Annotated in this window: 53 protein-coding genes (1 of these 53 running past the window's edge); 34 read left to right on the top strand and 19 right to left on the bottom strand. The window is 67.7% G+C overall.

What is annotated here, in order from left to right; all coding sequences use genetic code 11:
* From N5D30_RS08025 to N5D30_RS07930, 20 genes are all read left to right on the top strand, one after another.
* A protein-coding gene (locus N5D30_RS08025) for a phage terminase large subunit family protein (protein WP_279908524.1) crosses the window boundary here: on the top strand, positions 1 to 1,280 show its 3' portion. 688 nt of this gene lie to the left of the window's left edge; 1,280 of the gene's 1,968 nt are visible here — the last part of the coding sequence; its start codon lies beyond the left edge, outside the window; its stop codon occupies positions 1,278 to 1,280.
* Positions 1,281 to 1,290: 10 nt separating this feature from the next.
* Entirely contained in the window at positions 1,291 to 1,509 is a 219-nt protein-coding gene (locus N5D30_RS08020) for a hypothetical protein (protein ID WP_279908523.1), read from the top strand.
* The gene (locus tag N5D30_RS08015) at positions 1,509 to 2,957 is read left to right on the top strand and encodes a phage portal protein (protein WP_279908522.1); all 1,449 of its coding nucleotides are present in this window, start codon (positions 1,509 to 1,511) and stop codon (positions 2,955 to 2,957) included. Before N5D30_RS08020 ends, N5D30_RS08015 begins: the two co-directional genes overlap by 1 nt.
* Entirely contained in the window at positions 2,954 to 4,147 is a 1,194-nt protein-coding gene (locus tag N5D30_RS08010) for a head maturation protease, ClpP-related (RefSeq protein ID WP_279908521.1), read from the top strand. The genes N5D30_RS08015 and N5D30_RS08010 overlap by 4 nt, the downstream gene beginning before the upstream one ends.
* Positions 4,144 to 4,779: a head decoration protein gene (locus tag N5D30_RS08005; protein WP_279908520.1), complete on the top strand. Its 636-nt coding sequence runs from the start codon at positions 4,144 to 4,146 to the stop codon at positions 4,777 to 4,779. The genes N5D30_RS08010 and N5D30_RS08005 overlap by 4 nt, the downstream gene beginning before the upstream one ends.
* 68 nt (positions 4,780 to 4,847) lie before the next feature.
* Positions 4,848 to 5,846, top strand: a complete 999-nt coding sequence (locus N5D30_RS08000; protein WP_279908519.1) for a major capsid protein — start codon at positions 4,848 to 4,850, stop codon at positions 5,844 to 5,846.
* Positions 5,847 to 5,848: 2 nt separating this feature from the next.
* Positions 5,849 to 6,163: a hypothetical protein gene (locus tag N5D30_RS07995; protein WP_279908518.1), complete on the top strand. Its 315-nt coding sequence runs from the start codon at positions 5,849 to 5,851 to the stop codon at positions 6,161 to 6,163.
* The gene (locus N5D30_RS07990; protein ID WP_279908517.1) at positions 6,160 to 6,603 is read left to right on the top strand and encodes a hypothetical protein; all 444 of its coding nucleotides are present in this window, start codon (positions 6,160 to 6,162) and stop codon (positions 6,601 to 6,603) included. The genes N5D30_RS07995 and N5D30_RS07990 overlap by 4 nt, the downstream gene beginning before the upstream one ends.
* 25 nt (positions 6,604 to 6,628) lie before the next feature.
* Positions 6,629 to 7,654, top strand: coding sequence for a hypothetical protein (locus tag N5D30_RS07985; RefSeq protein WP_279908516.1), 1,026 nt, complete (start codon positions 6,629 to 6,631; stop codon positions 7,652 to 7,654).
* Between the two features lie 624 nt (positions 7,655 to 8,278).
* Positions 8,279 to 11,620, top strand: a complete 3,342-nt coding sequence (locus N5D30_RS07980; protein ID WP_279908515.1) for a tape measure protein — start codon at positions 8,279 to 8,281, stop codon at positions 11,618 to 11,620.
* Positions 11,620 to 12,060, top strand: coding sequence for a hypothetical protein (locus tag N5D30_RS07975; protein WP_279908514.1), 441 nt, complete (start codon positions 11,620 to 11,622; stop codon positions 12,058 to 12,060). Before N5D30_RS07980 ends, N5D30_RS07975 begins: the two co-directional genes overlap by 1 nt.
* 2 nt (positions 12,061 to 12,062) lie before the next feature.
* On the top strand, positions 12,063 to 12,314 hold the full coding sequence (locus N5D30_RS07970; RefSeq protein WP_279908513.1) for a hypothetical protein: 252 nt from the start codon (positions 12,063 to 12,065) through the stop codon (positions 12,312 to 12,314).
* A gap of 61 nt (positions 12,315 to 12,375) precedes the next feature.
* Positions 12,376 to 15,942, top strand: a complete 3,567-nt coding sequence (locus N5D30_RS07965) for a hypothetical protein (protein WP_279908511.1) — start codon at positions 12,376 to 12,378, stop codon at positions 15,940 to 15,942.
* Complete coding sequence (locus N5D30_RS07960) at positions 15,942 to 16,913, top strand: hypothetical protein (RefSeq protein ID WP_279908510.1); 972 nt, start codon at positions 15,942 to 15,944, stop codon at positions 16,911 to 16,913. The genes N5D30_RS07965 and N5D30_RS07960 overlap by 1 nt, the downstream gene beginning before the upstream one ends.
* Positions 16,913 to 17,686, top strand: coding sequence for a hypothetical protein (locus N5D30_RS07955; protein ID WP_279908509.1), 774 nt, complete (start codon positions 16,913 to 16,915; stop codon positions 17,684 to 17,686). Before N5D30_RS07960 ends, N5D30_RS07955 begins: the two co-directional genes overlap by 1 nt.
* A gap of 1 nt (position 17,687) precedes the next feature.
* Positions 17,688 to 19,478, top strand: coding sequence for a hypothetical protein (locus N5D30_RS07950; protein ID WP_279908508.1), 1,791 nt, complete (start codon positions 17,688 to 17,690; stop codon positions 19,476 to 19,478).
* Positions 19,466 to 19,702: a hypothetical protein gene (locus N5D30_RS07945; protein WP_279908507.1), complete on the top strand. Its 237-nt coding sequence runs from the start codon at positions 19,466 to 19,468 to the stop codon at positions 19,700 to 19,702. Before N5D30_RS07950 ends, N5D30_RS07945 begins: the two co-directional genes overlap by 13 nt.
* A 63-nt stretch (positions 19,703 to 19,765) precedes the next feature.
* Positions 19,766 to 20,290, top strand: a complete 525-nt coding sequence (locus tag N5D30_RS07940) for a hypothetical protein (RefSeq protein WP_279908506.1) — start codon at positions 19,766 to 19,768, stop codon at positions 20,288 to 20,290.
* Entirely contained in the window at positions 20,287 to 20,682 is a 396-nt protein-coding gene (locus N5D30_RS07935; RefSeq protein ID WP_279908505.1) for a hypothetical protein, read from the top strand. The genes N5D30_RS07940 and N5D30_RS07935 overlap by 4 nt, the downstream gene beginning before the upstream one ends.
* Positions 20,679 to 20,990 carry a hypothetical protein gene (locus N5D30_RS07930; RefSeq protein ID WP_279908504.1) on the top strand — a complete coding sequence of 104 codons (312 nt, stop codon included), beginning with the start codon at positions 20,679 to 20,681 and terminating at the stop codon, positions 20,988 to 20,990. The genes N5D30_RS07935 and N5D30_RS07930 overlap by 4 nt, the downstream gene beginning before the upstream one ends.
* A 103-nt stretch (positions 20,991 to 21,093) precedes the next feature.
* Here N5D30_RS07930 and N5D30_RS07925 read toward each other — a convergent pair whose 3' ends face one another.
* Positions 21,094 to 21,303, bottom strand: coding sequence for a helix-turn-helix transcriptional regulator (locus N5D30_RS07925; protein ID WP_279908503.1), 210 nt, complete (start codon positions 21,301 to 21,303; stop codon positions 21,094 to 21,096).
* Positions 21,300 to 21,539, bottom strand: coding sequence for a hypothetical protein (locus tag N5D30_RS07920; RefSeq protein ID WP_279908502.1), 240 nt, complete (start codon positions 21,537 to 21,539; stop codon positions 21,300 to 21,302). Before N5D30_RS07920 ends, N5D30_RS07925 begins: the two co-directional genes overlap by 4 nt.
* 154 nt (positions 21,540 to 21,693) lie before the next feature.
* Between N5D30_RS07920 and N5D30_RS07915 the strand changes: the two genes are divergently transcribed.
* Positions 21,694 to 21,966: a hypothetical protein gene (locus tag N5D30_RS07915; protein ID WP_279908501.1), complete on the top strand. Its 273-nt coding sequence runs from the start codon at positions 21,694 to 21,696 to the stop codon at positions 21,964 to 21,966.
* Positions 21,967 to 21,993: 27 nt separating this feature from the next.
* On the opposite strand, the gene N5D30_RS07910 is transcribed toward N5D30_RS07915, so the two are convergent.
* Positions 21,994 to 22,530 (bottom strand): hypothetical protein, encoded by a 537-nt coding sequence (locus N5D30_RS07910; protein ID WP_279908500.1) that lies wholly within the window; start codon positions 22,528 to 22,530, stop codon positions 21,994 to 21,996.
* A 169-nt stretch (positions 22,531 to 22,699) separates the two neighbouring features.
* On the opposite strand from N5D30_RS07910, the gene N5D30_RS07905 reads away from it, so the two are divergent.
* From N5D30_RS07905 to lptG, 5 genes are all read left to right on the top strand, one after another.
* Positions 22,700 to 23,503: a DNA adenine methylase gene (locus tag N5D30_RS07905; protein ID WP_279908499.1), complete on the top strand. Its 804-nt coding sequence runs from the start codon at positions 22,700 to 22,702 to the stop codon at positions 23,501 to 23,503.
* A 65-nt stretch (positions 23,504 to 23,568) separates the two neighbouring features.
* A complete protein-coding gene (locus N5D30_RS07900; RefSeq protein WP_279908498.1) occupies positions 23,569 to 23,751 on the top strand; it encodes a hypothetical protein in 183 nt (60 codons plus the stop codon).
* 17 nt (positions 23,752 to 23,768) lie between these two features.
* Positions 23,769 to 23,999 (top strand): hypothetical protein, encoded by a 231-nt coding sequence (locus tag N5D30_RS07895; protein ID WP_279908497.1) that lies wholly within the window; start codon positions 23,769 to 23,771, stop codon positions 23,997 to 23,999.
* A 348-nt stretch (positions 24,000 to 24,347) separates the two neighbouring features.
* A complete protein-coding gene (lptF, locus tag N5D30_RS07890; protein WP_279908496.1) occupies positions 24,348 to 25,469 on the top strand; it encodes an LPS export ABC transporter permease LptF in 1,122 nt (373 codons plus the stop codon).
* On the top strand, positions 25,462 to 26,523 hold the full coding sequence (gene lptG / locus N5D30_RS07885) for an LPS export ABC transporter permease LptG (protein WP_279908495.1): 1,062 nt from the start codon (positions 25,462 to 25,464) through the stop codon (positions 26,521 to 26,523). Before lptF ends, lptG begins: the two co-directional genes overlap by 8 nt.
* 236 nt (positions 26,524 to 26,759) lie before the next feature.
* Here the strand turns inward: lptG and N5D30_RS07880 are convergent, their stop codons facing one another.
* Together N5D30_RS07880 and N5D30_RS07875 are read right to left on the bottom strand one after the other, a co-directional pair.
* Positions 26,760 to 26,963, bottom strand: a complete 204-nt coding sequence (locus N5D30_RS07880) for a hypothetical protein (RefSeq protein WP_279908494.1) — start codon at positions 26,961 to 26,963, stop codon at positions 26,760 to 26,762.
* 99 nt (positions 26,964 to 27,062) lie between these two features.
* Positions 27,063 to 28,325 carry an Hsp70 family protein gene (locus tag N5D30_RS07875; protein ID WP_279908493.1) on the bottom strand — a complete coding sequence of 421 codons (1,263 nt, stop codon included), beginning with the start codon at positions 28,323 to 28,325 and terminating at the stop codon, positions 27,063 to 27,065.
* Between the two features lie 133 nt (positions 28,326 to 28,458).
* Here N5D30_RS07875 and N5D30_RS07870 point away from each other — a divergent pair, with 133 nt between their 5' ends.
* Positions 28,459 to 29,196 (top strand): transporter substrate-binding domain-containing protein, encoded by a 738-nt coding sequence (locus tag N5D30_RS07870; RefSeq protein ID WP_279908492.1) that lies wholly within the window; start codon positions 28,459 to 28,461, stop codon positions 29,194 to 29,196.
* A 4-nt stretch (positions 29,197 to 29,200) separates the two neighbouring features.
* Here N5D30_RS07870 and N5D30_RS07865 read toward each other — a convergent pair whose 3' ends face one another.
* Positions 29,201 to 29,920, bottom strand: coding sequence for a DUF4198 domain-containing protein (locus N5D30_RS07865; protein ID WP_279908491.1), 720 nt, complete (start codon positions 29,918 to 29,920; stop codon positions 29,201 to 29,203).
* 16 nt (positions 29,921 to 29,936) lie between these two features.
* Positions 29,937 to 31,976, bottom strand: a complete 2,040-nt coding sequence (locus N5D30_RS07860; protein ID WP_279908692.1) for a TonB-dependent siderophore receptor — start codon at positions 31,974 to 31,976, stop codon at positions 29,937 to 29,939.
* Between the two features lie 247 nt (positions 31,977 to 32,223).
* Here N5D30_RS07860 and N5D30_RS07855 point away from each other — a divergent pair, with 247 nt between their 5' ends.
* The gene (locus tag N5D30_RS07855; protein WP_279903550.1) at positions 32,224 to 33,087 is read left to right on the top strand and encodes an oxaloacetate decarboxylase; all 864 of its coding nucleotides are present in this window, start codon (positions 32,224 to 32,226) and stop codon (positions 33,085 to 33,087) included.
* Here N5D30_RS07855 and N5D30_RS07850 read toward each other — a convergent pair.
* The gene (locus N5D30_RS07850; RefSeq protein WP_279908489.1) at positions 33,077 to 33,814 is read right to left on the bottom strand and encodes a transporter substrate-binding domain-containing protein; all 738 of its coding nucleotides are present in this window, start codon (positions 33,812 to 33,814) and stop codon (positions 33,077 to 33,079) included. The genes N5D30_RS07855 and N5D30_RS07850 overlap by 11 nt on opposite strands.
* 106 nt (positions 33,815 to 33,920) lie before the next feature.
* Here N5D30_RS07850 and N5D30_RS07845 point away from each other — a divergent pair, with 106 nt between their 5' ends.
* Positions 33,921 to 34,187, top strand: a complete 267-nt coding sequence (locus tag N5D30_RS07845) for a DksA/TraR family C4-type zinc finger protein (protein ID WP_220811035.1) — start codon at positions 33,921 to 33,923, stop codon at positions 34,185 to 34,187.
* A gap of 7 nt (positions 34,188 to 34,194) precedes the next feature.
* Here the strand turns inward: N5D30_RS07845 and N5D30_RS07840 are convergent, their stop codons facing one another.
* Positions 34,195 to 34,917 (bottom strand): TorF family putative porin, encoded by a 723-nt coding sequence (locus tag N5D30_RS07840; RefSeq protein ID WP_279908487.1) that lies wholly within the window; start codon positions 34,915 to 34,917, stop codon positions 34,195 to 34,197.
* 241 nt (positions 34,918 to 35,158) lie between these two features.
* Here N5D30_RS07840 and N5D30_RS07835 point away from each other — a divergent pair, with 241 nt between their 5' ends.
* On the top strand, positions 35,159 to 36,049 hold the full coding sequence (locus N5D30_RS07835) for an AEC family transporter (RefSeq protein ID WP_279908486.1): 891 nt from the start codon (positions 35,159 to 35,161) through the stop codon (positions 36,047 to 36,049).
* Positions 36,050 to 36,052: 3 nt separating this feature from the next.
* Here the strand turns inward: N5D30_RS07835 and N5D30_RS07830 are convergent, their stop codons facing one another.
* The 3 genes from N5D30_RS07830 to N5D30_RS07820 form a co-directional block, all read right to left on the bottom strand.
* Positions 36,053 to 36,457, bottom strand: coding sequence for a DUF3592 domain-containing protein (locus N5D30_RS07830; RefSeq protein ID WP_220811032.1), 405 nt, complete (start codon positions 36,455 to 36,457; stop codon positions 36,053 to 36,055).
* Between the two features lie 454 nt (positions 36,458 to 36,911).
* Positions 36,912 to 37,415 carry a GNAT family N-acetyltransferase gene (locus N5D30_RS07825; protein ID WP_279908484.1) on the bottom strand — a complete coding sequence of 168 codons (504 nt, stop codon included), beginning with the start codon at positions 37,413 to 37,415 and terminating at the stop codon, positions 36,912 to 36,914.
* A gap of 43 nt (positions 37,416 to 37,458) precedes the next feature.
* Positions 37,459 to 38,508 carry an AraC family transcriptional regulator gene (locus N5D30_RS07820; RefSeq protein ID WP_279908483.1) on the bottom strand — a complete coding sequence of 350 codons (1,050 nt, stop codon included), beginning with the start codon at positions 38,506 to 38,508 and terminating at the stop codon, positions 37,459 to 37,461.
* Between the two features lie 304 nt (positions 38,509 to 38,812).
* On the opposite strand from N5D30_RS07820, the gene eat reads away from it, so the two are divergent.
* The 4 genes from eat (at position 38,813) to N5D30_RS07800 (ending at position 44,741) form a co-directional block, all read left to right on the top strand.
* A complete protein-coding gene (gene eat, locus N5D30_RS07815) occupies positions 38,813 to 40,183 on the top strand; it encodes an ethanolamine permease (RefSeq protein ID WP_279908482.1) in 1,371 nt (456 codons plus the stop codon).
* A gap of 58 nt (positions 40,184 to 40,241) precedes the next feature.
* Positions 40,242 to 41,636 (top strand): ethanolamine ammonia-lyase subunit EutB, encoded by a 1,395-nt coding sequence (locus N5D30_RS07810; RefSeq protein ID WP_279908480.1) that lies wholly within the window; start codon positions 40,242 to 40,244, stop codon positions 41,634 to 41,636.
* 227 nt (positions 41,637 to 41,863) lie between these two features.
* Positions 41,864 to 42,685 (top strand): ethanolamine ammonia-lyase subunit EutC, encoded by an 822-nt coding sequence (gene eutC / locus N5D30_RS07805; RefSeq protein ID WP_279908479.1) that lies wholly within the window; start codon positions 41,864 to 41,866, stop codon positions 42,683 to 42,685.
* A 64-nt stretch (positions 42,686 to 42,749) separates the two neighbouring features.
* Entirely contained in the window at positions 42,750 to 44,741 is a 1,992-nt protein-coding gene (locus N5D30_RS07800; protein WP_279908478.1) for a methyl-accepting chemotaxis protein, read from the top strand.
* A gap of 143 nt (positions 44,742 to 44,884) precedes the next feature.
* Here N5D30_RS07800 and urtE read toward each other — a convergent pair whose 3' ends face one another.
* The 7 genes from urtE to uca form a co-directional block, all read right to left on the bottom strand.
* A complete protein-coding gene (gene urtE, locus N5D30_RS07795) occupies positions 44,885 to 45,583 on the bottom strand; it encodes an urea ABC transporter ATP-binding subunit UrtE (RefSeq protein ID WP_279908477.1) in 699 nt (232 codons plus the stop codon).
* Between the two features lie 92 nt (positions 45,584 to 45,675).
* The gene (urtD, locus tag N5D30_RS07790) at positions 45,676 to 46,527 is read right to left on the bottom strand and encodes an urea ABC transporter ATP-binding protein UrtD (protein WP_279903561.1); all 852 of its coding nucleotides are present in this window, start codon (positions 46,525 to 46,527) and stop codon (positions 45,676 to 45,678) included.
* Positions 46,524 to 47,612 (bottom strand): urea ABC transporter permease subunit UrtC, encoded by a 1,089-nt coding sequence (gene urtC / locus N5D30_RS07785; protein WP_279908476.1) that lies wholly within the window; start codon positions 47,610 to 47,612, stop codon positions 46,524 to 46,526. The genes urtD and urtC overlap by 4 nt, the downstream gene beginning before the upstream one ends.
* A gap of 125 nt (positions 47,613 to 47,737) precedes the next feature.
* Complete coding sequence (gene urtB / locus N5D30_RS07780) at positions 47,738 to 49,309, bottom strand: urea ABC transporter permease subunit UrtB (RefSeq protein WP_279908474.1); 1,572 nt, start codon at positions 49,307 to 49,309, stop codon at positions 47,738 to 47,740.
* Between the two features lie 257 nt (positions 49,310 to 49,566).
* Positions 49,567 to 50,832, bottom strand: a complete 1,266-nt coding sequence (gene urtA / locus N5D30_RS07775) for an urea ABC transporter substrate-binding protein (RefSeq protein WP_279908473.1) — start codon at positions 50,830 to 50,832, stop codon at positions 49,567 to 49,569.
* A 79-nt stretch (positions 50,833 to 50,911) separates the two neighbouring features.
* Positions 50,912 to 51,634, bottom strand: coding sequence for a GntR family transcriptional regulator (locus N5D30_RS07770; protein ID WP_279908472.1), 723 nt, complete (start codon positions 51,632 to 51,634; stop codon positions 50,912 to 50,914).
* Between the two features lies 1 nt (position 51,635).
* On the bottom strand, positions 51,636 to 55,265 hold the full coding sequence (gene uca / locus N5D30_RS07765) for an urea carboxylase (protein WP_279908471.1): 3,630 nt from the start codon (positions 55,263 to 55,265) through the stop codon (positions 51,636 to 51,638).
* Positions 55,266 to 55,334 lie beyond the last annotated feature (69 nt).

Genomic DNA, 55,334 nt, shown 5'->3' with positions numbered 1-55,334 from the left:
TCAGCGACCAGCGCCGCTACTTCGTTCCGTGCCCACACTGTGGCGAATACCAAGTGCTGGAGTGGGCGAACCTCCAGTACAGCGCGGACTACAGTCGCGTCGACTACCTCTGCAGCAACTCGGAATGCGGTGCGCTCATCGAGGAGCACCACAAGACGGAGATGCTGCTGGCCGGCGAGTGGCGCGCGACCGCCGAGGGCGACGGCGAAACGGTGGGCTTCCACCTCAGCGCCCTGTATTCGCCCATCGGCTGGCTGAGCTGGCACAGCCTCGCCAAGCAGTACGACAAGGCGAAGCTCGCTCTTGACCGCGGCGATGCCGAGCCGATGCAGGTGTTCTACAACACCCGCCTGGCCCTGGTGTGGGACGCCGCTCAAGAGCAAACCAAGGCCGGCGAACTGAAGGAGCGTGCAGAGCCGTATCACCTCGGCACGGTGCCGGCCGGCGCGCTCATCCTCACCGCGGCGGTGGACGTGCAGCACAACCGCCTGGAGCTGCTGGTGATCGGCTGGGGAGAGGGCCTGGAGCGCTGGGTGGTGGACTATCAGGTGGTGCCGGGCGATCCGTCCGACGAGCGCACCTGGGCATTGCTGGACGAACGCCTCAAGGCCCGATATCGCCACGCCTCCGGCGTTGAACTGGCGATCTGCGCCGCGAGCGTCGACTCTGGCGGTCACCACACCGACGAGGTCTACCAGTTCACCCGCCTGCGTCGTTGGCGCAACGTCATCGCCGTGAAGGGGGCGAGTAAGCCAGGCCGCCCGGTACTGGCCCAGCGCCCCTCGAAAGTCGACGTGACCCGCAATGGCAAGACCGAGAAGGCCGGCGCCGAGCTGTGGATGATCGGCACCGACACGGCGAAGGACTGGATCTACAACCGCTACCCCTTCAAGGACGGCCCGGGCGCACTGCACTTCTCGCACGACCTGCCCGACGACTTCTACGAACAGGCGGTTGTCGAGCGGAAGCTCACCCGCTACGTCAAGGGATACAAGCGGGTCGAGTGGGTCAAGGGCAAGGCCGAGCGCAACGAGGTGCTCGACCTGCTGGTGTACAACCTGGCCGCCGCGCAATTCCTCGGCCTGCACCGATACCGGGAGAGCGAGTGGGCCGCGCTGCGCGGCCAGGTTTGCCAAGGCAGCCTGTTCAGCGAGCCGAAGCCCGCAGAACCCGCCCCGCAACAATCCACGCCCGCCCACCAAGCGCCGGCCCGCCCTGCGCTGCCTGCTGCATCGGCGCGGCGCACATCGCACAGCGGCTACCTGAGTCGCCGCCGCTAGAGAGGTTCACATGGCCACCGCACAACAACGACTGGACGAAGTCCGGGCGGCGATCAGCGACATCCTGAAAAAGGGCCAGAGCGTGCGGAAGGCCGACCGTCAGATCGACCGCGCCCAACTGGCCAGCCTGCGGATGCTGGAGGAGCAGTACGCCACCCAGGCCGAGCAGGAGGCCCGAGCAGGGCGTCCCCGCCAGGTGCGTCTCTGCAGTCGCGGGAAGGGGGTGTGATGAAGCGCACTCGCAATTCCCGCTACCTCCGCAATAGCTACGAGGGCGCAGGCCAGGGTAGGCGGGCACAGGGCTGGGATGCCCCCGAGGCCGCGCTGAATGCCGTCGCGATACCGGCCTTGCCGACCCTGCGCCGCCGCGCGCGGGCGGCGGTGCGGAACGATCCGTATGCGTTCTCTGCCATCGACCGCCGCGTCAGCAGCCTGATCGGCACCGGCATTACCCCTCGCGCCCGCATCAGCGACCCCGCCCTGCGCACGGCCCTCAACCTGCTGTGGGAGGACTGGGTCGACGAGTCGGACGCTGACGGGCTCACCGACTTCTACGGCCAGCAGGCGGTCATCGCTCGCATGGTGGAGGAGAGCGGCGAGTGCTTCGTGCGGCTCCGCCAGCGCCGCCGTGAAGACGGCCTGTCGGTGCCCTTGCAGCTGCAGATTCTGGCCCCGGAGTTCGTCCCGCTTGACCGCAACTTCACCACCCGCCGCGGCAATGTCGTGCGGGCCGGTATCGAGTTCGACCCAGTGGGCAAGCGGGTGGCGTACTGGATGTACAAGAGCCACCCCGGAGACTCGCGCGCCGCAGGCGCCACCTACAACGAACTGCACCGCATCCCCGCCGAACAGGTGCTGCACATCTTCGAGCCGCTGGAAGGCGGCCAGCTGCGCGGCATTCCCCGGTTGGCGCCGGTGCTGCTGCGCCTGAAATCGCTGGACAGCTATGACGACGCAGTGCTGTTCCGGCAAGAGGTCAGCAACCTGTTTGCCGGCTTCATCAAGAAGCCGCGTGCCGAGGGACCGCCGGAGATCGACCCACTCACCGGGCGCCCTGTCGAGCTTGACCGCGACGGCACCCCGATGGCGGCCATGGAGCCGGGCACCCTGCAGGAGCTGATGGAGGGGGAGGAGATCGAGTTCTCCGACCCACCAGACGCCGGCAACACCTATGTCGACTTCATGCGGCAGCAGCTGCAGGCGATTGCTGCCGGTGTTGGGCTGCCGCCTGAACTGCTTACCGGCGACATGGGCGACATCAGCGACCGTGTGCTGCGCGTGATGCTGAACGAGTTCCGCCGCCGCATCGAGCAACTGCAGTTTGCTGTGTACGTGTTCCAGCTGTGCCGGCCGGTGCGCGCGGCCTGGCTGGACGCGGCTGTGCTGTCCGGCGCCATCGGCCTCCCGGACTACACCGAGAAGCGCCGCGAATACCTGCGCACGCGCTGGGTGCCCCAGGGCTGGGCCTACATCCACCCCGTGCAGGACGTGCAGGGCAAGTTGCTGGAGATCGGCGGCGGGCTGGCCAGCCGCAGCGAGCACGTGCTGCGCAGCGGCTACGACGCCGAGCAGATCGATCAAGAGAACGCCGACGACAACGCCCGGGCCGAGCGGCTCGGGCTCAACTACACCACCGACACCGCCCTCGGCACAGGCGGCAAAGAGGACGAACAATGATCAAGCACAAGCACCTGGCGCTGGCGCTGTCCATCGCCCTGGCGGCCCCGGCCTGCGCGTTCACCGCCGAGCCCCGCATCTTCAACAAGGCTGGCGGCACCCCCGACCTGCAGGCCGAGCACTGGTACAGCATTCGTGACCTGGGCGAAGGCGAGTCCAAGACCATCGAGGTCTTCATCTACGGCGAGATCGGCTTCTGGGGTGTCACCTCGGGGGACTTCATCCGCGACCTGCAGGCCCAGGATGACGGCGTATCGAAGGTGCTCGTTCGTTTCGACACCATCGGCGGCGACCTCTTCGACGGCATCGCCATCCACAACACCCTGCGCGCGCTCGGCGAACGCTGCACGGCGCGCATCGACGGCGCTTGTTTCAGCGCCGGCAGCGTGGCGGCCTGCGGGGCTCACCGCGTCGAGATGGCCGACAACGCCCTGATGATGATCCACAACCCCTGGACGTGGATGGCAGGCGGCAGCGAAGAACTGCGCAAGATGGCCGACATGATGGACAAGGCCCGAGAGGGAATCATTGCCAGCTACCAGCACCGCGCCCTGAACATCGACGAGGCCGAGCTGAGCCGGATGATTGACGAAGAAACCTGGCTCACGCCGGCCGAAGCGAAGGCCCACGGCTTTGTCGACGAGGTCCTGGGCGCTGGCCAGCCCCTCGCCAGCAACGCCGCCCTGGGCAAGATCCTCAACCGTTATCGCAATGTGCCGGAGGCCGCTCGCCAGCTGCTCGCCACCGCCGACCCCGAGCCGGAACCGGAGCCGCCTGCACCTGAGCCGGTCCCGCTGGCTCCCGAGGCCGCCGCCCTGGCCGCGCAGCTCGCTACCGACTGCGCTGCTGCCGGCTTGTCGGCATGCCTGCCGGCGCTCATCAAGGCCAGCGGCCTCAAGAGCGCCGAGGCAGTGCAGGCCGAACTCACCCGAGCGAAGGCCATCCATGCCGCCTGTGTACTGGCCAAGCTGCCCAGCGAGGCACCTGGCCTGATCGAGGCCGGCGTGACTGCCGACGCAGCTCGCCTGCAGCTGTGGGACAAGCTGGCGGCCAGCAGCGGCAAGGTCGAGATCGACAACCGTCCGCCGGTCGACGACCTGCCGCAGAACACCGTTTACCAACCGCCGGTGCCGAGTGACGTGTACTCGAAGCGCCGTAACCAAGCCTCGAAAGGAGGAACCCACGCATGACCATCAAGACCGAAGGCGTCCACGCCGGCGAGTTCCTCTACTCGGAAGCCAACGGCTCCCGCAGTCGTGAGGACGTCGTCATCAGCGCCGGCTCCGGCCGGCTCGCCGCCGGCACCCTGATCGCTCTCATCACCGCTGCCAACGCGCTCACCCCGACCGCCGCCGCCGGCAACACCGGCAATGGCACCATCGGCTCGGTGACCGTCACCAGCGCGGCCATCAGCGGCAACTACATCCTGACCATCACCGAGGCGGCAGCCAACGGCGGCAAGTTCGAACTGCTCGACCCCACCGGCTACCCGTTGGGCGAGGGCCAGGTCGGCCAGCCGTTCAGCGGCGGCGGCCTGACCTTCACGCTCAGCGATGGCGCTACCGACTTCGCCGTCGACGACAGCTTCACCCTCAACGTGAAGGCCAGCCTGGGCGAGTACACCGCCTATGACGACGACGGCACCGACGACGGCCGCCGCGCCGCCAGCGGCATTCTCTATGCGCCGGTGGATGCCACCGAGACCGACGTGCGCGCCACCGGCGTGATGCGTGACGCCGAGGTCATCGAGCGCCTGCTGACTGGCTTGGACGCCAACGGCCAGGCCGACCTGTTGGCGAAGGGCATCATCGTCCGCCCCTGACCTCCACCACTTCCCCCCTATCTCAGAAGCCCCGCCCTTGCGGGGCTTCGCATTTCAGGAGTCTCAAAATGGCTGAAATCACCATCTTCGAGGACGAGGCGTTCACTGTCGACGCCCTACTCGGCGTCATCAACGAAGACCACGTCGTGCCCGGCCAGATCGCCGCGGCCAACCTGTTCGAGGAGCGCGGCGTCAGCAGCACCGTCGTGCAGATCGAAAAGGACGGCATGACCCTGCAGCTGGTCGAGGCCAAGCCGCGCGGCGCCCCTGGCCAGATCGTGATCGCCGATAAGCGTTCGCTGATCCCGTTCAACACCGTGCACCTGCCGCAGGTGTTCCAGATTCTGGCCGACGAAATCCAGAACATCCGCGCAGTGGGTTCCCGCACCGAACTGCAGAGCGCTCAATCCGTGGTGGCGCGCCGCCTGGAGAAATGCCGCCGGCAGATCGATCTGACCCACGAGTTCCAGCGCATCGGCGCGATCAAGGGCTTGGTGCTCGACGCCGACGGCGAGAGCGTGCTGATCGATATCTTCCAGCGCTTCGATATCAAGCGCCCGAAGGCATTCAGCATGGAGCTGAATAACCCCGATACCGATGTGAGCGTGAAGTGCATTGAGGTGCTCGACCGCCAGGAAGACGCCCTCGGCTCTGTCACCAGCACTGGTGCGCACGCCTACTGCGGAAAGGTGTACTGGGAAAAATTCATATCCCAGGCCTCGGTGCGCGACACCTACAAGAACTGGGAGGCTGCCGCGTTCCTGCGCGGTGACCGGCGCCAGGGCTTCGAGTTCGGCGGTATCTACTGGGAGCGCTATCGCGGCAAGCACGGCGACAAGCCGTTCGTGAACGACACCAGCGCCTACGTAGTGCCGGAGGGCGTCCCGGAGCTGTTCATCACCGCGTTCGCCCCGGCGGACTACATGGAAACCGCCAACACCGAGGGCCTGCCGTACTACTCCAAGCTGGAGCGCATGCGCTTCGACAAGGGCGTGGAAGGCGAGGCGCAGTCCAACCCACTGCACCTGTGCACTCGCCCGCTGTCTGTCATCGAGCTGACCATCTGACCATGGGCGGCTTCAGCGACCTTGTCGACGACATGGATGACATGGTCATGGACAGCCTGAGCGATGGTGTAGCGCAGTACCTATCCCGCACGGGAGCGGTGCTGCGCGACGAGGTGCCGGTCATCGTCGAACTCGCCGTTGAGCGGGTGGACGATCTGAGCGGCGGCGTAGACAGGATGCGGACGCACTGTGTGCAGAAGCGCCTATTGCAACCGCTCGACCTCAAGGGATCGTTCCTCATGGACGCCAAGCGCTGGCACATCGACGGCATTGCCGATGACGACGGCGACCTGATCACCTTCTACGTGGTGCCATGACCATGGCCGTTCGAGACATACAGAGCGAAATCATCGTCGCGCTGCAGAGCATTCTGTCGCCGATTGCTTCAGTAGAGGAAGGCGACGTGCGGGCCATCTTCGACGCAGAGGATGAAGACCTCCCGGAGGAATTCATCGTCCTCCAGCCCGGCCCCACGGACGAAGTGCTGAATGGCCACCCGCGCATGCTCAACAGCCTGCCGGAGCAGGCGGTGTTCAACATAGTGCTGGTCAGCCGAAAGCGGCTGTATGCCCCTGGGCTGCGCGCAATGCGAGTTGCCGTGAAGGCGGCTACGGCCGGCCCGAAAGCCGGGCTGCAGGTTGGCGGAATCAGTGCCGTCAGCTTCCTGCAGCAGACCCCCACATACCCCACCCCGGGCGGCCGATGGGCCGCCTACGTCATGCCCCTTCAAGTCACCTACACCCAGCCGCTCGCCTGAGCGGATTTCTATCTAGGAGAACCTCATGATCCACGCACCTGATCGCTCCCTGATCGGCTTCGGCGTGACCAGTTCCAAGCCCTGGCAGTCGCAGCGCGGCCATGTTGAGATCGGCAACTCCACCGAGTTGAAGATTCAGCACGCCTCCGAGAAAAAGTCCCTGCGCAACTTTCGCACCGGCATCGGCAACAACAACGCCAAATCTCAGATCACCGGCATCACCGGCAGCTTCACCCTGTACGACAGCGGTCCGGCGCAGCTCGCGCTCACCGTGCGGGCGGTGAACGTCGGCGTCCCGGCCGGGGCGGTAACCGGCGAAGCCCACCCTACCGGCGGCCTGGATAACGAACTGATCGTGTTCAACAACCTGGTGGACACCAAGGAGCCCGTCACGGTACTGGTTCCACCGGCGACAGCCACCGCCACCGCCGCCTCTGGCAACGCCGGCGACGGCACGGTGGGTACTGTTGTCGTCAACGGTGCGGCATCCGGCGCCTACGAACTGGAGTTCACTAGCGCCACTGCATTCACTGTCACCGGTCCCGCCTCGGCCAACCTTGGTTCCGGCACCGTCGGCGCCCTGTTCAGCGCCGCCGGCCTCTCGTTCACCGTTACCGCGGGTAGTTCGGCCTTCGTGGCCGATGATGCATTCACCATCACCGTGGGCGCGGGCGCGCCCGCCGAGGCGGGCGTGGACTACATCATCACCCCCTATGGTATTCAGCTCCCGAAAGGCTCGAGCATTGGCGAGCGCGGCATTGTTGCGAGCTACGGGCGAGTCAAGGCCACCGTCTCCGAGATTCTGCTGGCGGCGCCGACCGAGCAGAGCCTGCACTTCGCGGGCCTCAACGACGCCCAGGACGGCCAGGTGTACGACTACACCCTGCACCGTGTTCGCTTCGACGATGTCGCAGAGATCAGCCTGAGCGGTGCCGATTACGTCGCCCACAACGTGACCTTCGAGCTGCTGCAGGACTACACCCGCGTCTCCACGCCGAGCGACCCGCTGTCGCAGTTCTACACCCGCCGCGAGGCCGACAAGGCGGCGTAACGGTACTGGCCAGGGATGGCCGCCAAGGAAGGCCATAGGCTACATTCCTCCTGAAATAACCCCCGGGAGGGAACCCCATGCAATGCCCACGTTGTGATCATGCGGCCCCGCTGTCTTCGTTCGGCGATCCGCCCAAATGCCCAGCCTGTGGAGTGTTCTACGAGAAGGCACTTGCGCTGAAGCTGCGAAAGGAGTCCGCCACTGTCACTGGTGCGGTGGCGAAAGCTGATGGCGTGGTGCGATCAACTGCGGCCGCCGTTTCGCCGGCCACGGAAAGGCTGAAGAGGGGCGTTGCGGGTGCGCGCGAGGCTTTGGCTGCTAGCCGCGCATCGCGAGCGACAGGCGGCTTCTACTGCCCGGCCTGCGGACAGACCGGAGACGGAGTTCGGCATGTGCCTGGTTCGATCTTGATCGAGTTGGTGTTGTGGTTGTGCTTCCTTGTACCTGGGATCATTTACAGCATCTGGCGCCATTCCGCGTCTACAAAGGCTTGCCACAAGTGTCACACGCCGGGGCTTATCCCCATAGATTCGCCGCGCGCCCGCCGGGAGCTAGGCCCCGGCTAGCACCCCACGAAATCTACAAACCCGCTTCGGCGGGTTTTTTGTGCCCGGAGAAAAGTGCATGGCCATTAAGGATCGTCTGATCCAGTTCATCCTGCGCGGCCGCGACGAGATGTCGCCAGAGGTGAAGAAGGCCACTGATGCAGTTGAGGAACTGAGTCAGGAGGCCACCCGCCTGGGTGAAGCCCTTGACAGCGCCAAGTCAGCCCAAGGGCTGGGGCTGGCGCTGGAGCGTGTACGTCGGGACGTGGGCTTGGCCCAGCGCAGCCTCGATCAGGCCGAGCGCCAGGTTGTCGACCTGCGGGATGCGCTGAGCGCGAACCCTGCCGCCGCCGGCCTGCAGCAGTCTCTCAGGGATGCCGAGCGGGAGGCGAGCCGGGCGCGCCGCACCCTCAATACCCTGGAGGCTCAGCTTACAGAGGCTGAGCGCGCCGCTCATGGCGCCGGCATCGACGTGCATAACCTGAGCGATGAGCAGCGCCGGCTCGCTGCCGAGGTGGATCGTGCCCGCACCGCGGTGCGGGACAACAATCAGGTATTGCAGGAGGCTCGGCGCGATCTTGCCGCCGCCAGCCGCGCCGCCGCCGAGCACGCGTCGCGCCTCGCAGCTGTGCGTGAAGGGATGGCGCGCGGTGCTCGCCAGGTCCTTGGCTATGCAGCCGCCTATGTCTCGCTGAATGCCGCGTTCGGTCTCGTTCAGAAAGGGCTGAATCTGGTTCGGGACGGCATCAACTCGATGCTGGGCGCCGGCGACCAGTTCGAGCTGCTGGACAAGCGGATGGCGTCCCTGATGGGTAGCGTCGCCGAGGGCGAGCGCGCGACCGCCTGGATCAAGACCTTCGCCAGGGATACACCGCTTGAGCTGGCTGAAGTGTCCGAGGCATTCGCCTTGCTGAAGTCCTACGGGCTGGACCCTATGGACGGCAGCCTGCAGGCCGTCGTCGACAAGAACGAGCAGCTGGGCGGCGGCATGGAGCGCCTGCAGGGCATCGCTTCGGCGCTCGGCCAGGCCTACGCCAAGCAGAAGCTGCAGACCGAGGAGGTCCTGCAGCTCGTCGAGCGCGGTGTGCCTGTGTGGACAATGCTGGAGAAGATCACCGGCAAGAACGCTGCCACCCTGCAGGAGCTGGCCACCAAGGGGCGCCTCGGCCGTGACGTGATCGCGGCGCTGATCAAGGAGATGGGGCAGAGCGCCCAGGGCGCCGCAGCCGAGGGGATGGGTACGCTGACCGGTCTGGTAAGCACCCTGTCCGATACTTGGAGCGATTTCCTCAACCGCATCGCGAAGAGCGGCGCGCTGGACTACGCCAAGCAGCAACTCAAGGGCGTGGCCGACTATATCGACCGAATGGACAAAGACGGTCGGCTGGATAAGCTGGCCACTGCCCTAAGCAACGCCTTTAAGCAGGGCGGCGAGAAAGCCAAGGAATTTGCCGCCGAACTGCTCAAGGTCGATTTCGAGAAGCTAACTGATGACACTGCCAAGTGGCTGAATAGCTTTGGCCAGAAGCTGGACGACGCGAAGCTGCGGCTAGAGGCTTTTTGGGCTCCATTCCGCACCATGGGTAACGTCATCACCGGCGGTCTGAGCCAGGTGGCTGCAAGCTTTATCGCTGGTGCCGCGCAGATCGTTTCTGTCGCGGAGGAACTGGGTCGGGTTCTGCCAGACAGCATGGGCGGGCAGCGCCTTGTGGAGAAATCTCAGTCTGCCATGGCCGTGCTGACCGGGCTCTATGACGCGTTCTCCGAGCAGGCCAAGCAGGATGTCGCTGACATTGGCGATGCCTGGGATGTCATGGGGGAGAAGGTAGCGGATAGCGGAGACCAGCAAGCCAAGGCCGCCGAGGATGCTGCTGCCGCCACTGCTGCGAGCTGGGACCAGGCCGTCAACGATGCCCTCGATAAGAGCGAGGCTCTACGCGCCGAAACCCTACGCACGACAATCGAGGGGCAGCAGGCAATCGCCAGCATGGCGTCCGCCCTTGATCTGATCAACACCGCCAAAACTGTTCAGCAGTTGGAGGGGCTGCGCGCCGCGCTGCTCGCCGCCTACCAGTCCGGCAAGCTCAGCCAGGAAGAATACGCCCAGGCTACGGGTGTGTTGAACTCGCGCATGAAAGAGCTTGGCGGTGCTGCAGCCGGTGCGGCCAATCTGGTTTCCGACCTTGAGGAGAAGCTGGGCGACCTCGCCTCGGTGCAGGCCGCGATCAGCAGCGCCAAGACGGATGTTGACATCAACAACATCCGGGCTGCGCTGCGCAAGTTGTACAGCGATGGGAAGATCGGCTCGTCGGAATACAACGCCGAGCTGGCGAAGCTGAACGCCCGACAGAAGGAACTGAAGAGCGCGGTCACCGACGGCGCCAAGGCTCAGAAGACCAAGAACGAGGCCGACAAGGAGGCCATCGTCACCAGCGAGCAGCTGCGCCGCGAGAGCGGCAAGCGCATGGAAGCCGAGCGCCAGGCGGGCGACGAGGCAATGCAGCGGCGTCGCAAGGAAAGCAGTGACGCCAAGCGGGACATGGGCGCCATGGGGGAGTTCTTTACCGGCGTGCTGAGCCGTGCCCGGGAGGGCGCGGGCAACCTGAGCCGCGCTGCGCTGGAGGCGTTCGATGCGCTGCGTGGGATCAGCACCGCGGCGCCGAGCATCGACACCAGCGGCTTAGACGCCACGGCCCGCAGCCTGGCGCAGGTCACTCAGCAACTGGCCGAGGTGCGTGCCGCGCTGGGGCAGCCGATGCAGTCCACCCTGGGCCGCTGGATGCTGGAAACCCAGGCCGCCAGCCTGCAGACCCAGCAGGCGTTCCTGGGGCAGAAGCACTCGCTGCAATCGCTGATGGGCGACTACGAGCGCGGCGCGATCAGCGCGCAGCAATTCGTAAGCCGGGCTCAGGGCGCGCGGCGGGCGATGGGGCTGCTCGATGACGCCGACCTGAGCAGCCTGGAGTCGGCCATCGCGGCGGCGAACCAGCGCATGCAGCAAATGGGCGAGTCCACCCGCAGCACGCTGGAAGGGCTGCGGGACGAGCTGGACGGCCTGGAAGGGAGAACCGAAGACATCGAGCGGCGCCGCTTTGCAGCTCGCATGCGGGATATGCAGGCGCAGCTTGTGGAGGCCCAGGCCGGCGGCGATGAAAAGGCCGTCGCCAACGCCAAGCGCGCCATCAGCTTGCTGCGCGAAGTCGAGGCCGCAACGGCTCAACAGCGGCAGCGGGAGGAGCAGGAGAAGCGCATGGAGGCGAGCAAGCAACCCGCCGCTTCCGGGCCGGCTCCCCGGCAACAGCCGGACCGGATCGTGCGCCTCGAGTCCCGCGGCCGCGCGGTCGAGGTAGCGGTCCAGAGCGACGCCGACGAAACCGCACTGCTCGGCATCCTCGAGGATGCAGCAGGGAGGAGCCTGTGATGATGTATCCGCTGACCCTCGCCGGCATCAACCTTGCCGGCGACCCGGCGCTGTGCGGCGACCAGATGGAGTGGGTCGAGCAATTCACCTGGGACCCGGTGGAGCAGAACCAGGACCGCTCGCTCACTGGGGCTCTGATCATTCAGGAGGGCGTCAAGCTGTACGGGCGCCCAATCACCCTGGCCAGCAACGACGGCGCCTGGTTCACGCTCGACACCGTGCAGCAACTGGAGGCACTGCGGGATCAGCCCGGCATCGTCATGCCGCTGACCCTGCAGACCGGCGAGCAGCACCACGTCACATGGAACAGAACGGCCGGCGCGCCGGTTGAGGCCGTGCCGCTGTTCCGCGGCGTGGTGTACCAGCCTGACGACCTGTTCACGCTCACCCTGCGCCTCATCACCGTTGCACCACCAGCGCCGCCGGCGCCTGAGGATTGAACATGACCCTGATTGCGTATGCGCTCGGCCAGAACATCGTCGCGGCTGCACGCCCTGCTGACGCCGCGGCAGTGATGGATGTCGTCGAGACCCCTGGCAAGTGGCGCCCCGAGGACGCGCGAAAGTTGACCGCCAAGGAACTGTCCGCGCCGGTTGACGACAGCTCAGCCGAGACCATCGCCGAGGCGCTTGCACGAATGCAGCTCTTCGGTGATCGCGCCCAGCTGATCCGCTGGGACTACCCCGCCGTCTGACCGATCCACCATCGCCACCCCGAGCCCGCCTTGAGCGGGCTTTTTTGTGCCCGGAGTTTCTATGGCCATCAGCACCACCGACATCAAGTTGCTCAAGTCCCAGCGCCTGACCGACGAGGACGACGGCGGCGGCCGTGCCACCGGTGCCGCTGTTGTGTCCGGCGAAGTGAACAACGTCTTCCCGGACATCTCCCGGCTTGACCGCACCACCGGCCGCATCAACCTGCGCAAGCTGTTCGCCGGCCCCGTCACTCAGAACGCCGATGCGTACCTTGGCGCCCATGCAATCGTCAGCCAGGGTCCGGCAGATCCTCGCGTCAGCGTCCTGCTGTTCAACACCGGCAGTTCTACCGATGTGCGCCTCGATGCGCGCGACGCCATCGAGAGCTATGTGGCGGCTGCGACCGCTGCGCCGTTCGAGCTGCTGGGCACACAGCTGGCCGGCCAGCGCGCTATCGCCTGTGTGCAGCGTGAGGAGCAGCAGGTGCCCGAGGTCGGGCAAGTGTTCCGCCTGTTGACCGCAACCCAGGCGCAGTACGTGCGCCTGACCGCAGTCGATCAGCGCCTGGAGTCGTTCGTCTACGACTACGGCAACGGCTCGTTCACGACGTTCCTGCGCCGTCGCCTCGACATGTCGATCAGCGCGCCGCTGCTCTACGAGTTCCCCGGTGGCCAGGTCCACCCGTCCGGCACCACGCCGCAATCCATCGACGGCAAGAACAAGTCGCGCGTGCTGAGCACCCAGGTGGCCGATGCGGCGCGCTACTACGGCATCAGCAAGCTGGCCGCCGCTGTGTCGGCCGGCGCGCTGGCCCTGCCGCTTGAGTCGGTATACAGCCAGCTCGTGCCGAGCACCACGAAAGAGAGCGCGCTGGTCGACCAGCTGGCGGGCTATCAGCGCCCGTCCTACATCGCCGCCGGTGGGAATCGTGCGATCTCGCTGACGGTAGCCGCCGGCAGCCAGGTCGGCGAGAGCCGCACCTTCCTGACCACCGGCTGCGCGCCGGGCACGCTGTCGATCACCGCCAACGGCGGCACGTTCGCTGACAACAGCCGGGGCGGCCTGCGCCACGTCAGCGGCGCTAACTGGATCAGCGCCGGCACCGTGGACTACCAGACCGGCGAGATCACCCTGACCCGCTCCGGCAGCGCCTGGACCGGCAGCGCGAGTGCTATCTACCGGCCGGGCGCGGTTGCGCTCGGCGAGGCGATCACGGACGGTATCGAGATCACGCTGGCGTCGCGGGGCTACGTCTACACCCTGTCGCTATCCGATGCGCTGCCGCGCCCGGGCACTCTGTCCGTCAGTTACATGGCGCTCGGCCGCTGGTATGAGCTGCGCGACCTGGGCGACGGGCTGCTCCAGGGCGAGGGCGCCGGCACCGTGGATTTCACCACTGGCTCCGTCAGCATCACGCTGAACGCTCTGCCGGACGTGAACACGGCGTTGGTGTACAGCTACATCAGCAGCGCGGATGGCGACATCAAGAGCCATGCCGGCACCTCGGTGGTGCCTCGCGTCGACGTGCGTCATACCCTGCCGGACCCGGACCTGATGCCGGGCAGCGTCGTGGTGACGTTCACCACCGCCGGCGGCGCGCGCACACTGAGCGATAACGGCGGCGGCCTGCTCAGCGGCAGCGGCGGCACGGGCACGATCAGCTACGTCACCGGCGAGATTGTGATGCAGCTCAGCGCCACCCCCGTGGGCGTGATCGACTACGCCTACCAGGTCGGTGACCCGGGCGGCGCCGTGGGCGGGGCGCTGCACGTCTCCAGCGATGGCGGCGGCATGACGATTTTCACGATTCCGGGGGCGCCGCTCACGCCGGGCAGCCAGCGGGTCGAATGGCTGACCAGCCGGCGGCAGGCGATCCCGGCCGGCGCTGCGTTGCCGACCTACGACGGCACCGTGGACATGACCTGGGCTGTGCAGGATGACGGCAACGGCGGGTGGATCGGCGCGAACGGTGCGGTGGTCGGCAGCATCGACTACGCCACCGGCTCCTGTGCGCTGCAGGTTGCGCGTCTGTACGACTACACCGAGTACAACTACCAGAAAAAGCCGGACGGCATTTGGGGGCAGACCAAGATGGTTATGGTGAAAACCGTGATCCAGCCGCGCGAGTCGTTCGGCGGCACGCTGACCGTGCGCGGCATGGCTGCTGCCGTCACATCTGAGGCCAGGTCGTCCAGCACTACCGCGCCGCAGCTCACCATCGAGCTGCTGCCGAACCTGCCGGGGGCGATCATTCCGGGGTCGCTGTTGTTCGTGTGGAACGGGGAGACCTACACCGACCGTAGCGGCATGCTCTACAAGGGCGTGAACACCGCAACCAACGCGGGCACGGCTGTGGGCGTGGTGGACTACGCCGGCCGTGCCGTGACGCTGAACAGCTATGCGGGCAACATCGCCGGCGCCGTGTCGATCCAGGCGTGCCTGACCTCCGTCACCGGCTACAGCGTCGCGCAGGCGGTGTTCCGTACGGCGGGCGCGCCCCTGCGCGCGGCCAGCATGCAGATCACAGCTGTGCGCACCGACACAGCCGCAATCGTGACCGCCACGTCCGACGCCAACGGCCACTTCTCGTCCGGCATCATTCACGGTCGCGTGGACGCGGCAACCGGCATTGTCCGGCTGCGCTTCACCACTGACCCGGATGACGAGTCGGGCGAGAGCGACGTACCGGTGATACCGCTGCTGACCCGCTACAACGCCGTGGTGCAGACGCGCCTCCCGCTCGATGCCGGTCTGCTCGGCCTCGACCCGGTGCGGCTGCCCGCAGATGGTCGGGTGCCGATCTACCGCGACGGCGACGTGCTGGTGATCCATCACACGGCCGAGACCCTGGTCCCGTCGCCGGCGCCGGGCGGCACGCTCACGCTGGCCCGCCAGCACCAGGCCGAGATCGCCGTTTTTGACGGCAACGGCCGGGAGCTGCGGGCGTCGTCGTTCTCCGCTGATCGGGAGGCCGGCGCACTGACGTGGGGCAATCCGCTGGTCCTGCAGGACGCCGAGGGCAATCCGCTGGAACTGCCGCTGATCGTCCGCGACCGGGTAGAGCACATGACGCTCTGCACCGAGGTGCAGATCACCGGCGAGATCGGCATCAGCTCGCCGCTGCCGTGGGACATGCCGGCCGACGCGCATGTATCGGGTGCTATCGCGTGGGGTGACCTGCAGAGCCGCATCCACACATGGTTCACCCAGCAGACGTGGAGCCAGGGCGCGCCCAACTGGACCGATGCCCCAATCGGCAACACAACGACAGCGCAATACAACAGCCTGAGCTATCCGCAGATCATCACCAACGCCGGCGGCATCGACGGCAAGTGGGCGCTGGTGTTCACGTCGTCCACAGCGTTCAACGTGGTGGAGGAAAAGCTGGGCGTGATCTCGACCGGCAACACCTCGACGGACTGTTCGCCCATCAACGCGCTGACCGGCCAGCCCTATTTCACGATCCGCAAGGAAGGGTGGGGGAGTGGCTGGGCTGCGGCAAACGCAGTGCGTTTCAACACCGACAGCGCCCTTGGGGCCATGTGGGTGGTGCGCACGGTGCTGGCCGGGCAGGGGACCGTCGATGACGACCGATTCGAGCTACAGGTCAGGGGGGATGCAGACTGATGACGGCGCGCCTTTATCATCGTGACCAGCCAAGCAGCCCTGCGCTGACATTTTCCACGGGCAACACCGACGCGCACTGGATCAGCCTCGTGGCAGTGCTGAAGGGCTGCCTAGTGTCTGGCTATGGTGTGCAGCCCCCTGCCGGTTGGGAACTGATCGCGGAGGGTGCCAGCTATCTGGTGCTGCGTAACGGCAGTCATTCCGGTTATGTCTGTTTATCGCACTCGACCACGGTGGTTACGATCTCGGTGGCGGAAACCTACACCGGCGTATCGGCGGGGTTGATTCAGGGGGCGGGGGCAAAATCTGGGGTCGCAACAGGCTCGACAATCCCTCATAAATTCATGGCCCGGTTTTTTGCATACGCTACCGGCAACTCCAGCTGGTTCGTTGTGGCCGACGCCAACACGTTCGTTCTCGGGAAAACGGGCACGGGCAGCTCGTCAGAGCAGGAACTGGTCGGTAGCAACGGCTCCGTGTACGCGCAGGCCACGGTGTATGTGGGCGAGGATGCGGCCGGAAACTTCATTGCCTGCGGCGGCGATAACACAACGAACACCGGGATCACGGCTGTGGCTCAGCGGTTTTCCACCGGTTTCACGGCATTGAGAGATCCGGCGACAGGGCTGCTGGTTGACTCAGGGGCGCTGAACTTTGCATTCCCTGGAATGCATAGTGTCGACCTGATCGCCACCGGCCATACCGCCGTGATTCCCGACGCGCGCCTGGTGCCGATGCTCTGGACCAGTGGCGGCGCGGTGTCTCGATTGCGCGGCGTGTGCATGGAGCCTCGCATCGGACTATCGAGTTGCAGTGTTGGGGCGCAGATGCTCGGTTATCCGGGGCCGTTAATGTCTCGGACCGCTCACACCCCCATCGACCTCGGCGATGGCTTCAACTACGTGATAGCGCCCAGGTATTCGGGAAACGGCACATTGTTTCTGGTCACTGACAACCCGGAGTTCTGGTAATGACAGCTATCGTGCCGCCCTATGTCCGGCCGGTGCCGGGGTATGCGGTGCCTCCCCTGATTGTCGTGCAGTTCCGCATGCTCCGAGACGGGGAGGTGACAGCTCCTAGAAAGGAGCTTCGCTTCTACCGCGGCCTCGGTACGTTCGACAAACTGGACCTAGTGTTCGAGGCCGAGCTGGGAGAGTTCTCCCGGCCGCTCGCCCTGGACCTGGCAACTCAGCTGGCCCAGGGCGAGTGGCTGGTTATCGGGCATGACGACAGTCCGCCTCGTCGGGTTCGGGCCGCCTACCTGGCGTTGTCCGAGGGGTTGATCACATTCAACATCGCCAGCGGAGAGGGCGCGGCGCCCGGGTCTCCCGCCCAGGTGACCGGCATTGTGCGCGTCGAGCGAGTGCCGGCTGATCGGGAGATCGTGGTGCTTGAGCGGCCCGTTGACGGCGAGTGGCGCGTGGCCGGCCACGGCCCTACGCCAGGCGGGTCGGGCGAGATCGACGTGCGGGTGGTAGGCGGCGACGTGTACGCGGTTGGGCTGGACGCTTGGGGTAGTACCTTCGTGCCGCTCTTGGCGGTCATCCTGGGGCAGCGCATCCGGCCTACCACGTTCGCGGGTTGGGTCTATGAGATCACCGAGCCCGGCGTGCTGCCGGCCACCGAGCCCGACTGGTGGCCCGCGGAGGGCGACAACCCATCACGCCCGCTCGGCACGGCCCGCGCTGTCGCGCGGCGGTACTACCAGCCGCTGGCCGTTGGCCCCATCCCCGTCGAGGTGTGACATGGCAATGCTCTCTCTCCGGCTGGGTGGCAGCTGGCGGCGTGCTGCACCTGCTGATCGGCGCCAGGATGCGCTGTCGTGGTCGGCGACCGGGCGGCGGGACGTTCGGCGCGGCGGCGGCTGGAGCATCGCCGCGCCGGCTGATCGCTCGATAACCCGGGCGCCCTGGTCTGCGGTGCCGGCGCGGGACCGGGCATCGTCGCTTGCGTGGGAGATCGCGCAGGCGCTGGGCGCGGATCTGCGCTCGATGCCCTGGGGCTGGGTTCCGGCGTGCGATCTGTCGGCGTGGGCCGGCTGGGACAGGTCGATCCAGCCGCGCGACCTGGTGCTGAGCGTGATCTACAACCCGAAGCCGGCGCGCAAGGACGCGCGGGTGCTGGCCGGCCATCGCCGTGTCAACGAGTTCGGGCCACGCTACAACGCCGCGACCGCCCTGCAGGACAGCCTCTACATCCCCGGCACCGGCCCGCTGGTGTTCTCGTTCGGCGGGCGGGCGTACTTCCCGCCCACGTCGCCGGCTGTCTACTTCGACTTCCGCTATGAGCCAGAGCGACCGCGCATCCAGCCGACCGACATGCGGCCCGGCGCTGTCCGCTGGCAGAGCGCCCGCCGGCTGCAGCGTGCGGCCTGGCTGCCGTGGGGAAGGGCCACGCCCACCGATGGCGAGCTGACCGAGCTGCCCTACATCGACTATCCCGGGCCGGTGAAGCCGCTGCCCGAGCCGCCCGCTGATCCAACCATTCTGGACACGTACATGATCGCCAACATCGTCAACGTCGTGGTGCTGCCGTCGCGCACCCCTGTTGAGGTGCAGAACCTGCGCCTCGCGCTCGATGCCGACAGCTACAGCTGGTCGTTCTCGTGTGACCTGTTCACCCGCGCTGCGCTCGACCTCGTGCGGCCGGGCGTGGATGACGGCCGCGAGATAGAGGTGACCATCAACGGTTACCCCTGGGTGTTTCTCGTCGAGCGCTACACCCGCAACCGCAAGTTCGCGCGGGAGGCGTACACGATCACCGGCGCCACGCGCACCCAGCTGTTGGGCGCGCCCTACGCCCCGCCACGCACGGCGCTGAACAGCGCGCCGATCACTGCTCGCCAGGCCGCCGAGTCTGAGCTGCTGAACACCGGCTTTACCCTGTTGTGGGATGCCGAAAACGTGGGGCCGCCGGACTGGACGTTCCCGGCCGGGACGCTGAGCTACCAGGGCCAGACGGCCATTCAGGTGATCGCCCGCATCGCCGAGACGGTGGGCGCCATCGTGCGCCCGGCACCGGCCGCTGACGAGCTGGAGGTGCGCCCGCGCTATGTTGCGCCGCCCTGGGCCTGGGGTGATGTTGACACGCCGATCAGCCGGGTTATTCCGCCGGTGATGATGACGGACCTGTCCGGCGAGTGGACGCCGCAGCCGGCGTGGAATGCGTGCTACACGTCCGGCACGTCGCATGGCGTGTCCATGCTTGTCCGTCGCGCCGGCACCGCTGGCGACAACCCTGCGCCGGATGTGTTCGACGACTGGCTGACGGGCCAGGAGGCCAACCAGCAGCGTGGCATTCACGAGCTGAGCAAGGGCGGCAACATCGAGATAGTGGGCTTCCGTCTGCCGCTGTTCCATGCCGCCGATGACCACGGCGTCGGCCTGGTCCTGCCGGGGATGCTCTGTCGGGTGCCGGAGGAGTCCGGCCCCTGGGTGGGGCTATGCCTCTCGGTCGAGATCTCGGCCGAGGGCACTGGCGCGTCGCGGGTCTGGCAACAGCTGAAACTGGAGCGGCATCACTCATGGCCACAGTGAATCCCTGGAAGCGTTTCATCGGCCTACTGCCTGGCGGCATTCGGACCGTGGCAATCGTCCGCAGCATCAACGCTGCCGCCGGCATGAGCGAAGTAGAGCTGCGCACCGGCACCCGCGTAACCGTTCGGGGCGTCGACGTGTCGGTCGGCACCCGGGCTTACATCGCGGACGGGGTGATCACTGGCCCGGCGCCGGATCTCCCGCATCTCGACGTTGACGTTTAGGCGTCACCCTTAATCCACCAAGCCCGGCCTCCGCGCCGGGCTTTTCATTTCTGGAGTACCACCATGACACTTCGAGAACTGCGCTTCGGCCCGTTGGCCGAGGCGCTCCTGCTGCTGCCCGCGAAAATGACCAAGCCGGCCGCCGAGGTCCAGCTGCTGGCCACCCACCTGCAGGAGGCGCCGAACGGCGAGCAGTGCCAGCTCCCGGCCAGGCCCGGGAAGTGCGGCCCGGCCCGCGGCATCTTCCAGTTCGAGCTCGGCGGCGGTGTCGCCGGTGTGCTGCAGCATCCGCAGAGCCGGCCGCATGTGCTCACCGTCTGCCGCGAGCTTGGTGTGCCGGCCACGGTCCAGGGCATCTATGACGCCCTGCCGTCGACGCATGACGTACTCGATTGCGCGCTGGCTCGGCTTCTGTACTGGACCGACCCGGCGCCGCTACCCGAGGTGGGCGACGTTGAGGGCGCCTGGCGCTGCTACCTGCGCAACTGGCGGCCCGGTGCGTTCACCCGCGGTACCGAGAAGCAGCGCGCGGATCTCCGGCGCAAGTGGGCGGTGAACTACGCCAACGCCCTGGAGGTGGTGCGGTGAGCGGCCTGTTGAGGCTGGTGCCGGTGTGGGCCTGGGTGGCGCTGGCCGGCCTGGTGCTGGCCGGAATAGTCGGAGCTGGGGTGCGCGTCGTCGGCCTGCAGGGCGATCTGGACACCGAGCGTAGCGCCAGGCTGGCGGACGCCGACAAGCTCGGCGCCTGCCGCACGACCCGCACCAACCTGCTGGAACTGACGATCGAGCAGAACCAGGCGCTTGCCGGCCTACGGGACGCCGATCAGGATCGGGCGCAGCGCGCGCAGGCGACCCAGCAGCAGGCCCGCCAGCACGCCGAGCAAGACTACAGCGCCGCCAATCGCTTGATGCAGGAGCGGACTGGCGGCGACGCCTGCGCAGCTGCTGAGGCGGTGATCGACAAGGAGCTGGGGCTATGAGGGTGCAGGTGCTGGGAAAAAGTGCAGGTGCAGCGAAAACCTGCAGGTGCATCCTGCTGCTGGCCGCGCTGGCGCTGGCTGGGTGCGCTGGCCAGCCGCCGGCCGAGCCTGAGCCGCGTATCGTTCGGGTCGAGGTGCCGGTACTGGTCCCGTGTCGCACAGCGGAGACGCCAGCGCCGGCCTGGGCGGCTGCTGGGCTCAGGCAGTCCGACAGCCTGGAGGTGAAGGTTCGCGCGTTGCTGGCCGAGCGCCGGCAGTGGCGTGGCTATGCCGCCGAGCTGCGGGCAGCGAGCGAGGCGTGCAGGTGATGCGGCCATGTCCGCCTGGGCCGGCTTGAGCCTGGTGGGCGATGGGGGCGCGTTGGTGCGCGGTTTCGGAAGGGCTGTAGCGGCGTTCGTGTGAGTGCCTGGCCTATTGTTGGGCCAGGCATTCGATGGCGAACTGTACCGGGTACGGGGCGGCCCGATAGGCCGGCGCCTCAATATCGCTCAGGTAGTAGCGCATGGCGCGGTCGCTGATCCCGATCAGCTGCGCCGCCTGCCGCTGCGATATGCCGGCATTCTCCAAGATCCCGCGCAGGTAGCGCGGGTCCGGGTTGTGGTTTGAAGCGTCTGGCCTCACAGCTCAATTTCTTCCAGGGGTGCGGTGACCGTGTGGTACTTCTTGTTTGAGTCGGCCTCGCCAGACTCTACCAGGGCCAGCCAGCCACGGCGGATGACAGCGATCTTTTCCGCAGCATCAGCAGACACAGCCAGATCAAATGCGCCGTCGGCGTATTGCTGCACGTACTCTGCTGTAGGCTCGGCGTAATCGTTCGCAGAATCGAAGGCGGCTTCGTAAAGTTCTACAGCATTCATGGTGTTTCTCCTTGGGTTCGCCGCGCCGTTGTGGCTGGCATGGGCTTAATATAGGCACATTGTTCCTATTGCGCAATAGGAACAATGTGCCGTTTGTCGCGGACCGATTGCGCCTGACAGTAGAATGCCCCGTTTCGCAACGAGGGGGTGGCGCATGCTGGTGATCAGGCTGAAGCAAGGGTGGACATTGAAGCTCGAGCGCAAGATCGGCGAAGTGGGCGGCTGGGGGTTGTGGGAGTTCCACCGCTCCGAGAGCACGTACCATACCGATAGTGGCCGCACGGCCTACCGCTTGGCGCGCATCAAGCCGTCGGACCCGAAAGATGGCCAAGCGGTGGAGGTTGTGCTGATGCAGTCTCCATCTGCGCCCGAAGAAGAATGGAGGCCGCAGGGCGCCGGGGCGGCTCAGCACGAGTCCGACCGCTAGGCGCGTTGGGCAATGGGCAATGGGCAATCAGTTGAGGCCCTCGTTCGGCGTTTCGGCCCACCGCTTCGGTGGCGGACTTCTACGGGCCAGCTTCAGCCGCCATGCCGGGCCGGCCGGTCTCTCAATATCGAGGCCGTGCAGAAACCCGACATGGGTTTCGGTGAAATCGACCCAGCGCGTGACCCGCAGATCGGCCTCGGGGCCGTAGTGATGGTTAATGCAGCCCAGTAACTGGTTGTCGACCACTGCAAACAGGTGACCTCCGCCACCGGTGGTGGCGATCAGCTGATCGCCCTCCAGCACCTCATATTCATAGTGCCAGCAGAACGTTCGCTCTGCCTCATCTCGGTGGCCGACGTAGAACTGATAGCGCTCAAACGCCACCAGCACGATCTGATTGCGCACATCCGTTGAAATTTCGCCGAACTGCAGCAGCTCGTTGGCCTTGTCACGAAGGTGCGGGTAGTGCTCTTCGGCTGCCCAGCGCCAGGCGTGCTCGTCGCGAAAGGCGGCCAGCCAGTGACTGACACCTCGGCGCTTGTGTTCCAGGCCGCATAGGTCCACGACCACCTCCGGTTTCAATCTTAAAGGGGCGGGCGGCTCCGGGTGCGCCAACACCCAGGCCGCCCGCCGAACCCGCAGACCACACCTGCAAGTCCAGCCAAGGCCCCCGCTTCGTGCACAAAGCGAACGGAGCCTAGCACTGTTTATTTATCCAGTAAAAGGCTTGCAAATGACAAACCCTATCATCCCTTGGATGGGCGGCAAGCGCCGTCTCGCTGACCGCTTGATCCCCCTGTTTCCCCCGCATGAGTGCTACGTCGAGGTGTTCGCCGGTGGCGCCGCACTTTTCTTCCAGCGGCCGCAGCCGGCGCCTGTAGAGGTGCTGAACGACATCAACGGCGATCTGGTGAGCCTCTACCGGGTGGTCCAGAACCACGTCGAGGAGTTCGTGCGGCAGTTCAAGTGGGCACTGTCCAGCCGTCAGTTGTTCGAGTGGCAGAAGATCACGCGGCCGGAGACGCTGACGGATATCCAGCGGGCCGCGCGCTTCTTCTACCTGCAGCACCATGCCTTCGGTGGCAAGGTCTCTGGGCAGACGTTCGGCACGGCCACCACTGGCCCGGCGCCGAACATCATGCGCATCGAGGAGAACCTCTCCGCGGCGTGGGCGCGGCTGGCCGGGGTGTACGTCGAGAACCTGCCATGGCTGGAGTGCGCCGAGCGCTACGACAGGGCGCACACCTTCCTGTATATGGACCCGCCATACTGGCAGACCGAGGGATACGGTGTGGACTTCCCCTTCGACCAGTACCTGGCGATGGCCGACTTCATGCGGCGATGCAAGGGGCGGGTGATGGTGAGCATCAACGATCATCCCGATATCCGAGAGGCGTTCGAGGGCTTCCACATGGAGCGCCTGGATATCCGCTACAGCAACACGAACCAGCGGCAGGGTGCGGCCGAGGTGACCGGCGAACTGGTGATCATGAACTGGTCGCCCGCCGCTCTCGGCGGGCTGTTTGATGGGCTCTGAACCGCTTGCTATGCGTCGACACCAGAGCGTTACTGGTGCCAGCCAAACGAACTGAGGAAGCCCGCATGACCCTGCCTGCACTGACCCCCGCCGCGCAAGAACAGCTCCGGGATATCGCCGAAAAGTTGCTGGGCGTAGAGACCCTGGATACCCGCCACTCGGACAGCCTGGATTTTCACGATCTGGCGGTCTGGTCGGTCAGGGCGGCGCTAGAGGCAGCCCACCGTGCAGGGCAGGAACCCCGGTGATAGCAAAGGAGAACCTCATGCAAAGCACTATCGAACAGAGCCTGGCCGATTACCTGAGCGGCTACACCCGCAACAACCCCGCCGGCCGAGACCACCTCATCAGCTACTCGGACTGGCAGCGAATGGCTCAGCTGGAACTGGATCGCCGCGCGAGCAGCCTGCTGTCGACCCTGCCGGACGCCGAACTACAGGCGATTGCCGAGGGCCAGGTCAGCCTGGCCGACATAGTGCGGGGCTTGCCTGCCTGACTCATCCGCCTGGGAAACGCCGCCCTTCGGGGCGGCGTTTTTCGTTTGGGGTTGGCCAGGCCAGGGCGCGGGAATGAAACGAGAGCGTGTTGGTCAGAGCCATAACCCCGCCGGGGCGGCCTCCAGCCTGTACCATTTTCTGTACCACTGGTGGCGCAGCCGGGCGTAATTCGGCGCGATTCTGCGCATACAGCCCTGATAAAATCGGCCTTGCTACGCCGTGACACGCTAAACCAATCGGCGGATAATGCCCGCTATTTTTTCGAGGCCCGCCGAGGCGGGCCGTGCCATCGAGAGCGGCTAGTGTGAGCGTTGCCGCCTGAGCCTGACAACCCTGGAGCGTCCGGTTTGATCGTCTTCCGTTATCTGTCCCGCGAGGTGCTGGTCACCCTGGGCGCGGTGAGTGCCGTGCTGCTGGTGATCATCATGAGCGGGCGTTTCATCAAGTACCTGGCCCAGGCCGCACAGGGCGTGCTGGACCCGGGTGTACTGTTCATGATCATGGGCTACCGCATGCCCGGCTTCCTCCAGCTGATCCTGCCGCTGGGACTGTTCCTCGGCATCCTGCTGGCCTACGGCCGGCTGTACCTGGACAGCGAGATGACCGTGCTGTCCGCCACCGGCATGAGCAACCGCCGCCTGCTCGGCTACACCATGGCGCCGGCCGCCATCGTCGCCGCGGTCGTCGCCTGGCTGAGTCTGGGCCTGGCGCCCCAGGGCGTGGCCGAGGTGGCCCGCATCTTCAACCAGCAGGACGCCCTGACCGAGTTCGACACCCTGGTGCCGGGCCGCTTCCAGGCCATGAAGGACGGCTCGCGGATGACCTACACCGAGGGCCTGTCCGAGGATCGCGGCCAGCTGGAAGGCGTGTTCATCACCGAGAAGCGGCCGAGCGCCAAGGACGGCAGCCAGCGCGGCATCACCGTGCTGGTGGCCGAGAAGGGCAGCCAGGTGATCCAGCCCGACGGCAGCCGCTACCTGATCCTGGAGAACGGCTACCGCTACGACGGCAACCCCGGCGAGGCCGACTATCGCGCCACCCAGTACGAGACCCACGGCGTGCTGCTGCCCAAGCCCAGCGTCAGCGCCGAGATCGGCGAGCGCGAAGCGATTCCCACCCGCGAGCTGATCGGCAGCGACCAGCCCCGGCATCAGGCCGAGCTGCAGTGGCGGCTGTCGATCCCGTTGCTGGTATTCGTCGTCACCCTGCTGGCGGTGCCGCTGGCCAAGGTCAACCCGCGCCAGGGCCGCTTCCTCAAGCTGCTGCCGGCGATCCTCCTGTACATGGCCTACCTGGCGCTGCTGATCGGCGCGCGCGGCCAGCTGGACAAGGGCAAGATCCCCATGCAGCTGGGGCTGTGGTGGGTGCATGTGCTGTTCCTGCTGATCGGCGCCGGTCTGTTCCTCTGGCAACCGCTGAAGCTCAGGCTGGCTAGCCGCCGCGCGACGCAGGAGGTGGCCCATGCATAAGCTCGATCGCTACATCGGCACCAGCGTCTTCTTCGCCATCGTCTCGGTGCTCGGCATCATCGTCGGCCTGGCCCTGCTGTTCGCCTTCATCGACGAGCTGGGCGACCTCAGCGACAGCTACGGCACCCTCCAGGCCCTGACCTACGTGATCATGACCCTGCCGCGGCGGGCCTACGAGATGTTGCCCATGGCGGCGCTGATCGGCTGCCTGATCGGCCTCGGCAGCCTGGCCAGCAACAGCGAACTGACCATCATGCGCGCCGCCGGCGTGTCGGTCGGTCGCATCGTCTGGGCGGTGATGAAGCCGATGCTGGTGCTGATGCTGGCCGGCGTGCTGATCGGCGAATACCTGGCGCCGTGGAGCGAGAACCAGGCCCAGGCCCACCGCGCGCTGGCCCAGGGCGGCGGCGAGGCACAGAGTTCCAAGCACGGCCTGTGGCATCGCCAGGGCCAGGAGTACGTGCACATCAACGCCGTGCAGCCCAACGGCAGGCTGGTCGGCGTGACCCGCTACCAGTTCGACGGCGAGCGCCGGCTGCAGTCCGCCAGCTTCGCCCGTCGCGCCGAGTACCAGGGCGATCACTGGCAGCTGGAGGGCGTGCAGACCACCCGCTTCCACGAGAACAGCACCGAGGTGGTGGAGGCGCCCGCCGAGCGCTGGGACATCGAACTCAACCCGCAGCTGCTCGGCACCGTGGTGCTGGAGCCGGAGGCGCTGTCGGTGACCGGCCTGTGGCGCTACATCCACTACCTGGCGGAGCAGGGCCTGAACAACGGCACCTACTGGCTGGCGTTCTGGACCAAGGTGCTGCAGCCGCTGGTGACTGCGGCGCTGGTGCTGATGGCGATTTCCTTCATCTTTGGCCCGCTGCGCTCGGTGACCCTCGGCCAGAGGGTGTTCACCGGCGTGCTGGTGGGCTTCGTGTTCCGCATCGCCCAGGACCTGCTGGGTCCGTCCAGCCTGGTGTTCGGCTTCTCGCCGCTGCTGGCGGTGGCTGTGCCGGCGACGATCTGCGCCCTGGCCGGGGTGTTCCTGCTGCGCCGGGCCGCCTAGGGCTGGTCGCGGTGCGCGCGGCCTGGGTGGTCCGCGCACCCCTATGGAAAGGCTGGGTAATGCCCTAATGCTGTTTAATCAGACGCGACCAGTTGTTGGGCCAACCCTGTAGGAGCGGACTTGTCCGCGAACGGGGCAGACAGCAAAGCTTCGCGGCCAATCGGAATGCCGCCCAGCCGCTCCCACGAGGGCAGCCATAAGTGAGCAGCATTAGGGCATTGCCGGCTTTTTTCTTTTCACGGCTCGCTCTGCTGTTCCATCTGCTGCAGGCGCTGCTGGTTCTGCGCGTTGACCTGATCGATCTGCTGCTTGAGCTGCTCCATCTGTTGCTGGGCCTGCTGTGCCTTGTCGGCCTGCAGCTTGGCGGTGGTGGCGGTGGCCGCGCCGCCGTCGCAGGCGGCGAGGGCGAGCAGGCTGGCGAGAAGCAGGGCGTTGCGCATGACGGTCTCCGGCGGAAGAAAGGCCCACCTTACCGAGACGGCCGCCGCCTTGCAGCGACCGCCGTCACCAATGGCTGAGGGCCGGTGGATGGGTGATGGTCAGCCGTAGCGGCGCGCGGCCTCGATGGCCAGGCCGCTGCCGATGCTGCCGAAGGTGTCGCCCTCAGCGACGCGGGCGTTGGGCAGCAAGTCGGCGACGCAGCGGCGCAGGGCCGGCACGCCGCTGGAGCCGCCGGTGAAGAACAGGGTGTCGACCTGCTCGTGGCTCACGCCGGCGCGGACCAGCAGTTCGTCGACGCCAGCGCGGATGCGCTCCAGCAGCTCGTCGATGGCCTGCTCGAACAGCGGCCGGTCGAGGTTTGCTTCTAAGCCATCCTCGATCCGCGCCAGGTCGATGCGGTGGGCTTCCCGCTCGGTCAGGGCGATCTTCGCTTCTTCCACCTGCATCGCCAGCCAGTGGCCGGCGCGCTGCTCGGTGAGGCGCAGCAGGCGGTCGATGCCGGTGGGATCGACGATGTCGTAGCGCATGTTCTTCAGCGCCAGCTGGGCCTTCTGCGCGTACACCGCGTTGATGGTGTGCCAGGTGGCGAGGTTGAGATGGTGGCTGGTGGGCATCAGCGCGTCGCTCTTCATCCGGCTGCCATAGCCGAACAGCGGCATGACGCCGTCCAGGCTGAGCTGCTTGTCGAAGTCGGTGCCGCCGATGTGCACGCCGCCGGTGGCCAGGATGTCGTCCTGGCGCTCGGCCTTCTCGCGGCGCTCCGGCGCCAGGCGCACCAGGGAGAAGTCCGAGGTGCCGCCGCCGATGTCGACGATCAGCACCAGTTCCTCGCGGGTCACGCTGCGCTCGTAGTCGAAGGCTGCGGCGATCGGCTCGAACTGGAAGGAGACGTCCTTGAAGCCCAGCTTGTGGGCGACCGCCAGCAGGGTGTTGGCGGCCTCGGCGTCGGCCTGCGGGTCGTCGTCGACGAAGAACACCGGGCGACCCAGCACCACCTGCTCGAACTCGCGTCCGGCCTGGCGCTCGGCGCGCCGCTTCAGCTCGCCGATGAAGAAGCCGAGCAGGTCGCGGAACGGCAGGGCGCTGCCCAGCACGGTGGTCTCGCTCTTCAGCAGCTTGGAGCCGAGCAGGCTCTTGAGGGCGCGCATCAGGCGTCCCTCGTAGCCCTCCAGGTATTCGCCCAGCGCCTGGCGGCCGTAGACCGGGCGGCGCTCCTCGGTGTTGAAGAAGATCACCGAGGGCAGGGTGATCTTGCCGTCCTCCAGTTCCAGCAGCGGTTCCACGCCCGGGCGCCACCAGCCGACGGTGGAGTTGGAGGTGCCGAAGTCGATGCCCAGGGCATTGGCGGGACGGGAATTCATGATGCGCTCCGGAAAAACGGCCGCGCATTCTATGTCAGTGCGCCGGTCGTTGCATGCCGCAGGTCGGCCTGTCGTGCTCGACGCCTTTAGACGCAAGTCCTAGGATGACTCGCAGGACCCGACGGAGAATGCGATGCCTGCCCGGTTGTTCGCCTGGCTGATGCTGGCCCTGCTGCCTGGCCTGGCGGTGGGCGAGTTGCGCCTGTACACCGAGGAGGCGCCGCCGACCAGCTTCCTGCGCGATGGCGAGCCGGACGGCTATGCGGTGGATCTGGTTCGCGAACTGTCCCGGCGCACCGGCAGTGATGCCCATATCGAACTGATCCCCTGGACGCGCGGCTACTACCTGGCCCGCCACGAGCCGGACATCGGGTTGTTCATGGTGGTGCGCACCCCCGAGCGCGAATCGGTGTTCCAGTGGGTCGGCCCGATCCTGCAGGGCACCACCCGCTTCTATTCGCTGAAGGACAGCGGCCTGCGCATCGAGAGCCTGGAGGCCGCTCGGCGCGCCGGCACCCTGGCGCTGCCCAAGCAGTGGTACACCTACGAGACCCTGGAGCGCATGGGCTTCACCAACCTGCACGGGGTGGCGAGCCCCCGGCTGATGGTGAGCATGCTCAAGCACGGGCGGGTCAAGCTGATCGCCACCGAGGACCTGTCTCTGCGCGAGGAGCTGGCCGGTGGCGGACTGACGCCGGACGAGGTGCAGGGGCACATGGCGTTCATGCAGTCAGACTACTACATCGCCTTCTCCGCGCGCACGGCGCCTGGCCGGGTCATGCGCTGGCAGCGGGAGCTGGAGGCCATGCGCCGCGACGGCAGCCTGGAGCGCATCCGCCAGCGCTGGCTGCCGCGTGCGGAGCGGTTCTGAGGGGTTATTCGTGGTGCTCGCTGCCGAGGAAGGTCAGCGAGCTGAACAGGCCCAGTTCCTCGATATCCGCATCGCCCTTCACCGGCAGGTAGAGCTGGGCGGCAATCACGTTCAGGCCCTCGTTGCGCACCTTCACCTCGGCATAGCCCTCGGCGTCGGTGGTGGCGCTGACCTCGTGGGGCATGCCGCGGTAGTCGCCGATCAGCTTCACGCCCTTGGCCGGCTTGCCCTCGGCCAGCACTCGGACGCGCAGCGGCTTGCCCGGGCCGACGGCGGTCGGGTCGCTCTGCGGCACGATGGCCAGGCGCAGCTTGTCCAGCTGCGGCAGCCTGGCGCCGGCCTGGAGGATCGCCAGGCTGTACTTGTAGGTGTGCAGGGAATGGGTGGAGTCCGGCACCTGGCTGCGGCCCTGGTTGACCCAGCTCTTGTCCGGCTTCTGCGACCAGGCGCCGTTGTCCAGGGCCACCGCCAGCACCGCGGGCGCGCGCAGGGGCTGCAGGCGGGCGTGGTCGTCCAGGCGCTGGACGCCGACCGGGATGGTCCGGCCGCCGGCGTCATAGGCCCAGGCGCCACTGACCTTGTGCGCCTTGAAGGCGTCGTCCTCGGCGCCGTGGCCGTAGATCACTTCGTGGTTGCCACGGCGCTGTTCGGTCCACAGACCGTGGGCGGAGGCCTGTCCGCAGAGGATCAGGCCGGCGAGCAGCAGGGGGAGGGGAGTACGCATCGGGAAGTCCTTTCGGTCAGAGGTCGAGGGTCAGGCTGAAACTGAGGTTGCGGGGTTCGCCGGGCAGTACCCAGACGCTGTTGTAGGTGCGTTCGTAGTACTTGCGGTCGAACAGGTTGTTGAGGTTGACGCCCAGGGTGACCTGCTCGCTGGCCTTGTAGTGGGCCAGCAGGTCGAGGGTCTCGTAGGCCGGCAGGCGGAAGTCGCTGCCGGCCTGGCCGGAGCGTTCGCCGACGTGGGTGACGGCGGCGCCGATGTCCGAGCCGCGCAGCGCGCCGTGCTGGAACTCGTAGACGGCCAGCAGGCTGCCGCTGTGGCGGGGGATGCCGAGCAGGTCGCTGCCGGCCGGGAGGGCGGCGTCGCCCTTGGTCACCTCGGCGTCGATGTAGGCGTAGGCGCCGATCAGGCGCAGGGCGTCGCTCAGCTGGCCGCTGAACTGCAGGTCCAGCCCGCGGCTGCGCGCTTCGCCGGCCGCCACGCTGTCGCCGAGGGCGTCGGTGGTGACGACGTTCTCCTTGTCGATGTGGAACAGCGCCACGCTGCCGCCCAGGCGGCCGTCGAGCAGGTCCAGCTTGAGCCCGGTCTCGTAGCCCAGGCCCTTCTCGGGCTGGTAGACCTCGCCGCGGCTGCCGATGGCGTTGGGCTTGAACGAGGTGCCGGCGTTGGCGAACAGGCCGACCTCGGGGACGAGCTGGTAGAGCAGGCCGATGCGCGGGGTGGCGACGTCCTTGCGTTGTTCGTTGGCGACGCCGCTGGCGCGGTTCAGCGAGCGCTGCTCGACCCGTTCCAGGCGCACGCCGAGCAGCCCGCGCAGGCGGTCGGTGAAGGCGACCTGGTCCTGCAGGTTCAGGGCGTAGCTCTCGGTGCGCTCGTGGAAGTCGTTGGGACGGGTGATCGGCGGCTTGGGCGTGCCGTAGACCGGCTTGCGAATGTTCAGCCCGTAGCTGGCCAGGGTCTCGCTCTGGGGATACTTCTGGCTGTTGCGGTAGTTCTCGTATTCCAGGCCGACCAGGCTCTGGTGCTGCCAGCCGGCCAGCTCGAAGCTGCCGTGCAGCTCGACCTGGGTGATGCTGTCGTTCCACTCGAAGTCGCGCTGGCGGTAGAAGCGGGTGAGGGTGTCGCCGATCAGCCGCTGCGGCTCGGAGCTGTCGCCGCGCAGATGGCCCTGGGTGTAGTGGCTGGCCAGGCGCAGCTTCCAGCCTTCGTCGAGGTGGCGCTCCAGGGCCAGGTCCAGGGTCTGGTTGTCGTTGCGGACGTCGCCGTCGTTGGGTTCGCCGAAGAAGGCGGAGCGGCGCACCGTGCCCAGCTCGCCGCCGACCGCCGGCAGGCCGCGGTCGAACACGGATTCGGTGCGGGCGAACTCGGCGTCGAGCTGCAGCAGGGTGTCCGCGTCGAGCTGCCAGCTCAGCGAAGGCGTGACCACCTGGCGGCGGTTGCCCACGTGGTCGCGGAAGCTGCCGTTGTCCTCGACCGCCAGGTTGATCCGCGACAGCAGGCTGCCGTCCTCGCTCAGCGGGGTGTTGGCGTCCAGGCTGGCGCGGTAGCGGTCCCAGCTGCCGGCGCTCAGGTTGAGCCGGCTGAACGCCTCGGCCTGGGGCTTCTTGCCGACGATATTGACCAGCCCGCCGGGGTCGCCGCGACCGTATAGGCTGGCCGAGGGCCCCTTGAGCACCTCGATGCGCTCGATGCCGGAGGCGTCCGGCGCGCTGTAGCTGCCCCGGTTGATGGCGAAGCCGTTGCGGTACAGCTCACCGGTGGTGAAGCCGCGCACGCTGTAGTTGAGGAAGGTGAGGCCGCCGAAGTTGTTCTGCCGCGACACGCCGCCGGCGAAGTCCAGGGCGCGGTCGATGCGCGTGGTGTTGAGGTCTTCAAGCACCTGCGCCGGCACCACCTCGATGCTCTGCGGCGTGTCGCGGATATCGACGTCGCTGCGGGTGGCGGTGGCCGAGCGGGTGGCACGGTAGCCGTCGACGGGGCCGGTGGCGCTCTCGTAGCGGTCGCCGCTGATGGTCACGCTCTCCAGCTGCACGGCCTCCTGCGCCACGGCGCCCTGCATGACCAGGGAGGATATTACTATCGATATGTAGATGAGCTTTTTCATGCTGCTTTCCTATATAGATGTAATAACATAACAAAATAAAATCGAAGAAATCCAGCTCCCGCAGCGACAGGTGGGCAGGCTTGTGAATGGTGTCCCGGTATGCGCCCTGCATGAAGAAGGGCCGGGGTACTTGGCTGGTTTTGTAGTTTTGCTACATAATTGGTCCGACCAAAAGTACGACGAACCAGCCGTGGCGCCTTTCATGCACAGAGCTTCACATCACGATCTTCGCGCGCAGTTCCGCGCGCTTCTCGACTCGAATGCCTGCTATCACACCGCGTCGGTGTTCGACCCCATGTCCGCGCGGATCGCCGCCGACCTCGGCTTCGAGGTCGGCATCCTGGGCGGTTCTGTAGCTTCACTACAAGTTCTGGCCGCGCCCGATTTCGCTCTGATCACCCTCAGCGAGTTCGTCGAGCAGGCTTCCCGCATCGGCCGGGTGGCGCGGCTGCCGGTGATCGCCGACGCCGACCACGGCTACGGCAACGCGCTCAACGTGATGCGCACGGTGACCGAGCTGGAGCGCGCCGGGATCGCCGCCCTGACTCTCGAGGACACGCTGCTGCCGGCCCAGTTCGGGCGCAAGTCGACCGACCTGATCGGCGTCGCCGAGGGCGTCGGCAAGATCCGCGCGGCGCTGGAGGCGCGCATGGACCCGGCGCTGTCGATCATCGCCCGCACCCATGCCGGCGTGCTGGAGGTCGATGAGGTGATCCACCGCACCCGCGCCTACCAGGAGGCGGGCGCCGACGCCATCTGCATGGTGGGCGTGCGCGACTTCGCCCACCTGGAGCTGATCGCCGAGAACCTCAATGTGCCGCTGATGCTGGTCAGCTACGGCAACCCGCTGCTGCGCGACGATGCCCGCCTGGCCAGCCTCGGCGTGCGCATCGTGGTCGACGGCCACGCCGCCTACTTTGCCGCGATCAAGGCCACCTACGACTGCCTGCGCGAGCAGCGCGGGATCGCCGCCAGCGACCTCAACGCCACCGAGCTGACGCACAAGTACACCCAGCCCGAGGACTACATCGTCTGGGCGCGCGAGTACATGAACGTCAAGGAATAGCGGTCGCCTCGTCGATCAGGCGCTGCAGCGAGCCGTCCTCGCGCATCTCCCGCAGCGCCTGGTCGAAGCGCAGCAGCAGGTCCTGGCGCCGGGCCTGCTTGGCGAACACGAGGTAGGTGGGGTTGATGCTCAGCGGTCGCGGCAGCGGCTGGAGTTGTTCCAGCCCGTCCTGTTCCAGCAGCCGCCTGGCGGCCATCTCGATGACGACCACGGCGTCCAGCCGGCCGGACGCCAGCTTGCGCAGGTTGGCCTCGTCGGAGCTGCCCGGCTGGGCGTCGATGCGCCCCTCCCGCACCGCCCGGTCGAAGTCGTCGGTGTAGCTCCAGCCGCGGATCACGCCGATCCGGCGGCCGTGCAGGTCCTCGATGCTGCGGAAGTCGAACGCCCGGTCGCGCCGCACGTAGAGCACCAGGCGCTCCTCGTAGATCGGCGCGGAATAATCGAAGACCCGCAGCCGCTCGGTGTTGCGGTAGATGCCGCCGATGCCCACCTCGCCGGCGGCGCCCTTGAGCAGGGCGCGCTTCCAGGGCATGGCCTGCAGGCTCAGGGGCTCGCCGAGGCGGGCGAACACCGCCTCCAGCATCGCGGGATACAGCCCCCGGGCCTGGCCGTCGTGCAGGTACATGAACGGCGGATTGGCGTTGTCGATGGCGACCAGGGTTTCGGCGCGGGCCAGCAGCGCACAGCAGCCCAGCGCGAGGGCCGCGAGCAGACGAGAGCAGGGCATCGACGGACTCCTTCCGCTGTTCCTTCCAGCATAGTCCGGCGTCGCGCTTGCATTCGGGCCGGCGGGCGCCCATATCTTCAGGACCAACCCCTATCCGGAGGTCATCATGGCCGGAGGCTGGACCAACGACGATGCGGTACAGGAGCAGATCGACAGCAGCATCGAGGACGCGGTGGCCCGCGCCCGCAGCCAGTTGCCCCGGGGCGAGAGCCTGAGCCGCTGCGAGGAGTGCGATGCGCCGATCCCCCAGGCCCGCCGCGAGGCGGTGCCCGGCGTGCGCCTGTGCGTGAAGTGCCAGGCCGAGCACGACAGGGAGCAGGCGGCGTTCAGCGGCTACAACCGGCGCGGCAGCAAGGACAGCCAGCTGCGCTGAGCCGGCGTCACAGCAGCGGACGTTCCGCGCGGATCATCAGCAGGCCCTCGCACTGGCCGTTGTTGCCCGAGTAGGCGGCGCAGCGCTCGCCGCCCAGCGAGGAGCCGCCGTAGGAGAGCTTCAGCGCGTTGCCGCCCCAGGCCCGCGTCAGGTTAAGCGACCAGTCGCCGAAGGAGCGCACCTGGGCGCCGGAACCCAGCCTGACCGGGTTGTCCAGGCGGTGTGCGCCATATTGCAGGGTCATGCCCAGGTCGAGCGGGCGGGGCAGGGCGAGGTCCAGCAGCAGGTTGCCGTCCTGGCGCCCCGGGCGGTCGGCGACGGCGAGGCCGAAGCGGCTCTCCAGCAGGGTCAGGCCGGCGTAGTACTGGTTGTGGTCGAGGCCGTCGACGCCGAGGCGGCTGTAGCGGATCAGCCCCACTTCGTAGCCGAGGCGGTCGTCCAGCGGGCGCCGCAGGCCGGCGTAGGCGTCCAGCTGCGGCAGACCGCCGTCGAGCAGGCCCATGCTCGGCGCCCAGCCGCCGAAGTACCAGCCGTCCTCGCGGCTGAGGTCCAGGCCACCGTGGAAGGTGCCGCTGGCGCTGGGCTGGATCAGGCCCTGGGCCATGCTGCGGGTCGGCTGGGTGGCGAGGCGCAGGTCGTAGCCGGCGAGTTCGCGTTCCATCACGTAGGCCTGCGCGCTGGCGCAGGCGAGCAGCGCGAGGCTGCCCAGCAGGAGTCTTCGAATGTGCATAGCGGATTCCCCATGATGCTGTCGCTGGCAGAAGCGAGGTGATCGGGGCGGGCTCTCTGGGGCGCCTCGCCATGGTGGAAGTGGCTTTCTAGAGCGGTCCGAGAATAACCGCGGAGGTCTGGCGCGGGCGTCCGTTCGTCGATTGGCGGAGCTGGATCGACGTGCGGTCGGCTCGTGGGACATTGCCGGGACGGGGTGATACTTGCGAAGCTAACGAAGTTTTTCGCCCGCCGGAGTCTCCATGCTGTCCTCCATCCTCGCCACCTTGCTGCCGGTGTTCCTCATCGCCGGTTGCGGGGCTCTCTATGGCCGTTTCCGCAGCCCGGACATCCGCCAGCTCAACACGCTGAACATGGAGCTGTTCGTGCCTCTGCTGGTGTTCGTGGTGCTGGCCGAGCGCCAGGCGCCGCTGCAGGACTATGCCGGCCTGGCGCTGGCCGGCGCCGGGGTGGTGCTGGGCTCGGGCCTGCTGCTGTGGCCGCTGGCGCGCCTGTTCCGGCTGGACTTCCGCACCTTCCTGCCGCCGATGATGTTCAGCAACGCCGGCAACATGGGCCTGCCACTGATGGTGCTGGCGTTCGGCGAGCAGGCGTTGCCGGCGGCGGTGGTGCTGTTCGTGGTGGAGATGCTGCTGCACTTCTCGGTGGGCCTGCACATGCTCGACCGCCATGCGCCGCTGTGGCGCCTGCTGCGGGTGCCGGTGGTGATCGCCAGCGTCGCCGGTCTGGCCGTCAACCTGGGCGGCGTGCCGCTGCCGGGCTGGCTGCTGGAGGCCTGCCGCATGCTCGGCGAGATCAGCATCCCGCTGATGCTGTTCGCCCTCGGTGTGCGCATGCTCGACGTGGATTTCGGCGCGTGGCGCATCGGGTTGCTTGGCGCCGTGGCCTGCCCGGCGAGCGGTCTGCTGCTGGCCTGGCCGCTGGCCCATCTGCTGGACCTGCAGGGCGTGCAGCTGGCCACCCTCTGGCTGTTCGCCGCGCTGCCGCCGGCGGTGCTCAACTACATGGTCGCCGAGCAGTACCGCCAGGAGCCGCACAAGGTCGCGGCGCTGGTGCTGATCGGCAATCTGGGCAGTGTGGCCGTGATGCCGCTGGTGCTGGCCGTGTTGTTCGCGGCTGGCTACGGCAAGTGACGCTCAGGGCCAGCGGCGGATGCGCAGGGGCGGCACGCCCGCCAGGGCCATGCTGGCGCCGAGCAGGCCGAGCAGCAGGGTGCTGCCCCAGAGCGCGCCGGCGTCGTCGATGACCGCGCTGCTGACTGGGGAATCCGGCAGGTAGCGCACGTTCACCGGCATGCCCAGCTGGTAGCCGAAGACCAGCCCGGACTGGGCGTAGGAGACGGTGTTGCCGCGCTCGTCGACGAAATCGATCAGCGGCTGCGAGCCGTTGGCGTCGAGGGCGCTGACCTGGCCCGAGGCGGACTTGGCCGTCTGCAGGAAGTCGAGGCGCTGGGAAAAGGTATGAGCGGCTGCCAGTAGCAGCAACGCACCGATCAGGGCGAACGGCATGCCCCTGGAACGGGAGAGAGAAGGCGAGGCCATGGGGACCGAGCTCCTGTCGTCCAAGGATGAGGTGACTCAGGGTAGTGGGGTCGCGGCGGACTTACCGTGACGGCGCTCACAGCCATGCGGGAACGGGAAGTATTCCCGGGCCCCTCGGAACCCGTTCGAAGTCTTGCGAGGGGGAGAGAAACGAGGCTCTGTCCACGTGAGTTATTGCACACCTTGTGGGAGCGGATTCATCCGCGAATGTCGCGGCCAATCGGAATGCCGCCCAGCCGCTTCCACAAAAGCAGAATGACGCCACCAACCCGTAACGGGTACATGTCCAAAACAAGGCGAAAGTGGCTGAGGAAGCAGCGTTTACGAGTGGTAAATGAGCATGACTCGCTCTGCTCACCCTTCTGACCGCGCTAAAGCGCGTTAGCAGCAAGCTGCTTTCCGAAGTCGCTTTCAACGCCGTTTTTCCGACGCGCAGCAGACTTTGAGCAGGTTCTCACTCCAGGACCAGCTGCATGAAGGTCAGGTCCAGCCAGCGGCCGAACTTGCGGCCGACCTGGGGCATCTGCCCGGTGACGGCGAAGCCGAGCCGCTGGTGCAGGGCGACGGAGGCGGCGTTCTCGCGCTCGATGGCGGCCACCATCACGTGCAGGCCGGCGGCGCGGGCGCGTTCGATCAGCGCCTGCAGCAGCGCCTTGCCCAGGCCCTTGCCCTGCTGGTCGGCGCGCACGTAGACCGAGTGCTCGACCGTGTGGCGGAAGCCGTCGAAGGCGCGCCAGGTGCCGTAGCTGGAATAGCCGAGCACGCCGCCGGCCGCGTCCACCGCCACCAGCACCGGGAAACCGGCGGCGTTGCGCTCGGCCAGCCAGGTTCGGCGATTGGCGAGGTCCACCGGGGTTTCGTTCCAGATGGCGGTGCCGTGCTGCACGGCGTCGTTGTAGATGGGCAGGATGCCCTTGAGGTCGGCTTCGCCGGCGTCGCGGATCAGGTAGGACGTCATGGTGTCGGTCGTCGGTTCGGGCGGCCAGTGTACCCCGGCGCGCTCAGGCGGTGGCGGTCTGCAGCCATTGCCGCGGGCTGGCGTCGAACCAGCGGCGGAAGGCGCGGGAGAAGGCGCTGGTCTCGGAGTAGCCGAGCAGCGGCGCCAGTTCGCTGACCGGCAGGCGCCGGCGCAGGTAGTGCAGGGCCAGTTCGCGGCGCACCTGGTCGATCAGCGCGGAGTAGCTCAGGTTCTGCTCGCGCAGGCGGCGCTGCAGGGCGGCCGGGGTCAGGCCGAGGCCGGCGGCGATCTGTTCCAGCGCCGGCTCGCCGAGTGGCAGGGCGTCGCGCACCAGGCCGCGCGCCTGGTCGACCAGACACTGGCGGTGCTGCTGGCCGCCGAGACGCTGGATGGCGTCCTGCACCAGCATCAGCAGCACCGGGTCGCGCTCGGGCATCGCCTGGCCGGCCAGGTCGCGCTTGGGAATCAGCAGGGCGTTGCACGGCTGGTCGAACAGCACCGGCGCGTCGAACGCGGCCAGGTGCTCGCGCCAGCCTTCCGGGCGGGTGTGCTCGAACAGCACGGCGCGCGGTGCCCACTCCGGGCCGAGCACGTGGCGCACCAGGTTGAGAGCCATGCCCATGGTCAGCTCGGCGTCCTGGCGCTTGTCGAGGATCGCCGGGTGGCGCACCTGGTAGTCGAAGCGGTAGCACTCGCCGATGTCCGCCAGGCGGATCAGGGTGTCGTGCTGGTGGTAGGGGAAGGCCCGGGCGAAGTTCTGCAGGGCCTGCTCCAGGCTGTCCGAGCACAGCCCGACGTAGCCCAGCAGGCCGAGGGCGCGCGGCTGGAACTGCTGGCCGTAGCGCAGCCCGAAGTTGTCGCAGCCGGATTGCGCCGCCGCTTCCTCCAGCACCTTGCAGTAGTTGCTCAGGCTGAGGCTCAGGGTCGGGTGCAGCAGCAGGTCGGGGTCGATCCCGGCCACGCCGAACACCCGGTCCGCGTCGCCGCCCTGCTGGCCGATGAAGCGGTCCAGGCCGCTGGCGGCGGCCGACAGCACGCCGAGGTTGCTCGGCGAGTCGGTCATGGCCAGCGGGTGGGGGATGTTCAGGGACATAGGGGACGGGGCGCGTGGGGGTGATGTGCGGACGTAGCAATAGTCGTGCCCCGGGCATCGGCCGGACGCGGGGCGCGCCTGCCATGCCTCGGGCGCATGCCGCTGCATCGTGTTGGGGCGGGGCTCCGGCGAATTGCACTCCCATGGCGCAGAAGCCAGGCGCGACGCGGCCTGCGGCCTCGCTGGCGAGTTGACCCTGGAGCCGTGCGCAGACTTTGCAAGGTCAAGTCTCGGCCGGGGTCGGCTGGATATCCTCGCCGGGCGATCGACGTTCGACGTGGCTCTCACCTCGAGGAATTGGCAAATGACGACAACCCAACTCAAACCCACCCTGGGCACCCTACACCTGTGGGGCATCGCCGTGGGCCTGGTGATTTCCGGGGAATACTTCGGCTGGAGCTACGGCTGGGGCGTGGCCGGCACGCTGGGCTTCCTGATCACCACGCTGATGGTGGCGACGATGTACAGCTGCTTCATCTTCAGCTTCACCGAACTGACCACCGCCATCCCTCACGCGGGCGGGCCGTTCGCCTATAGCCTGCGCGCGTTCGGCCCCGCCGGCGGGATGATCGCCGGCATGGCCACCCTGATCGAATTCGTGTTCGCCCCGCCGGCCATCGCCATGGCCATCGGCGCCTACCTCAACGTGCAGTTCCCCGGTCTCGACCCCAGGATCGCGGCGGTGGGGGCCTACTTCATCTTCATGACCCTCAACATCCTCGGGGTCAGCATCGCCGCCACCTTCGAGCTGGTGGTCACGGTGCTGGCGGTGCTCGAACTGCTGGTGTTCATGGGTGTGGTGGCGCCGGGCTTCAGCTTCAGCAACTTCGTCATCGACGGCTGGGCCGGCAGCGACGTGTTCGGCCTGCCCGCGGTGGCCGGCATCTTCGCCGCCATCCCGTTCGCCATCTGGTTCTTCCTCGCCATCGAGGGCGCGGCCATGGCCGCCGAGGAGGCCAAGGACCCGAAGCGCACCATCCCGCGCGCCTACATCGCCGGCATCCTGACCCTGGTCAGCCTGGCCATCGGCGTGATGCTGTTCGCCGGCGGGGTGGGCGACTGGAAGGCGCTGTCCGGGATCAACGATCCGCTGCCCCAGGCGATGAAGACGGTGGTCGGCGAGAACTCCACCTGGCTGCACATGCTGGTGTGGATCGGCCTGTTCGGCCTGGTGGCGAGCTTCCACGGCATCATCCTCGGCTACTCGCGGCAGTTCTTCGCCCTGGCCCGCGCCGGCTTCCTGCCGCCGTCCCTGGCCAAGCTGTCGCGCTTCCACACCCCGCACCGCGCGATCATCGCCGGCGGCCTGGTGGGCATCGCGGCGATCTTCAGCGACGGCCTGATCAACCTCCAGGGCATGAGCCTGACCGCCGCGATGATCACCATGAGCGTGTTCGGCGCCATCGTCATGTACATCATGAGCATGCTCAGCCTGTTCAAGCTGCGCCGCAGCGAGCCGAACCTGGAGCGCACCTTCCGAGCCCCCGGCTACCCGGTGGTGCCGGGCATCGCCCTGGCCCTGGCGGTGGTCTGCCTGGTGGCTATGCTGTGGTTCAACGGCACCATCGCGCTGCTGTTCCTCGGCCTGATGACCATCGGCTTCGTCTATTTCAGGCTGACCGGCGCCCAGCGCAGCTCGGTGCCCGTCGATTCGATGCTGGCGCAGCAGCCCTGAGCGCGACACCCGGGCGCCGCGCGAGGCGCCCGCATCTACCGCACCGAGGAGCCCACCCATGGCCGCTTTTGCCCACACGGTAGGCCACCAGACCTGGCGTTTCGACAGTCTGCGCGAAGTCATGGCCAAGGCCAGCCCGGCCCGCTCCGGCGACCAGTTGGCCGGCGTCGCCGCGGCCAGCGACGCCGAGCGGGTCGCCGCGCAGATGGCACTGGCGGATATCCCGCTCAGGCACTTCCTCGACGAGGCGCTGATTCCCTACGAAGACGACGAGATCACCCGGCTGATCGTCGATGGCCACGACGCGGCGGCCTTCGCTCCGGTCGCCCACCTGACCGTCGGTGGCCTGCGCGACTGGCTGCTCGGCGAGCAGGCCGACGAGGCCGCGTTGCGCGCCCTGGCGCCGGGGCTGACCCCGGAGATGGCGGCGGCGGTGTCGAAGATCATGCGCGTGCAGGACCTGATCCTGGTGGCGCAGAAGATCCGCGTGGTCACCCGCTTCCGCAACACCATGGGCCTGCGCGGGCGGATGTCGACCCGGCTGCAGCCCAACCATCCGACCGACGATCCTTCCGGCATCGCTGCCAGCATTCTCGACGGCCTGCTCTACGGCAACGGCGACGCCATGCTCGGCATCAACCCGGCCACCGACAGCCTGGGCGCGCTCACTGACCTGTTGAAGATGCTCGACGCCATCATCCAGCGCTACGGGATTCCCACCCAAGCCTGCGTGCTGACCCACGTCACCAGCTCCATCGCCGCCATCGAGCGCGGCGCGCCGGTGGACCTGGTGTTCCAGTCCATCGCCGGCACCGAGGCGGCCAACGCCGGCTTCGGCATCAGCCTGGAGGTGCTGCGGGAGGGCCATGAAGCCGGGCTGTCACAGAAGCGCGGTAGCCTCGGCGACAACCTGATGTACTTCGAGACCGGCCAAGGCAGCGCGCTGTCGTCGGGCACCCACCACGGCGTCGACCAGCAGACCTGCGAAGCGAGGGCCTATGCGGTGGCACGGCATTTCAACCCGTTCCTGGTGAACACCGTGGTCGGCTTCATCGGCCCGGAGTACTTGTACAACGGCAAGCAGATCATCCGTGCCGGCCTGGAGGACCACTTCTGCGGCAAGCTGCTGGGCGTGCCGATGGGCTGCGACATCTGCTACACCAACCACGCCGAGGCCGACCAGGACGACATGGACACCCTGCTGACCCTGCTCGGCACCGCCGGCATCAACTTCATCATGGGCATCCCCGGCTCCGACGACGTGATGCTCAACTACCAGACTACCTCCTTCCACGACGCCCTCTACGCCCGCCAGGTGCTCGGCCTGCGCCCCGCGCCGGAGTTCGAGGCCTGGCTGGAGCGTATGGAAATCCTCTCCCAGCGTGATGGCCGGCCCCACCTCGGCGGCGCGCTGCCGCCGGCCTTCCGCCAGGCCGTGGCACGGTTGGGATAGACCATGTCCGCTCATAGGACCGATGTAGGGTGCGCCGTGCGCACCGGTGGCGGGTCGGTGCGCACGGCGCACCCTACGAACGACCGTAGGGCGGGTGAAACCCGCGCATGCGAGGCACAAGGAATCGGCAGCCGGGTAGGAGCGAGCTCTGCTCGCGAAGCTTTTTGCGTGGCCGGTTCGCGAGCAGAGCTCGCTCCTACGGATCGGCACTCGTCCGAGGAATGTGCATGAACGACGACCAGCCGCCGAGCGGCGCCATCGACGATCCCTGGCAGGCGCTGCGCCGGCTGACTCCGGCGCGCATCGCCCTGGGCCGTGCCGGCACCAGCCTGCCCACCGGCGCGCAGCTGGATTTCCAGTTCGCCCACGCCCAGGCGCGCGACGCCGTGCACCTGGCGCTGGACGCCGAGGCGCTGGGTGCGGGGCTGGCCGAGCGCGGGCTGGAGACCCTGGCGCTGCACAGCGCCGCGCCCGACCGGCACACCTACCTGCAACGCCCGGACCTGGGGCGGCGCCTGGACGCCGATTCGGCGCAGGTCCTGCGCGACCATCGGCAAGGCCATCCGGATGGCTACGACCTGGCCATCGTGATCGCCGACGGCCTGTCCGCCCTGGCCATCCAGCGCCACGCGCTGCCCTTCGTCGACCGCCTGCGCGAGCAGATGGCGGGCGACGGCTGGTCGCTGGCACCGCTCTGCGTGGTGCGCCAGGGCCGGGTGGCGGTGGCCGACGAGGTGGCCGAGCTGCTCGGCGCGCGGATGGTGGTGATCCTGATCGGCGAACGCCCCGGCCTGAGTTCGCCGGACAGCCTCGGCCTGTACTTCACCTGGGCACCGAAGGTCGGCCTGACCGACGCCTACCGCAACTGCATCTCCAACGTGCGCCAGGAGGGACTGAGCTACGGCCTGGCGGCCCATAAATTGCTATACCTCATGCGTGAGGCATGCCGGCGCAAGCTGTCGGGGGTCAATCTCAAGGACGAAGCGGAGATGGTCACCCTCGAGGGCGGGACGCCTTCTCCCCTGAACAACTTCCTGATTTCCGGCTGATCCGCCACGGGCGGCGCCGCTGCGCCGTCCTCCGTCCACCTACGTGTATTTGTGGAGTCCGGCCATGTCGTTCATGCCCGTCCGTATCGTCCAGCGCATGACGCTGGGCATCCTGCTGCTGCTGGCGCTCACCGCGCTGGCGATCTATTCGGTGATGACCCTGCGCGGCAAGCCGCAGCTGGTCGAGGTCGGCAGCGCCGCCGCCGAGCAGTCGGCGGTGGCCATCTCGCGCCAGCTGGCGCTGCAGCTCAGCCTGATCGAAGGCACCACGGCGGCGATGGCGCACCTGGCCGAGACCCTGCCCCACGATGAGGCGCTGGTGAAGGCCCAGCTGCCCAACGTGATCGACAGCCAGGGCGACGCGGCTATCGCCGGCGGTGGCCTGTGGCCCGAGCCCGGCGCCTTCGCCGCCGGCGTCGAGCGGCGCAGCTTCTTCTGGGCGCGCAACGCCCAGGGCGGGCTGGACTACTCCGACGACTACAATGCCGCCGGCATCGCCGCCTACCAGGGCGAGTCCTGGTACACGGGCGCGCGCACCGCGCCGGCCGGGCGCTGCGTCTGGTCCGACGCCTACCAGGACCCGGTGACCGGCGTGGCCATGACCACCTGCAGCGTGCCCTACCGGGCCGACGGCCGCTTCGCCGGGGTGGCCACCCTCGACCTCAAGCTCGACGGCCTGGCCGAGTTCCTCCAGCGCGAAGGCGACGTCACCGGCGGCTACGCCTTCGCCGTGGATCGCGCCGGCAACCTGCTGTTCTTCCCCGACGCGCGCTCGAACGCGGGCCTGCCGACCCTCGCCGGGTTGCGCGGCGACCTGCCCTGGTTCGCCCCGGTGGCCGATGCGCTGGAACGGGGCGGCGAGGCGCGGACCCTGCTGCTCGGCCACGACGGGCGCCTCGGCGGCCCGGCTTACGTCAGCCTGGAACCCATCGCCGACACCGGCTGGCGGGTCGGCCTGGTGACGCCGGAGGCCCAGGTCACCGGCCTGGCCAACCGCCTGACCGGGGAAATCCTGCTGTTCCTGCTGCCGTTGCTGGTGCTGCTGCTCGGCCTCGCCTGGCTGGCCGGCAAGCGCCTGCTGGCGCAGATCGAGGAAACCACCGGGCAGATCCGCACCCTTGGCCAGGGCGGTCGCGCCAGCGAGCTGGAGATACGCCGCGCGGACGAGATCGGCGAGCTGCGTGGCGCGGTGAACCAGTACGCCGGCTCCCTACGCGACATGCTGCACGCCATCGCCGAGGAGTCGGCCACCCTGGAGCGCCAGGCCGGCGAGCTGGCGCGGCTGTCCCACGGCATCGCCGAGCGGGCCGAGGCGCAGCGCGAGGACAACACCCTGCTGGCCACCGCCATCACCCAGATGTCGGCCAGCGCTCAGGAGGTTGCGAGCAACACCACCGACTGTTCCGACACCGCGCGCCACTCGCTGGACGCCGCCCGCCAGGGCCAGCAGCGGGTGCAGCACAACAGCCAGTCGATCGAGGCGCTGTCCGGCGAGATCGTCGGCGCGGCCGGCGCCATCACCCGGCTCGGCGAGGACATCGAGCGGGTCGGCGGCGTGCTGGCGGTGATCAAGTCGATCTCCGAGCAGACCAACCTGCTGGCGCTCAACGCCGCCATCGAGGCGGCCCGCGCCGGCGAGCAGGGCCGCGGCTTCGCCGTGGTGGCCGACGAGGTGCGCACTCTGGCCGGGCGCACCCAGTCCTCGGCGGACGAAATCCAGGACATGATCGGCGCCCTGCGCCAGGCCTCCGGCCAGGCGGTGGCCACCATGCAGGGCGGCGCCGAGCGCACCCGCGCGGCGGTGGAGCAGGCCGGCGGCGTGGCGTTGACCCTGGGCGACACCGTGACCAGCTTCGACGACATCGTTCAGCGCGCCCAGCAGATCGCCGTGGCGGCCCAGGAGCAGAGCCACGTGGCCCAGGAGATCAACGAGCTGGCGGTGCGCATCCACGCCGCCAGCGAGGACGGTGCGCGCGACGCCGGCACCCTGCGCGAGCTGGGCCGGGGCATGCACGCGCTGTCCGAGCGGCTGGGGCGGATGAGCCGGGGCGGCTGAGTTCGGGGAGGGCGTTCAGAGCCTGTTCGCGATCTTCCGGCTCCAGTCCAGGAGATCGTGAACAGGTTTTCAGATGGCTACCGTTGTGCGCCGCTCCCACAAGGGTTGAGCCCCCTGACAACAGTCAACTCAGACATAGCCTTTCAGATCGCCACCAGGCCGCGTACCCCATCGGCCTCCATGGTCTCGCCGCGGCCCTGCTGGACGATCTCGCCGCGGCTCATCACCAGGTACTGGTCGGCCAACTCGGCGGCGAAGTCGTAGAACTGCTCCACCAGCAGGATGGCCATGTCGCCGCGCTCGGCGAGCTTGCGGATGACCACACCGATCTCCTTGATCACCGAGGGCTGGATGCCCTCGGTGGGCTCGTCGAGGATCAGCAGGCGCGGTTTGCTGGCCAGGGCGCGGCCGATGGCCAGCTGTTGCTGCTGGCCGCCGGAGAGGTCGCCGCCGCGACGGTGCTTCATCTCGCGCAGTACCGGGAACAGCTCGTAGATGAATTCCGGCACGGTCCTGGCCTCGCTGGCGCCGAACCGCGAGAGGCCCATCAGCAGGTTTTCCTCCACGGTCAGGCGCGGGAATATCTCGCGACCCTGGGGCACGTAGGCGATGCCGGCATGCACCCGCTGGTGCGGCTTGTAGGCGTTGATCGCCCGGCCTTCCCACTCGACCTTGCCTTCCTTGGCCGGGATCAGGCCCATCAGGCATTTCAGCAGGGTGGTCTTGCCCACGCCGTTGCGCCCGAGCAGGCAGGTGACCTCGCCGATCCTGGCCTCGAAGGACAGGCCGCGCAGGATATGGCTGCCGCCGTAGTACTGGTGGAGCTGTTGGACTTGCAGCATGTTCTGTCCTCAACCTCGTTTCTTGGTGCGCACGGCGCACCCTACGGACGGCACCGTGCTTGTGGGGTGCGCCGTGCGCACCGGGTCCTGTCTCAGCGGCCGAGGTAGACCTCGATCACCCGCTCGTTGGCCTGCACCTCTTCCAGCGAGCCTTCGGCCAGCACGCTGCCCTGGTGCAGTACGGTGACGTGGTCGGCGATGCTGCCGACGAAGCCCATGTCGTGTTCCACCACCATCAGCGAGTGCTTACGCGCCAGCGACTTGAACAGCTCGGCGGTGAACTCGGTCTCGGCGTCGGTCATGCCTGCCACCGGCTCGTCGAGCAGCAGCAGTTGCGGCTCCTGCACCAGCAGCATGCCGATCTCGAGGAATTGCTTCTGGCCGTGGGACAGCAGCCCGGCCGGGCGATGGCGCGAGGCATCCAGGCGGATGGTGGCGAGCACTTCCTCGATGCGGTCCTTCTGCGCGCCGGAGAGCCGGGCGCGCAGGCTGGCCCACACCGACTTGTCGGTCTTCAGCGCCAGTTCGAGGTTCTCGAACACGCTCAGCGCCTCGAACACCGTGGGCTTCTGGAACTTGCGGCCGATGCCGGCCTGGGCGATCTCGACCTCGCTCATCTGGGTCAGGTCGAGGGTGTCGCCGAAGTAGGCGACGCCGTTGTCCGGGCGGGTCTTGCCGGTGATCACGTCCATCATGGTGGTCTTGCCGGCGCCGTTGGGGCCGATGATGCAGCGCAGTTCGCCGACGCCGATGTACAGGGTCAGGTCGGTCAGCGCCCTGAAGCCGTCGAAGCTGACGTTGATGTCTTCCAGGGTCAGGATGGTGCCGTGGCGCACGTCCAGGCCCTTGCCCGCCGCGCTGCCGAGGCCGACCGCGTCGCGGCCGCTGCCGGCCGGGTCGAAGGCGGGTTCGAGCATGAATTCGGGTACCGGAGCGACTCTCATTGGTCCTTCTCCTTTTTCAGCAGGCCGATGACGCCTTTCGGCAGGAACAGCGTAATGACGATGAACAGCGCGCCCAGGGCGAACAGCCAGTATTCGGGGAAGGCCACGGTGAACCAGCTCTTCATGCCGTTGACCAGGCCGGCGCCGAGCAGCGGGCCGATCAGCGTGCCGCGCCCGCCGAGGGCGACCCAGATGGCGGCCTCGATGGAGTTGGTCGGCGACATCTCGCTGGGGTTGATGATGCCCACCTGCGGCACGTACAGCGCGCCGGCCAGGCCGCACAGCACCGCGCTCAGGACCCAGATGAACAGCTTGTAGCCGCGTGGGTCGTAGCCGCAGAACATCAGGCGGTTCTCCGCGTCGCGCAGCGCCGTCAGCACCCGGCCGAACTTGCTGCGCGCCAGCATGAAGCCCAGCACCAGGCTGCCGACGAGCAGCAGCACGGTGCACAGGAACAGGGTGGCGCGGGTGCCTGGTGCGGTGATGTCGAAGCCCAGGATGGTGCGGAAGTTGGTGAAGCCGTTGTTGCCGCCGAAGCCGGTCTCGTTGCGGAAGAACAGCAGCATGCCGGCGAAGGTCAGCGCCTGGGTCATGATCGAGAAGTACACGCCCTTGATCCGCGAGCGGAAGGCGAAGAAGCCGAACACCAGGGCCAGCAGGCCGGGCGCCAGCACCACCAGGCACAGGGCCCAGAGGAAGTGGCTGGTGCCGTACCAGTACCAGGGCAGCTCGGTCCAGGCGAGGAAGCTCATGAAGGCCGGCAGCCCGTCCCCCGCGCTCTGGCGCATCAGGTACATGCCCATGGCGTAGCCGCCGAGGGCGAAGAACAGGCCGTGGCCAAGCGAGAGCATGCCGGCGTAGCCCCAGACCAGGTCCAGCGCCAGGGCGACGATGGCGTAGCAGAGGATCTTGCCGACCAGGGTCAGGCCGTAGGCCGAGACGTGCAGGGCGTGGTCCGCCGGCAGCAGGTGCAACAGCGGCATGGCCAGCAGCAGCGCCAGCACCAGCAGGCCGACGGCCAGCGAGACCTGCGGGCCGAGCTTGGCGGTGGTGCGTGCCAGCAACGTTTGGTTTATCGCATTCATCAGTCGATCACTCGTCCTTTAAGTCCGCAGGGCGGGTGCAACCCGCCGCTGCAGTGATGGCGTCCGGTCGGTCCGGTGGGTTTCACCCGCCCTACGCTCGATGGCGAAATAACGGTCGCAGGTCATCAGTCGATCACCCGTCCTTTCAGTGCGAAGAGGCCCTGCGGACGCTTCTGGATGAACAGAATGATCAGCGCGAGGATCAGGATCTTGCCGAGCACGGCGCCGATCTGCGGCTCCAGCAGCTTGTTGGCGATGCCGAGGCCGAAGGCGGCCAGTACGCTGCCGGCCAGCTGGCCGACGCCGCCGAGCACCACCACCAGGAAGGAGTCGATGATGTAGCTCTGGCCCAGGTCCGGGCCGACGTTGCCGATCTGCGACAGGGCCACGCCACCGAGGCCGGCGATGCCGGAGCCGAGGCCGAAGGCCATCATGTCCACCCGGCCGGTGGGCACGCCGCAGCAGGCGGCCATGTTGCGGTTCTGGGTCACGGCGCGGACGTTCAGGCCCAGGCGGGTCTTGTTCAGCAGCAGCCAGGTCAGTGCCACCACGAACAGGGCGAAGCCGATGATCACCATGCGGCTGTAGGGCAGCACCAGGTTGGGCAGCACTTGCACGCCGCCGGACAGCCACTGCGGGTTGGCAACCTCGACGTTCTGCGCGCCGAAGATCACCCGCACCGCCTGGATCAGGATCAGGCTGATGCCCCAGGTGGCGAGCAGGGTTTCCAGCGGGCGGCCGTAGAGGTGGCGGATCACCGTGCGCTCCAGCGCCATGCCGATGGCGGCGGTGACGAAGAAGGCCACCGGCAGCGCGGCCAGCGGGTAGAGGGCGAGGTATTCCGGGGCCAGGCGCTGGAAGGCGATCTGCACCATGTAGGTGGTGTAGGCGCCGAGCATCAGCATCTCGCCGTGAGCCATGTTGATCACCCCGAGCAGGCCGAAGGTGATGGCCAGGCCGAGGGCGGCCAGCAGCAGGATGCTGCCCAGGCTCAGGCCGCTGAAGGCCTGGCCGAGCAGTTCGCCGATCAGCAGGCGGCGCTCGACCTGCACCAGGCTGGTCTCGGCCGCGGTGCGCACCGCGGCGTCGCTCTCGGCGCCGTCGGCCAGCACGCCTTCCAGGCGGGTGCGGGCCTGCGGATCGCCGCTCTCGCCGAGCAGGCGCACGGCCTTCAGGCGGACCTGCGGGTCGGCATCGACCAGCTGCAGGTTGGCCAGGGCCAGCGCCAGGGCGGCGCGCACGGCCTCGTCCTGTTCGCCGGCGACGCGGGCGTTGAGCAGTTCCAGCTGGGCCGGCTTGGCGCTCTTCTGCAGCTGCCGGGCGGCGGCCAGGCGCCTGGCCGGTTCCTCGGCGAGCAGTTGCTGGCTGGCCTGGACGTTGGCCAGCAGGCCGCGCAGGCGGTTGTTCAGGCGCAGCTTCTTCGGCGTGCCGTCGGCCGCGGCGGAGCTTTCGGCGGCCTGCCAGGCTCCGTCGACTTCGTAGAAGGCGGCCTTGGCTGCATCGACGCCGACGCGGCCCTGCTGCAGGGCGTCGAGCAGCGGCTGGCGGGTGGTATCGGGTTGCGCGGCCCAGCTTTCGAGGAGCTGGGCCTGTCTGGCCGGGCTGGCGGCGACGAAGTCGGCGGCGTCCCCGGCATGGGCGGTCAGCGGCAGCAGCAGCGCCAGTGACAGCAGGATTCGGAACAAGGCAGTGGGCATTGCGGATCAGTCCTTTGCAGGTGGCCGTAGCCTGGATGCAATCCGGGGTGGCGATTCCCGGATTGCATCCGGGCTACGGCTATAGAGTGGGGCGCAAGACCCTCACCCCTGGCCCCTCTCCCGGAGGGAGAGGGGAAGCGTGCGGTTTCATGAGAGGTCTACGTTGCCTGGCGCTCCGTCACCCCTCGCCCTTTGGGAGAGGGGCTGGGGGTGAGGGATGCCATGGCACACGCGGACTTCCGAAAGCTTCACCCGCCTCAGTTGCTCTTCACCGCATGGTCCGGCTTCTTGTCGTTGCCGGGGATGAAGGGGCTCCAGGGCTGGGCACGCAGCGGGCCCTCGGTCTGCCAGACGATGGAGAACTGACCGTCTTCCTGGACCTCTCCGATCATCACCGGCTTGTGCAGGTGGTGGTTGGTCTTGTCCATGGTCAGGGTGTAGCCGCTCGGCGCGGCGAAGGACTGGCCGGCCAGGGCCTCGCGCACCTTGTCCACGTCGGTGGTGCCGGCCTTCTCGACGGCTTGGGCCCACATGTTGATGCCGACGTAGGTGGCTTCCATCGGGTCGTTGGTCACTGCGGTCTGGTAGTTCGGCAGGTTCTTGGCCTTGGCGTAGGCCTTCCACTTGTCGACGAAGGCGGTGTTGACCGGGTTGTCCACCGACTGGAAGTAGTTCCACGCGGCCAGTTGGCCCACCAGCGGCTTGGTGTCGATGCCGCGCAGTTCTTCCTCGCCCACCGAGAAGGCGACTACCGGGATGTCGGTGGCGTCGATGCCCTGGTTGGCCAGTTCCTTGTAGAACGGCACGTTGGAGTCGCCGTTGACGGTGGAGATCACTGCGGTCTTGCCGCCGGCGGAGAACTTCTTGATGTTGGCGACGATGGTCTGGTAGTCGCTGTGGCCGAAGGGGGTGTAGACCTCTTCGATGTCCTTGTCCTGCACGCCCTTGCTGTGCAGGAAGGCGCGCAGGATCTTGTTGGTGGTGCGCGGGTAGACGTAGTCGGTGCCCAGCAGGAAGTAGCGCTTGGCGCCACCGCCGTCCTCGCTCATCAGGTATTCCACGGCCGGGATGGCCTGCTGGTTCGGCGCGGCGCCGGTGTAGAACACGTTCGGCGACATTTCCTCGCCCTCGTACTGCACCGGGTAGAACAGCAGGCCGTTGAGTTCCTCGAACACCGGCAGCACGGACTTGCGCGATACCGAGGTCCAGCAGCCGAACACCACGTCGACCTTATCCTGGGTCAGCAGCTGGCGGGCCTTCTCGGCGAACAGCGGCCAGTTGGAGGCGGGGTCGACCACCACCGGCTCCAGCTGCTTGCCACCCACGCCGCCCTTGGCGTTGATCTCGTCGATGGTCATCAGCGCCATGTCCTTCAGCGAGGTCTCGGAGATCGCCATGGTGCCGGACAGCGAGTGGAGGATGCCGACCTTGATGGTCTCGGCGGCCTGGACGGTCCAGGTCATGCCCATGGCGGCGATGGAAGCGGAAAGGGTGAAGGCCTTGATCAGGCTGCGTCGTTGCATGGTGCGATCTCCATTCGAGCTAGTTTGAGTACTGCTGATTTCTGGTTATGGGTTGGCAGTCGTCCAAAAGGTCATCGCGTCACCCTTGCCCGGCCATCGCCCGTTGCCGGGCGCTGTGCAGCATGTGCAGGGTGATCTTGCGCACTTCCGCCTTGCTCAGTTCGATGTGGGTCCTGAGCAACAGCTGTGCTTCTTCGGGGCGGCGCGACAGGATCGCGCCGAGAATCTGGGCGTGTTCGGCGTAGGTCGCCTCCACGCGCGGCTCCTGGGTGAAATCCAGGCGCCGGATGATGCGGATCTTCTCGCTGACTTCCGCGTGCAGGCGGGCCATCTCGCGGTTGCCGGTGGCCTCCACCAGCTGGCAGTGGAAGCGTTCGTCGAGCAGCGACACGGCGCGGCCGTTCTGCAGGCGGTTCTCGGGGCGGACCATCCAGGTCCGGCGCAGCTCCTCCAGCGGCGCCGGCAGCTCGCCGGCCGGCCGGTCGCACAGGCGCCTGACCGCTTCCAGTTCGAGGACGATGCGCACTTCGTACAGCTCCTCGAAGTAGTGGAAGTCGAACGGCCGCACCTGCCAGCCGCTGCGGAAATACACCTCCAGGTAGCCCTCGCGCTCCAGCCGGTAGAGGGCCTGGCGCACCGGCGTGCGGCTGACCTCCATGCGCTCGGCGACCTCGCCCTCGGAGAAGCGGTCGCCGGGCAGCAGGCGGAACTCGAAGATGTCGTCCTTGAGTTGGGCGTAGATGCGCTCGGCCAGGTTCTCCGGGCGCTCGCGGCCGCGCTTATCGGGACCGACCAGTTGCATCTCAGGCGGCCTCGCCCGGCACCAGCAGGAGCAGCGCGTCGCCCGGGGTCACCGCCTTGCCTGGCGCGCAGCGCACCGACTTGACGATGCCGGACACCGGCGCGGTGACCGCCAGCTCCATCTTCATCGCCTCGACCACCAGCAGCGGGGTGCCGGCCTCGACATGCTGGCCGGGCTCGACCAGCACCTTCCACACGCTGCCGCACATGTCGGCGCTGACCAGGTGGCCGTCGAGGTCGCCGTCGTCCTCCTGAGCGACGACCAGCGGCGCGGCGGCGGCCGGATCGTCGTCCTGCCACAGCTGCACCTCGGCGTCGAAGGCGGCCTTCTGCCAGGCCTGGAAGGCGGCGATGCCGTCGGCATTGGCGGCGAGGAAGCGCTGGTACTCGGCGAAGTCGAACTCGCCCTGCTCGATGCGGACCTGGGCGCGGCCCTCACGGAAGGCCTCGCGGAAGTCGTCCAGCTCGGCCTCGCTGACCGGGTAGAAGCGCACCTGGTCGAAGAAGCGCAGCAGCCAGGGCTCGCCGTTCTCGAACTGGGCGTTCTTCACGAACTTGTTCCAGATCGGCAGGGTGCGGCCTACCAGCTGGTAGCCACCGGGCGAGTCCATGCCGTAGATGCACATGTACATGCCGCCGATGCCCACCGTGCCCTCGGCGGTGTAGGTGCGCGCCGGGTTGTACTTGGAGCTGAGCAGGCGGTGGCGCGGGTCCAGCGGCACGGCGCAGGGCGCGTCGAGGTAGACGTCGCCGAGGCCGAGGATCAGGTAGCTGGCGTCGAACAGGATATCCTTCACCTCGTCGCGACTGGCCAGGCCGTTGATGCGCTGCAGGAAGTCGACGTTGTTCGGCAGCCAGGGCGCTTCGCTGCGCACCGTCTCGCGGTAGCGGGTGACGGCACCGAGGGTGGCGCTGTCCTCGAAGGCCATCGGCAGGTGGACGATGCGGGTCGGCACCTTCAGCTCGGCGACGTCGCCCAGGCGCTGTTCCAGGCCCAGCAGGTGGTCGATCAGCGCCTGCTGGTGCAGCACGCGGCTGTCGTAGCGCAGTTGCAGCGAGCGCACGCCCGGCGCCAGTTCCTCCAGGCCGCGCAGCGGCTCGGCCTTCAGCGCTTCCATCAGCAGGTGCACGCGCAGGCGCAGGGCGAGGTCCAGCACGTTGTCGCCGTACTCCAGCAGGATGTAGGCGTCGCCGGCCTGGCGGTAGACCACCCGCGGGCGGCTGCCTTCGGCCGGCAGCTCGGCCAGCACGGTGGCGGACACGGTGTCCTCCGGCTGCAGCGACGGCGCCGGCAGGGTCACCGCGCTGATCGCGGCCAGCGCCTCCAGGCTGCCCAACTGGGCCTGCTCCAGGCTCTGCGCCTGCTGGAAGCCGATGGGGTGGAAGCGCAGCTTGTCGCCGGGCTTGACCTGGCCGACCTTCCACAGCTCGGCCTTGGCGATGGTCACCGGGCAGACGAAGCCGCCGAGGCTGGGGCCGTCCTTGGTCAGGATCACCGGGAAGTCGCCGGTGAAGTTGATCGCGCCGATGGCGTATTCGCAGTCGTGGACGTTGGACGGATGCAGGCCGGCCTCGCCGCCGTCGGCGCGGGTCCAGCTCGGCTTCGGCCCGGACAGACGCACGCCGAGGCGGTTGGAGTTGTAGTGTACTTCCCACTCGGCGGCGAAAAATTCCTCGATCGCCTCGGGCGTGAAGAAGTCCGGCGCGCCGTGCGGGCCGTACAGCACGCCGATGTTCCAGGTGGTGCCGTAGCTGGGGATCAGGCTCGGGTGCACGGCCTGGGGCGCGGCCACCGGCGCCGGGGTGGTGCAGGCCGGCAGCGCGGGCTGGGAGATGGCCAGGGTGTCGGCCGGGCGCAGGGTGCGGCCGGCGTGGCCACCGAACTGGCCGAGGGCGAAGGTCGAGCGGCTGCCCAGGTACAGCGGCACGTCGATGCCGTTGCGCACCGCCAGGTAGGTGCGGCAGCCGCTGAGCGCGCGGCCGAGCTTGAGCACCTGGCCGGCCCTGACCGCGACCGGTTGCCAGTAGGCCACCGGCTCGCCGTCCAGGGTGGCCGGGCAGTCGGCGCCGGTCAGGGCGATCAGCGCGTCGCAGTGGAAGCGCAGGGTCGGGCCTTGCAGGGTGAATTCCAGGCCGGCGGCGTCGGCGTGGTTGCCGACGATGCGGTTGGCCAGGCGGAAGGCGAAGTCGTCCATCGGCCCGGACGGCGGTACGCCGATGTCCCAGTAGCCGAGGCGACCCGGGTAGTCCTGCACGCTGGAGTAGGTTCCGGGCTCCAGCACCTCGATGACGCTGGCCTTGAAGGCGAAGGTATCGAGCAGACGGGTCCACACCTCGCCCCGGGCGAAGCGCGGGTCGGCCACCACCTGGCGCAGGTAGTCGAGGTTGCTGGCGATGCCATGCAGGCGGGTTTCACCGAGTGCGGCGCGCAGCTTGGCGATGGCTTCGTCGCGGCTTTGGCCGTGGACGATCAGCTTGGCGATCATCGGGTCGTAGAAGGCCGACACCTCGCTGCCAGTGGCGACCCAGCCATCCACCCGCACGCCCTCGGGGAAGTGCACTTCGGTGAGCACGCCGGGGCTGGGCTGGAAGTTCTTCAGCGGGTCCTCGGCGTAGATGCGTACCTCGATGGCGGCGCCCTGCGGCGCGCGGTCCAGCGCGGCCCAGTCCAGCGCGTCGCCGGCGGCCACGCGCAGCATGCACTCGATCAGGTCGAGACCGGTGACCATCTCGGTGACCGGGTGCTCGACCTGCAGGCGGGTGTTCACTTCGAGGAAGTAGAAGTCGTCGCGGGCGGCGTCGTAGATGAACTCCACGGTGCCGGCGCTGCGGTAGCTGACCGACTCGCCGAGCTGCACGGCGGCGGCGTGCAGGCGCTCGCGGGTGGCCTGGGGCAGGTTCGGCGCCGGGGTTTCCTCGACCACCTTCTGGTTGCGCCGCTGCAGCGAGCAGTCGCGCTCGCCCAGGGCGGCGACGCGGCCCTGGCCGTCGCCGAATATCTGTACCTCGACGTGGCGCGCCTGGTCGACGAAGCGTTCGAGGAACACGCCGGCGTCGCTGAAGAACTGCTCGCCCATGCGCTTGACGCTGTCGTAGGCGCTGGCCAGGGCTTCGGCGTCGGCGCAGCGGGTCAGGCCGATGCCGCCGCCACCGGCGGTGGTCTTGAGCATCACCGGGTAGCCGATGCCTTCGGCGGCGGCGAGGGCTTCTTCCAGGCTCTGCAGCAGGCCGGTGCCCGGCGCCATCGGCACCTGGGCTTCGCCGGCCAGTTCGCGGGCGCGGTGCTTGAGGCCGAATTCGCGGATCTGCTCGCCGGTCGGTCCGACGAAGGCGATGCCGGCCGCCTCGCAGGCGTCGGCGAACTCGGCGCTCTCGGAGAGGAAGCCGTAGCCCGGGTAGATCGCCTGGGCGCCGGTTTCCTTGGCCGCGGTGAGGATCTTGTCGATGCGCAGGTAGCTGTCGGCCGGCTTGTCGCCGCCCAGGGCGACGGCGACATCGGCATCGCGCACATGCTGGGCGTTGCGGTCGGCGTCGGAGTAGACGGCGACGCTCTTCACACCCAGGCGCTTGAGGGTGCGGATGGCGCGGACGGCGATCTCGCCACGGTTGGCGATCAGTACGGTATCGAACATGGGCGTTGCCTCGTTTAGGCGTAGATCGGAAGAGCGCGAAGCAGGCGGCAGGTGGTTTTATGGCCCTGA

Source organism: Pseudomonas sp. GD03875, from assembly GCF_029840585.1.
Classification (GTDB): Bacteria; Pseudomonadota; Gammaproteobacteria; order Pseudomonadales; family Pseudomonadaceae; genus Aquipseudomonas; species Aquipseudomonas paralcaligenes.
The sequence above is the reverse complement of the archived record's forward strand: the minus strand, read 5'-3'. Positions and strand labels throughout refer to the sequence as shown.

What these genes read in the sequence shown, in the direction of transcription:
- N5D30_RS08020 (WP_279908523.1), top strand. Translation starts at nt 1,291, where the DNA reads ATGGCCACCGCACAACAACGACTGGACGAAGTCCGGGCGGCGATCAGC.
- N5D30_RS08015 (WP_279908522.1), top strand. Translation starts at nt 1,509, where the DNA reads ATGAAGCGCACTCGCAATTCCCGCTACCTCCGCAATAGCTACGAGGGC.
- N5D30_RS08010 (WP_279908521.1), top strand. Translation starts at nt 2,954, where the DNA reads ATGATCAAGCACAAGCACCTGGCGCTGGCGCTGTCCATCGCCCTGGCG.
- N5D30_RS08005 (WP_279908520.1), top strand. Translation starts at nt 4,144, where the DNA reads ATGACCATCAAGACCGAAGGCGTCCACGCCGGCGAGTTCCTCTACTCG.
- N5D30_RS08000 (WP_279908519.1), top strand. Translation starts at nt 4,848, where the DNA reads ATGGCTGAAATCACCATCTTCGAGGACGAGGCGTTCACTGTCGACGCC.
- N5D30_RS07995 (WP_279908518.1), top strand. Translation starts at nt 5,849, where the DNA reads ATGGGCGGCTTCAGCGACCTTGTCGACGACATGGATGACATGGTCATG.
- N5D30_RS07990 (WP_279908517.1), top strand. Translation starts at nt 6,160, where the DNA reads ATGACCATGGCCGTTCGAGACATACAGAGCGAAATCATCGTCGCGCTG.
- N5D30_RS07985 (WP_279908516.1), top strand. Translation starts at nt 6,629, where the DNA reads ATGATCCACGCACCTGATCGCTCCCTGATCGGCTTCGGCGTGACCAGT.
- N5D30_RS07980 (WP_279908515.1), top strand. Translation starts at nt 8,279, where the DNA reads ATGGCCATTAAGGATCGTCTGATCCAGTTCATCCTGCGCGGCCGCGAC.
- N5D30_RS07975 (WP_279908514.1), top strand. Translation starts at nt 11,620, where the DNA reads ATGATGTATCCGCTGACCCTCGCCGGCATCAACCTTGCCGGCGACCCG.
- N5D30_RS07970 (WP_279908513.1), top strand. Translation starts at nt 12,063, where the DNA reads ATGACCCTGATTGCGTATGCGCTCGGCCAGAACATCGTCGCGGCTGCA.
- N5D30_RS07965 (WP_279908511.1), top strand. Translation starts at nt 12,376, where the DNA reads ATGGCCATCAGCACCACCGACATCAAGTTGCTCAAGTCCCAGCGCCTG.
- N5D30_RS07960 (WP_279908510.1), top strand. Translation starts at nt 15,942, where the DNA reads ATGACGGCGCGCCTTTATCATCGTGACCAGCCAAGCAGCCCTGCGCTG.
- N5D30_RS07955 (WP_279908509.1), top strand. Translation starts at nt 16,913, where the DNA reads ATGACAGCTATCGTGCCGCCCTATGTCCGGCCGGTGCCGGGGTATGCG.
- N5D30_RS07950 (WP_279908508.1), top strand. Translation starts at nt 17,688, where the DNA reads ATGGCAATGCTCTCTCTCCGGCTGGGTGGCAGCTGGCGGCGTGCTGCA.
- N5D30_RS07945 (WP_279908507.1), top strand. Translation starts at nt 19,466, where the DNA reads ATGGCCACAGTGAATCCCTGGAAGCGTTTCATCGGCCTACTGCCTGGC.
- N5D30_RS07940 (WP_279908506.1), top strand. Translation starts at nt 19,766, where the DNA reads ATGACACTTCGAGAACTGCGCTTCGGCCCGTTGGCCGAGGCGCTCCTG.
- N5D30_RS07930 (WP_279908504.1), top strand. Translation starts at nt 20,679, where the DNA reads ATGAGGGTGCAGGTGCTGGGAAAAAGTGCAGGTGCAGCGAAAACCTGC.
- N5D30_RS07920 (WP_279908502.1), bottom strand. Translation starts at nt 21,539, where the DNA reads ATGAATGCTGTAGAACTTTACGAAGCCGCCTTCGATTCTGCGAACGAT.
- N5D30_RS07915 (WP_279908501.1), top strand. Translation starts at nt 21,694, where the DNA reads ATGCTGGTGATCAGGCTGAAGCAAGGGTGGACATTGAAGCTCGAGCGC.
- N5D30_RS07905 (WP_279908499.1), top strand. Translation starts at nt 22,700, where the DNA reads ATGACAAACCCTATCATCCCTTGGATGGGCGGCAAGCGCCGTCTCGCT.
- N5D30_RS07900 (WP_279908498.1), top strand. Translation starts at nt 23,569, where the DNA reads ATGACCCTGCCTGCACTGACCCCCGCCGCGCAAGAACAGCTCCGGGAT.
- N5D30_RS07895 (WP_279908497.1), top strand. Translation starts at nt 23,769, where the DNA reads ATGCAAAGCACTATCGAACAGAGCCTGGCCGATTACCTGAGCGGCTAC.
- lptG (WP_279908495.1), top strand. Translation starts at nt 25,462, where the DNA reads ATGCATAAGCTCGATCGCTACATCGGCACCAGCGTCTTCTTCGCCATC.
- N5D30_RS07880 (WP_279908494.1), bottom strand. Translation starts at nt 26,963, where the DNA reads ATGCGCAACGCCCTGCTTCTCGCCAGCCTGCTCGCCCTCGCCGCCTGC.
- N5D30_RS07875 (WP_279908493.1), bottom strand. Translation starts at nt 28,325, where the DNA reads ATGAATTCCCGTCCCGCCAATGCCCTGGGCATCGACTTCGGCACCTCC.
- N5D30_RS07870 (WP_279908492.1), top strand. Translation starts at nt 28,459, where the DNA reads ATGCCTGCCCGGTTGTTCGCCTGGCTGATGCTGGCCCTGCTGCCTGGC.
- N5D30_RS07865 (WP_279908491.1), bottom strand. Translation starts at nt 29,920, where the DNA reads ATGCGTACTCCCCTCCCCCTGCTGCTCGCCGGCCTGATCCTCTGCGGA.
- N5D30_RS07860 (WP_279908692.1), bottom strand. Translation starts at nt 31,976, where the DNA reads ATGCAGGGCGCCGTGGCGCAGGAGGCCGTGCAGCTGGAGAGCGTGACC.
- N5D30_RS07855 (WP_279903550.1), top strand. Translation starts at nt 32,224, where the DNA reads ATGCACAGAGCTTCACATCACGATCTTCGCGCGCAGTTCCGCGCGCTT.
- N5D30_RS07850 (WP_279908489.1), bottom strand. Translation starts at nt 33,814, where the DNA reads ATGCCCTGCTCTCGTCTGCTCGCGGCCCTCGCGCTGGGCTGCTGTGCG.
- N5D30_RS07845 (WP_220811035.1), top strand. Translation starts at nt 33,921, where the DNA reads ATGGCCGGAGGCTGGACCAACGACGATGCGGTACAGGAGCAGATCGAC.
- N5D30_RS07840 (WP_279908487.1), bottom strand. Translation starts at nt 34,917, where the DNA reads ATGCACATTCGAAGACTCCTGCTGGGCAGCCTCGCGCTGCTCGCCTGC.
- N5D30_RS07835 (WP_279908486.1), top strand. Translation starts at nt 35,159, where the DNA reads ATGCTGTCCTCCATCCTCGCCACCTTGCTGCCGGTGTTCCTCATCGCC.
- N5D30_RS07830 (WP_220811032.1), bottom strand. Translation starts at nt 36,457, where the DNA reads ATGGCCTCGCCTTCTCTCTCCCGTTCCAGGGGCATGCCGTTCGCCCTG.
- N5D30_RS07825 (WP_279908484.1), bottom strand. Translation starts at nt 37,415, where the DNA reads ATGACGTCCTACCTGATCCGCGACGCCGGCGAAGCCGACCTCAAGGGC.
- N5D30_RS07820 (WP_279908483.1), bottom strand. Translation starts at nt 38,508, where the DNA reads ATGTCCCTGAACATCCCCCACCCGCTGGCCATGACCGACTCGCCGAGC.
- eat (WP_279908482.1), top strand. Translation starts at nt 38,813, where the DNA reads ATGACGACAACCCAACTCAAACCCACCCTGGGCACCCTACACCTGTGG.
- N5D30_RS07810 (WP_279908480.1), top strand. Translation starts at nt 40,242, where the DNA reads ATGGCCGCTTTTGCCCACACGGTAGGCCACCAGACCTGGCGTTTCGAC.
- eutC (WP_279908479.1), top strand. Translation starts at nt 41,864, where the DNA reads ATGAACGACGACCAGCCGCCGAGCGGCGCCATCGACGATCCCTGGCAG.
- N5D30_RS07800 (WP_279908478.1), top strand. Translation starts at nt 42,750, where the DNA reads ATGTCGTTCATGCCCGTCCGTATCGTCCAGCGCATGACGCTGGGCATC.
- urtE (WP_279908477.1), bottom strand. Translation starts at nt 45,583, where the DNA reads ATGCTGCAAGTCCAACAGCTCCACCAGTACTACGGCGGCAGCCATATC.
- urtD (WP_279903561.1), bottom strand. Translation starts at nt 46,527, where the DNA reads ATGAGAGTCGCTCCGGTACCCGAATTCATGCTCGAACCCGCCTTCGAC.
- urtC (WP_279908476.1), bottom strand. Translation starts at nt 47,612, where the DNA reads ATGAATGCGATAAACCAAACGTTGCTGGCACGCACCACCGCCAAGCTC.
- urtB (WP_279908474.1), bottom strand. Translation starts at nt 49,309, where the DNA reads ATGCCCACTGCCTTGTTCCGAATCCTGCTGTCACTGGCGCTGCTGCTG.
- urtA (WP_279908473.1), bottom strand. Translation starts at nt 50,832, where the DNA reads ATGCAACGACGCAGCCTGATCAAGGCCTTCACCCTTTCCGCTTCCATC.
- N5D30_RS07770 (WP_279908472.1), bottom strand. Translation starts at nt 51,634, where the DNA reads ATGCAACTGGTCGGTCCCGATAAGCGCGGCCGCGAGCGCCCGGAGAAC.
- uca (WP_279908471.1), bottom strand. Translation starts at nt 55,265, where the DNA reads ATGTTCGATACCGTACTGATCGCCAACCGTGGCGAGATCGCCGTCCGC.